This window comes from Thermohalobaculum sediminis (assembly GCF_023487995.1).
Taxonomy (GTDB): Bacteria; Pseudomonadota; Alphaproteobacteria; order Rhodobacterales; family Rhodobacteraceae; genus Thermohalobaculum; species Thermohalobaculum sediminis.
In genome coordinates this window covers 281705-336120 of sequence record NZ_JAMFKN010000004.1, presented here as the reverse complement: position 1 = coordinate 336120, position 54416 = coordinate 281705, and the positions used below count along the sequence as shown (strand labels likewise).

At 70.9% G+C, this 54416-nt stretch carries 58 protein-coding genes and 1 tRNA gene (2 of these 59 running past the window's edge); 31 read left to right on the top strand and 28 right to left on the bottom strand.

Annotated elements, in window-relative coordinates:
* The 7 genes from M1105_RS11325 to M1105_RS11295 form a co-directional block, all read right to left on the bottom strand.
* Positions 1 to 752, bottom strand: the 5' portion of a protein-coding gene (locus tag M1105_RS11325) for an SPOR domain-containing protein (protein WP_249580474.1). It extends 463 nt beyond the left edge of the window; only the first 752 of its 1215 coding nucleotides appear in the window; its start codon is at positions 750 to 752; its stop codon lies beyond the left edge, outside the window.
* Between the two features lie 219 nt (positions 753 to 971).
* Positions 972 to 1127 carry a hypothetical protein gene (locus M1105_RS11320; protein WP_249580473.1) on the bottom strand — a complete coding sequence of 52 codons (156 nt, stop codon included), beginning with the start codon at positions 1125 to 1127 and terminating at the stop codon, positions 972 to 974.
* Positions 1128 to 1151: 24 nt separating this feature from the next.
* Positions 1152 to 1433 (bottom strand): ATP-binding cassette domain-containing protein, encoded by a 282-nt coding sequence (locus tag M1105_RS11315; protein ID WP_406600618.1) that lies wholly within the window; start codon positions 1431 to 1433, stop codon positions 1152 to 1154.
* 154 nt (positions 1434 to 1587) lie between these two features.
* Entirely contained in the window at positions 1588 to 1764 is a 177-nt protein-coding gene (locus tag M1105_RS11310; RefSeq protein WP_249580471.1) for a hypothetical protein, read from the bottom strand.
* 77 nt (positions 1765 to 1841) lie between these two features.
* Complete coding sequence (locus M1105_RS11305; protein WP_249580470.1) at positions 1842 to 2570, bottom strand: cysteate racemase; 729 nt, start codon at positions 2568 to 2570, stop codon at positions 1842 to 1844.
* On the bottom strand, positions 2567 to 2824 hold the full coding sequence (locus M1105_RS11300; RefSeq protein WP_319936790.1) for a hypothetical protein: 258 nt from the start codon (positions 2822 to 2824) through the stop codon (positions 2567 to 2569). The genes M1105_RS11305 and M1105_RS11300 overlap by 4 nt, the downstream gene beginning before the upstream one ends.
* A gap of 3 nt (positions 2825 to 2827) precedes the next feature.
* Positions 2828 to 3850 carry a D-cysteate sulfo-lyase gene (locus M1105_RS11295; RefSeq protein WP_249580469.1) on the bottom strand — a complete coding sequence of 341 codons (1023 nt, stop codon included), beginning with the start codon at positions 3848 to 3850 and terminating at the stop codon, positions 2828 to 2830.
* Positions 3851 to 3960: 110 nt separating this feature from the next.
* Here M1105_RS11295 and M1105_RS11290 point away from each other — a divergent pair, with 110 nt between their 5' ends.
* Positions 3961 to 4881 (top strand): LysR family transcriptional regulator, encoded by a 921-nt coding sequence (locus tag M1105_RS11290; protein WP_249580468.1) that lies wholly within the window; start codon positions 3961 to 3963, stop codon positions 4879 to 4881.
* 92 nt (positions 4882 to 4973) lie between these two features.
* Here the strand turns inward: M1105_RS11290 and hisD are convergent, their stop codons facing one another.
* On the bottom strand, positions 4974 to 6281 hold the full coding sequence (gene hisD, locus M1105_RS11285) for a histidinol dehydrogenase (protein ID WP_249580467.1): 1308 nt from the start codon (positions 6279 to 6281) through the stop codon (positions 4974 to 4976).
* Between the two features lie 32 nt (positions 6282 to 6313).
* Here hisD and M1105_RS11280 point away from each other — a divergent pair, with 32 nt between their 5' ends.
* Together M1105_RS11280 and M1105_RS11275 are read left to right on the top strand one after the other, a co-directional pair.
* On the top strand, positions 6314 to 6514 hold the full coding sequence (locus M1105_RS11280) for a hypothetical protein (protein WP_249580466.1): 201 nt from the start codon (positions 6314 to 6316) through the stop codon (positions 6512 to 6514).
* 55 nt (positions 6515 to 6569) lie between these two features.
* On the top strand, positions 6570 to 7580 hold the full coding sequence (locus M1105_RS11275; RefSeq protein WP_249580465.1) for a LacI family DNA-binding transcriptional regulator: 1011 nt from the start codon (positions 6570 to 6572) through the stop codon (positions 7578 to 7580).
* A 105-nt stretch (positions 7581 to 7685) separates the two neighbouring features.
* Here the strand turns inward: M1105_RS11275 and M1105_RS11270 are convergent, their stop codons facing one another.
* From M1105_RS11270 to M1105_RS11255, 4 genes are all read right to left on the bottom strand, one after another.
* Positions 7686 to 8072 carry a hypothetical protein gene (locus M1105_RS11270; RefSeq protein ID WP_249580464.1) on the bottom strand — a complete coding sequence of 129 codons (387 nt, stop codon included), beginning with the start codon at positions 8070 to 8072 and terminating at the stop codon, positions 7686 to 7688.
* 90 nt (positions 8073 to 8162) lie between these two features.
* A complete protein-coding gene (locus M1105_RS11265; protein ID WP_249580463.1) occupies positions 8163 to 9128 on the bottom strand; it encodes a DUF3426 domain-containing protein in 966 nt (321 codons plus the stop codon).
* Positions 9129 to 9310: 182 nt separating this feature from the next.
* Positions 9311 to 11419, bottom strand: coding sequence for a hypothetical protein (locus M1105_RS11260; protein WP_249580462.1), 2109 nt, complete (start codon positions 11417 to 11419; stop codon positions 9311 to 9313).
* A gap of 444 nt (positions 11420 to 11863) precedes the next feature.
* Entirely contained in the window at positions 11864 to 12598 is a 735-nt protein-coding gene (locus tag M1105_RS11255) for a PRC-barrel domain-containing protein (RefSeq protein ID WP_249580461.1), read from the bottom strand.
* Between the two features lie 322 nt (positions 12599 to 12920).
* Here M1105_RS11255 and M1105_RS11250 point away from each other — a divergent pair, with 322 nt between their 5' ends.
* From M1105_RS11250 to M1105_RS11240, 3 genes are read left to right on the top strand one after another with little or no spacing between them, the layout of a single operon-like run.
* On the top strand, positions 12921 to 13169 hold the full coding sequence (locus tag M1105_RS11250; RefSeq protein ID WP_249580460.1) for a hypothetical protein: 249 nt from the start codon (positions 12921 to 12923) through the stop codon (positions 13167 to 13169).
* A 52-nt stretch (positions 13170 to 13221) separates the two neighbouring features.
* Positions 13222 to 14031: a response regulator gene (locus tag M1105_RS11245; protein ID WP_249580459.1), complete on the top strand. Its 810-nt coding sequence runs from the start codon at positions 13222 to 13224 to the stop codon at positions 14029 to 14031.
* A 41-nt stretch (positions 14032 to 14072) separates the two neighbouring features.
* Positions 14073 to 15983, top strand: a complete 1911-nt coding sequence (locus M1105_RS11240) for a sensor histidine kinase (RefSeq protein WP_249580458.1) — start codon at positions 14073 to 14075, stop codon at positions 15981 to 15983.
* 28 nt (positions 15984 to 16011) lie between these two features.
* Here the strand turns inward: M1105_RS11240 and M1105_RS11235 are convergent, their stop codons facing one another.
* The gene (locus M1105_RS11235) at positions 16012 to 16548 is read right to left on the bottom strand and encodes an RNA polymerase sigma factor (RefSeq protein WP_249580457.1); all 537 of its coding nucleotides are present in this window, start codon (positions 16546 to 16548) and stop codon (positions 16012 to 16014) included.
* Between the two features lie 408 nt (positions 16549 to 16956).
* Between M1105_RS11235 and M1105_RS11230 the strand changes: the two genes are divergently transcribed.
* Entirely contained in the window at positions 16957 to 17202 is a 246-nt protein-coding gene (locus tag M1105_RS11230; protein WP_249580456.1) for an EF-hand domain-containing protein, read from the top strand.
* Between the two features lie 474 nt (positions 17203 to 17676).
* On the opposite strand, the gene M1105_RS11225 is transcribed toward M1105_RS11230, so the two are convergent.
* Positions 17677 to 17753 (bottom strand) — tRNA-Met (locus M1105_RS11225).
* Between the two features lie 333 nt (positions 17754 to 18086).
* Here M1105_RS11225 and M1105_RS11220 point away from each other — a divergent pair.
* Positions 18087 to 19043: a hypothetical protein gene (locus M1105_RS11220; protein ID WP_249580455.1), complete on the top strand. Its 957-nt coding sequence runs from the start codon at positions 18087 to 18089 to the stop codon at positions 19041 to 19043.
* Between the two features lie 266 nt (positions 19044 to 19309).
* Here the strand turns inward: M1105_RS11220 and M1105_RS11215 are convergent, their stop codons facing one another.
* Positions 19310 to 20359 (bottom strand): dipeptidase, encoded by a 1050-nt coding sequence (locus M1105_RS11215; protein WP_249580454.1) that lies wholly within the window; start codon positions 20357 to 20359, stop codon positions 19310 to 19312.
* 92 nt (positions 20360 to 20451) lie between these two features.
* Entirely contained in the window at positions 20452 to 20847 is a 396-nt protein-coding gene (locus M1105_RS11210) for a hypothetical protein (RefSeq protein ID WP_249580453.1), read from the bottom strand.
* 517 nt (positions 20848 to 21364) lie between these two features.
* Between M1105_RS11210 and M1105_RS11205 the strand changes: the two genes are divergently transcribed.
* From M1105_RS11205 to M1105_RS11195, 3 genes are read left to right on the top strand one after another with little or no spacing between them, the layout of a single operon-like run.
* Positions 21365 to 23248, top strand: coding sequence for an ABC-F family ATP-binding cassette domain-containing protein (locus M1105_RS11205; protein WP_249580452.1), 1884 nt, complete (start codon positions 21365 to 21367; stop codon positions 23246 to 23248).
* A 3-nt stretch (positions 23249 to 23251) separates the two neighbouring features.
* The gene (locus M1105_RS11200) at positions 23252 to 23893 is read left to right on the top strand and encodes a MarC family protein (protein ID WP_249580451.1); all 642 of its coding nucleotides are present in this window, start codon (positions 23252 to 23254) and stop codon (positions 23891 to 23893) included.
* Positions 23894 to 23949: 56 nt separating this feature from the next.
* Complete coding sequence (locus tag M1105_RS11195) at positions 23950 to 24405, top strand: YaiI/YqxD family protein (protein ID WP_249580450.1); 456 nt, start codon at positions 23950 to 23952, stop codon at positions 24403 to 24405.
* Between the two features lie 20 nt (positions 24406 to 24425).
* Here the strand turns inward: M1105_RS11195 and M1105_RS11190 are convergent, their stop codons facing one another.
* From M1105_RS11190 to M1105_RS11180, 3 genes are all read right to left on the bottom strand, one after another.
* Positions 24426 to 25076: an NUDIX hydrolase gene (locus tag M1105_RS11190; RefSeq protein ID WP_249580449.1), complete on the bottom strand. Its 651-nt coding sequence runs from the start codon at positions 25074 to 25076 to the stop codon at positions 24426 to 24428.
* A 77-nt stretch (positions 25077 to 25153) separates the two neighbouring features.
* On the bottom strand, positions 25154 to 26188 hold the full coding sequence (locus M1105_RS11185) for a permease (protein ID WP_249580448.1): 1035 nt from the start codon (positions 26186 to 26188) through the stop codon (positions 25154 to 25156).
* Between the two features lie 55 nt (positions 26189 to 26243).
* Positions 26244 to 26555: an ArsR/SmtB family transcription factor gene (locus M1105_RS11180; RefSeq protein WP_249580447.1), complete on the bottom strand. Its 312-nt coding sequence runs from the start codon at positions 26553 to 26555 to the stop codon at positions 26244 to 26246.
* Between the two features lie 219 nt (positions 26556 to 26774).
* Here M1105_RS11180 and M1105_RS11175 point away from each other — a divergent pair, with 219 nt between their 5' ends.
* The 4 genes from M1105_RS11175 to M1105_RS11160 are packed head-to-tail and all read left to right on the top strand — an operon-like array spanning position 26775 to position 30637.
* Entirely contained in the window at positions 26775 to 27638 is an 864-nt protein-coding gene (locus tag M1105_RS11175) for an FAD binding domain-containing protein (RefSeq protein WP_249580446.1), read from the top strand.
* The gene (locus tag M1105_RS11170; RefSeq protein WP_249580445.1) at positions 27635 to 28111 is read left to right on the top strand and encodes a (2Fe-2S)-binding protein; all 477 of its coding nucleotides are present in this window, start codon (positions 27635 to 27637) and stop codon (positions 28109 to 28111) included. The genes M1105_RS11175 and M1105_RS11170 overlap by 4 nt, the downstream gene beginning before the upstream one ends.
* A gap of 2 nt (positions 28112 to 28113) precedes the next feature.
* Positions 28114 to 30381, top strand: a complete 2268-nt coding sequence (locus tag M1105_RS11165; protein ID WP_249580444.1) for a xanthine dehydrogenase family protein molybdopterin-binding subunit — start codon at positions 28114 to 28116, stop codon at positions 30379 to 30381.
* A 10-nt stretch (positions 30382 to 30391) separates the two neighbouring features.
* Entirely contained in the window at positions 30392 to 30637 is a 246-nt protein-coding gene (locus tag M1105_RS11160; protein ID WP_249580443.1) for a MoaD/ThiS family protein, read from the top strand.
* 253 nt (positions 30638 to 30890) lie between these two features.
* Here M1105_RS11160 and M1105_RS11155 read toward each other — a convergent pair whose 3' ends face one another.
* The 3 genes from M1105_RS11155 to M1105_RS11145 all read right to left on the bottom strand — a co-directional run bounded on the left by M1105_RS11155 (position 30891) and on the right by M1105_RS11145 (position 33891).
* Positions 30891 to 31922 (bottom strand): histone deacetylase family protein, encoded by a 1032-nt coding sequence (locus tag M1105_RS11155; RefSeq protein WP_249580442.1) that lies wholly within the window; start codon positions 31920 to 31922, stop codon positions 30891 to 30893.
* 247 nt (positions 31923 to 32169) lie between these two features.
* Positions 32170 to 32607, bottom strand: a complete 438-nt coding sequence (locus M1105_RS11150) for a hypothetical protein (protein WP_249580441.1) — start codon at positions 32605 to 32607, stop codon at positions 32170 to 32172.
* Between the two features lie 93 nt (positions 32608 to 32700).
* Complete coding sequence (locus M1105_RS11145) at positions 32701 to 33891, bottom strand: urate hydroxylase PuuD (protein WP_249580440.1); 1191 nt, start codon at positions 33889 to 33891, stop codon at positions 32701 to 32703.
* A 197-nt stretch (positions 33892 to 34088) separates the two neighbouring features.
* Here M1105_RS11145 and uraD point away from each other — a divergent pair, with 197 nt between their 5' ends.
* The 7 genes from uraD (at position 34089) to M1105_RS11110 (ending at position 40998) form a co-directional block, all read left to right on the top strand.
* Positions 34089 to 34619 (top strand): 2-oxo-4-hydroxy-4-carboxy-5-ureidoimidazoline decarboxylase, encoded by a 531-nt coding sequence (uraD, locus tag M1105_RS11140; protein ID WP_249580439.1) that lies wholly within the window; start codon positions 34089 to 34091, stop codon positions 34617 to 34619.
* A 91-nt stretch (positions 34620 to 34710) separates the two neighbouring features.
* Positions 34711 to 35196 carry an ureidoglycolate lyase gene (locus M1105_RS11135; protein ID WP_249580438.1) on the top strand — a complete coding sequence of 162 codons (486 nt, stop codon included), beginning with the start codon at positions 34711 to 34713 and terminating at the stop codon, positions 35194 to 35196.
* A gap of 110 nt (positions 35197 to 35306) precedes the next feature.
* Complete coding sequence (locus tag M1105_RS11130; protein WP_249580437.1) at positions 35307 to 36827, top strand: class I adenylate-forming enzyme family protein; 1521 nt, start codon at positions 35307 to 35309, stop codon at positions 36825 to 36827.
* A 248-nt stretch (positions 36828 to 37075) separates the two neighbouring features.
* The gene (locus tag M1105_RS11125) at positions 37076 to 38185 is read left to right on the top strand and encodes an ABC transporter substrate-binding protein (protein WP_249580436.1); all 1110 of its coding nucleotides are present in this window, start codon (positions 37076 to 37078) and stop codon (positions 38183 to 38185) included.
* A gap of 75 nt (positions 38186 to 38260) precedes the next feature.
* Entirely contained in the window at positions 38261 to 39154 is an 894-nt protein-coding gene (locus tag M1105_RS11120) for an ABC transporter permease (RefSeq protein WP_249580435.1), read from the top strand.
* Positions 39151 to 39942, top strand: a complete 792-nt coding sequence (locus M1105_RS11115) for an ABC transporter permease (RefSeq protein WP_249580434.1) — start codon at positions 39151 to 39153, stop codon at positions 39940 to 39942. The genes M1105_RS11120 and M1105_RS11115 overlap by 4 nt, the downstream gene beginning before the upstream one ends.
* A gap of 3 nt (positions 39943 to 39945) precedes the next feature.
* Positions 39946 to 40998: an ABC transporter ATP-binding protein gene (locus tag M1105_RS11110; protein WP_249580433.1), complete on the top strand. Its 1053-nt coding sequence runs from the start codon at positions 39946 to 39948 to the stop codon at positions 40996 to 40998.
* A gap of 31 nt (positions 40999 to 41029) precedes the next feature.
* On the opposite strand, the gene M1105_RS11105 is transcribed toward M1105_RS11110, so the two are convergent.
* The gene (locus M1105_RS11105; RefSeq protein ID WP_249580432.1) at positions 41030 to 41971 is read right to left on the bottom strand and encodes a glycine reductase; all 942 of its coding nucleotides are present in this window, start codon (positions 41969 to 41971) and stop codon (positions 41030 to 41032) included.
* A 486-nt stretch (positions 41972 to 42457) separates the two neighbouring features.
* On the bottom strand, positions 42458 to 43411 hold the full coding sequence (locus M1105_RS11100) for a DMT family transporter (protein WP_249580431.1): 954 nt from the start codon (positions 43409 to 43411) through the stop codon (positions 42458 to 42460).
* Between the two features lie 279 nt (positions 43412 to 43690).
* Between M1105_RS11100 and choX the strand changes: the two genes are divergently transcribed.
* The 4 genes from choX to M1105_RS11080 all read left to right on the top strand — a co-directional run bounded on the left by choX (position 43691) and on the right by M1105_RS11080 (position 47106).
* Positions 43691 to 44608 carry a choline ABC transporter substrate-binding protein gene (gene choX, locus M1105_RS11095; RefSeq protein WP_249580430.1) on the top strand — a complete coding sequence of 306 codons (918 nt, stop codon included), beginning with the start codon at positions 43691 to 43693 and terminating at the stop codon, positions 44606 to 44608.
* A 67-nt stretch (positions 44609 to 44675) separates the two neighbouring features.
* Entirely contained in the window at positions 44676 to 45530 is an 855-nt protein-coding gene (choW, locus tag M1105_RS11090) for a choline ABC transporter permease subunit (protein ID WP_249580429.1), read from the top strand.
* Positions 45527 to 46708, top strand: a complete 1182-nt coding sequence (choV, locus tag M1105_RS11085; protein ID WP_249580428.1) for a choline ABC transporter ATP-binding protein — start codon at positions 45527 to 45529, stop codon at positions 46706 to 46708. Before choW ends, choV begins: the two co-directional genes overlap by 4 nt.
* A gap of 20 nt (positions 46709 to 46728) precedes the next feature.
* Positions 46729 to 47106, top strand: coding sequence for a carboxymuconolactone decarboxylase family protein (locus M1105_RS11080; RefSeq protein WP_249580427.1), 378 nt, complete (start codon positions 46729 to 46731; stop codon positions 47104 to 47106).
* An 11-nt stretch (positions 47107 to 47117) separates the two neighbouring features.
* Here the strand turns inward: M1105_RS11080 and M1105_RS11075 are convergent, their stop codons facing one another.
* Complete coding sequence (locus M1105_RS11075; protein ID WP_249580426.1) at positions 47118 to 47930, bottom strand: response regulator; 813 nt, start codon at positions 47928 to 47930, stop codon at positions 47118 to 47120.
* A 125-nt stretch (positions 47931 to 48055) separates the two neighbouring features.
* Between M1105_RS11075 and M1105_RS20845 the strand changes: the two genes are divergently transcribed.
* From M1105_RS20845 to M1105_RS11060, 3 genes are read left to right on the top strand one after another with little or no spacing between them, the layout of a single operon-like run.
* A complete protein-coding gene (locus tag M1105_RS20845; protein WP_249580425.1) occupies positions 48056 to 48241 on the top strand; it encodes a NepR family anti-sigma factor in 186 nt (61 codons plus the stop codon).
* Entirely contained in the window at positions 48238 to 48852 is a 615-nt protein-coding gene (locus M1105_RS11065; RefSeq protein WP_249580424.1) for a sigma-70 family RNA polymerase sigma factor, read from the top strand. Before M1105_RS20845 ends, M1105_RS11065 begins: the two co-directional genes overlap by 4 nt.
* Positions 48794 to 50635: a sensor histidine kinase gene (locus M1105_RS11060; RefSeq protein WP_249580423.1), complete on the top strand. Its 1842-nt coding sequence runs from the start codon at positions 48794 to 48796 to the stop codon at positions 50633 to 50635. Before M1105_RS11065 ends, M1105_RS11060 begins: the two co-directional genes overlap by 59 nt.
* Before the next feature lie 23 nt (positions 50636 to 50658).
* Here the strand turns inward: M1105_RS11060 and M1105_RS11055 are convergent, their stop codons facing one another.
* Together M1105_RS11055 and M1105_RS11050 are read right to left on the bottom strand one after the other, a co-directional pair.
* Complete coding sequence (locus tag M1105_RS11055) at positions 50659 to 50853, bottom strand: PLD nuclease N-terminal domain-containing protein (protein ID WP_249580422.1); 195 nt, start codon at positions 50851 to 50853, stop codon at positions 50659 to 50661.
* Between the two features lie 297 nt (positions 50854 to 51150).
* A complete protein-coding gene (locus M1105_RS11050) occupies positions 51151 to 52326 on the bottom strand; it encodes an acyl-CoA dehydrogenase family protein (protein WP_249580421.1) in 1176 nt (391 codons plus the stop codon).
* Positions 52327 to 52453: 127 nt separating this feature from the next.
* On the opposite strand from M1105_RS11050, the gene M1105_RS11045 reads away from it, so the two are divergent.
* Together M1105_RS11045 and M1105_RS11040 are read left to right on the top strand one after the other, a co-directional pair.
* Positions 52454 to 53110, top strand: a complete 657-nt coding sequence (locus M1105_RS11045; protein WP_249580420.1) for a DUF1007 family protein — start codon at positions 52454 to 52456, stop codon at positions 53108 to 53110.
* Positions 53101 to 54045: a nickel/cobalt transporter gene (locus M1105_RS11040; protein WP_249580419.1), complete on the top strand. Its 945-nt coding sequence runs from the start codon at positions 53101 to 53103 to the stop codon at positions 54043 to 54045. Before M1105_RS11045 ends, M1105_RS11040 begins: the two co-directional genes overlap by 10 nt.
* 10 nt (positions 54046 to 54055) lie before the next feature.
* Here the strand turns inward: M1105_RS11040 and M1105_RS11035 are convergent, their stop codons facing one another.
* Positions 54056 to 54416: the 3' portion of an NUDIX hydrolase gene (locus M1105_RS11035; protein WP_249580418.1), read on the bottom strand. It continues 92 nt past the right edge of the window; 361 of the gene's 453 nt are visible here — the last part of the coding sequence; its start codon lies beyond the right edge, outside the window; its stop codon occupies positions 54056 to 54058.

The window sequence follows — 54416 nt, the reverse complement described above, 5'->3', positions numbered from 1 at the left end:
CCTGTGGGCGCGGGGGTTGCTGGCGAGGGCGCCGCCACTTCCTCGGGCTGGCCCGCGGGCGCCTCGGCGCGCGGCGGCGGGGCGGCGGCATCGCGCGCCGCGCCTTGACCCGCTGGCGCGAGCGCGGCCACGCGCGGCAATTCGGGTGGCCGCGCGATTGGCGCGTCGATCATCGAGGCGGGCGCGGCCTTGCCTATCTCGTCGGGCAGCGAGAGGGGGGCCGCCGCCACGACCGGGCCGTCCGCTGCCGGCGGCAGGGCGGGCTGGGGCGGCGGGACCGAGCCGCGCTCGGACGCGATCGGGACACGGACCCATCGGCCCTCGGCCGGAGCCGGATCGAGATGTCGGTCGATGTTCCACCGGAACCGCGTCGCCTCGTAGCGCCAGCGGTAGTCGCCGCGCGCGGCCTCGAGCGGCATCGCGCCGCCCCCATCGGCCGGGGCTTCGGCCACCGCCGAACCGGGTGGCGTCGCGGGCGGCGCGGTCTGGCCCTGCACGGCTGGCGAGACGAACACGCCCACGGGCACCACGGCGGCGACCAGAAAGGTTCCCGCCGCGATCAAGCCCCGGCGGATCGAATGCCGACGCGAGGGCTCGAGATCCGGCGCCGCGACCACACAGGGTCTGGGCCACGGCGCACCTGCCAGGAGTCCGGCACGATGAGCCGGCTCGGGCGTGTCCGCCATGGTCGGATCGGGGAGGCGCAGCACGGGCTCGACCCGGCGGTCCATGGGATGACTGGAAAGACTCATCGCGGGGACCTCGCATCCTGCACACACGCCACGGTTGAATATTGCCGCAGAGAGATCAACCCGTCTACCGCGAAATCGACGCCGGCTCGGCTACGCTCTCGCAGGGCGGCGCGGCGCGCTGGCGATCCGCGGACGGTGCGTCCCTGCGCCCCGACCGGGCGGCCGCGCGGGGTTTCCGGTTTTGCCGAGCCCCCGCGCGCGTGCCGGTCTTTGCGCGTGTCAGAACGCGAACCGCGCAATGGCGGCAAGGACGAAACTCGCGAGAAAGATCGTTTGCGCGACGATGAGCACGATCGCCTGGCCGCCCGGGCGGGGCGAAATGTCGCTGAGCCTGGTGCCCGTGAACAGCGCCTCCTCGACGCTGTGGGTGACCAAGAACGCCGACTTGCGCCTGCGGTGTCAGATCCCGAGGATCAGGTCCCGCACCTTCTCGCGCGTGAGCGGATCGAGTGCGCCCGGCGGCTCGTCCATCAGCAGAATCCTGGGGGCGCAGGTCAGCGCGCGGGCGATGCCGACGCGCTGCTGCATGCCGCCCGAGAGCGTGTGGGCCGGCGATTTCGCGAAACGGTCTGGGCCGAGCAGCGACGGGAACTTCGAGGCAATCGCGACCTGCTCGCGATCGGCCATGCCCTGCAGCTTGAGGCCGAGGGCCACGCTCTCGATTACGTCGAGCCAGGGCAGCAGCGCGTGCTTTCCGGAACACCTCGGCGCGGTCGGCGCCGGCCGGGGGGGCGGCGCGAAGGTTAAGGTTAAAGCCCCCGAGGATGCCGGGCACCCGATGCGGCGTGGCTCCCCATGGCCTTGGCGATGGCCTGCACCTCGGCCCTGTCCGCGATCAAGGCGGCGGCATCGGCGTCGTCCACCGCGCTGGCGAAGGCGGCGACGGCATCGGTGCTCCCGGCGCCGACGTCCCCTCCTTGACGACCCAGCCGCCGAAGGCAGGCAAGCCCCATTCGGCGGTCTTGTCGGCCGGCGCCACGCCAGCGGTCTGCACCAGCATCGCGGCGCTCATAGGAAGATGTTTCCCGGTCGTGGTTCTGCGCGCCCTCCCTTGCGGTCGGGTCCGGCACTGCGCGCCGTGCTCCCGGGTCAGTGGCTCGCCCGCCGCCGCCCTGCAGCTTCGTCCGCGCCGAGCGAGAAGCCGACGATGCGCTCGACCAGCACATCGAGCGTGTCGAAGACGGTCGCCCCGCGCGCCACGGCCTCGGGGATCAGCGAGAACTCGGTGCAGGCAATCATCTGCACCTGCGCGCCTTCTGCCAGCAGCGCGGCCGAGGCGGCCTTCAGCGCCACGCGGGCGGGGGTCACGGGGCCCTCGGCCTTGATGCGCCGGATGGCGGCGAGCATGGCGTCCTCGTCCGCGGCGTAGCGCGGCGCCAGACCAAGGGCGCCGAAGGCCGCGTCGAACAGCCCGATGCGCCGCACCGCGGGCGAGGCGAGGATGCCGACCACACCGCCCGGACCCGCAAGCTCGCGCGCCCGTCCGGCCGACAGCGCCACCATGTCGATGAAGGGCACCCCCACGGCCGCGCGGATCGCGGGCGCATAGTGGTGCGCGGTGTTGCAGGGCATCGCCAGCGCCTCTGCCCCTGTCGCCTCGAGCCGCCGCGCCATGGCGGCGAGCACAGGCCCGGGGTCCTCGCCCGTCCCCTCGATCAGCCGCTTGATGCGCGAGGGCACCTGCGGGTTCTGGTCGACGATCAGTGGCACATGATCGGCATCGTCGCGCGCGGGCACGGCCGCGATGACCTTCTGCATCAAGAGCACCGTCGCCTCGGGCCCCATGCCGCCCAGGATGCCGACGCGGCGCGGGCTCACGCCTGCCACCGAAGGTCGAGGCCTGCGACGGCATCGAGGATGTGGCCGGCGATCAGGTCGCAATCCTCGAGGCTGAAGGTCAGCGGCAGGCGCATGTCGAAGAGGCCCGACAGGATGCGGTCGGTCCGCGGCAGACGCTGCGTCGCAATGTAGCGCCAGCTTCGGTGCGTCGAGGTGCAGCCCTTGGGACCGGCCGCGCCGATCCCCGCCTCGGGGATCGGCAACTGCCGGGTGAAGCCGCCGGGCCGCGCCATGTCTCAGGCCGCCGAGCGCTGCGCGCGGTCGCCGGCGAAGGCCGCGTCGTAGCCGAACAGTGCCGCGGCGCCGCCGGTGTGCAGGAACACCACGCGCTCGCCCTTCCTGAAGCGGCCTTTGCGGATGTGGTCGATCAGCCCCGCCGCACCCTTGCCGGAATACACCGGGTCGAGAAGGACGCCCTCGAGCTCGGCGAACATGCGGATCGCCTCGAGCGTGTCTGCGCGCGGGATGCCGTAGCCGGCGCCCACATAGTCGCAGTCGGCGACCACATCCGCACGCTGCACGACGCCGGGGCAGCCCAACTTCTCGGCGGTCTTGAGCGCAAGGTTGAAGACATTCTCCTCCTGCTTGGCCTTCGGCGCGCGGACGCCGAAGCCCAGAAGCGGAATCCCCGCGTTGATCGCCTTGAGCCCGACGATCAGTCCCGCCTGCGTGCCCGCGCTGCCGGTCGCGGTGACCAGGTGGTCGATCACGAGGCCGCGGTCGTTCGCTTGGCTCACCAGCTCGAAGGCGCAGTTGACATAGCCCAGCGCGCCGGTCGCGTTCGAACCGCCGCCAGGGATGGTGTAGACCTTCCTGCCGTCGGCGCGCAGCGTGTCGGCCAGCGCCTCCATCTCGGCGTTCATGTCGAGCCCGCCGGGGCGCTTCTCGGTCGTGGCACCATGCAGGTGGTCGAGCAGGACGTTGCCGTTGTTGTTGTAGTTCGGGTCCTTCGAGCCGGTGCGGTCCTCGAGCAGGATGTGGCACTTCATGCCCAGCTTGGCGGCGAAGGCCGCGGTCTGGCGCGCATGATTCGACTGGGTCGCGCCCTGCGTCATCACCATGTCGGCGTTCATCGCCGCCGCCTCGGCCATCAGGAACTCGAGCTTGCGGGTCTTGTTGCCACCGGTCGAGAGGCCGGTGCAGTCGTCCCGCTTGATCCAGATCTCGGGGCCGCCGAGTTCGCGGCTCAGGCGGTCGAGTCGCTCGAGCGGCGTCGGCAGATGGGCGAGGAAGATGCGCGGAAACCGGGCCAGATGCATGAGTCGCGTCCTATCCAAACTTGCATGATGCGAGTCTGGCATAGCGGAAATCCGCATACAATTTCGAAATTCTCGAGTTAAGATGCGCATCCTGCAACATAGAGGGCAGCATGCGACTCGAGTGGCTGGAAGACATCCTCGCCGTCGCCGAGACCGGCTCGTTCAGCGAAGCCGCCGAGCGGCGGCATCTCACCCAGTCGGCCTTCTCGCGCCGCATCCAGAACATCGAGGACTTCGTGGGCGTCGAGCTGTTCGACCGGACGCGAAAGCCCGTGCAGCTTCGCCCGACGACCGAGCTGCAGCACGACCAGATCCTGCGGCTGGTGGGCACGCTGCGCCAACTAGTCGAGGACCTGCGGCGCGGCGAGCGAATCGCCGCCAACCGCATCGTGGTGGCGAGCCAGCACTCGCTGACCGCGGCGATGGCGCCCGGGCTGGTCCGCCGCGTGCAGGAGCGGCAGGGCGACATCTATATCCGCCTGCGTTCGGCCAATCTCGACGAATGCTTCGCGCTCCTTCTGTCGCGGCAGGCCGAGGTCGCGCTTGTCTATGGCCTGCCGGACGAGACGCTCACCATTGCGGCCGGCTACATCCAGACGATCGCCATCGGCACGGACCGGCTGATCCCCGTCTGCCGGCCGGACGTGACGCCCAAGGGTTGGCCCGATGGAAGCGAACTGCCCTACATCGCCTATCCGGGCGACGTCTTTTTCGGCCAGGTCATCGACCGCGAGATCCTGCCCACACTCCGTCGCATGGCGAGCCCGGTGCCGAGGGTCGAGACGGCCCTCGCCTTTGCGATGCTCGAGCTGGCGGCGGCGGGCCTTGGCATCGCCTGGGTGCCGGCCTCGCTCGCGGCCGAGCGGATCGCCGCAGGCAGGCTCGCCGATCTGTCGGACCGGCTGCCCGCCTGCCAGCTGAACGTCATGGGCGTGCGCCTGACGGGCGAGCCGGGCAAGGCCGAGCGTGCCGTCTGGGAGCTGTTCCAGGAGTGGTCCGCGAGCGCCTTCGGGCCGGCGGGCGACGCCTGACCTCGCACGCCGCGGCCGCCGAACGCGCGAGGCAGGCAGGCGACGCGGACGGCCGCGTGACCCGATCTCTGCCGGCACCCGCGCCGTTCGCCTCAGTCCGTCGCCGCGAGGTTGAAGGACTCGTCCGGGAAATACTTCTCCAGGCGGATGTCGGCGGTTCGGGCATGGCCCTCCATGCCCTCGAGCCGCGAGATACGCGCCGTCGCCTCGGCCACGGGCTTCGCGCCCTCGCGCGTCGCGCGCTGCCATGTCACCACCTTCATGTACTTGTGGACCGAGAGCCCGCCCGTGTAGCGCGCGGCGCCCGAGGTCGGCAGGACGTGGTTCGGCCCGGCCGACTTGTCGCCGAAGGCCACCGTGGTCTCCTCGCCAAGGAACAGCGAGCCGTAGCAGCGCAGCCGGCCGAGGAACCAGTCGAGATCGGCCGCCTGCACATGCAGATGCTCAGGCGCATAGGCGTCGGCCACCTGCGCCAGCCCCTCACGGTCGGCCACGACCATCACCTCGGCCATGTCGCGCCACGCCGCGGCCGCGCTCTCGCGGTTCAGCTCGGGCAGCGTCGCGATGTAGCCGGGCACCAGGTCCAGCACCTTCTCGGCCAGCGGCCGGTGCGTGGTGGCGAGCCAGACGGGCGAGTTGTAGCCGTGCTCGGCCTGCCCCACCAGGTCCCAGGCGACGACATGAGGGTCCGCCGTCGCGTCCGCCAGGATCAGGCTGTCGGTCGGGCCCGCGAACATGTCGATGCCGACGCGGCCGAACAGGATGCGCTTGGCTTCCGCCACGAACTGGTTGCCGGGGCCCACCAGGATGTCCGCCTTCGGCAGGCCGAACAGGCCGAACGTCATCGCGGCGATGCCCTGCACCCCGCCGAGCGCAAGGATCGTGTCGGCGCCGCACAGATCGGCCGTGTAGACGATCGCGGGCGCGATGCCGACGCCCGGACGAGGCGGCGAGCAGGCCGCGATGTGGCCGCAGCCCGCCACCTTGGCCGTCGTCACCGTCATGATCGCCGAGGCGATGTGGCTGTAGCGCCCGCCCGGGACATAGCAGCCCGCGGCCTGGCAGGGGATGGCCTTCTGTCCCGCGATCAGGCCGGGCGTGACCTCGATCTCCATGTCTCGGATCGTGTCCTTCTGCGCCTCGGCAAAGCGGCGGATGTTGTCCCAGGCGAAACGGATGTCGTCCTTGAGCCGCCCGGGCACCTGTGCTGCCGCCGCCTCGATCTCTTCGCGCGTCAGGACGACATTGCCCTCGTAGCGGTCGAACTTGGCGGCGTAGCGCCGCGCCGCCTCGTCGCCGCCGGCCTCGATCTCGTTCAGGATCGCCTGCACGGTGGCGCGCACGTCGCCCGCATCGTCGGTGGACTTCTTCGCGGCCTTCTTGAGGTACTGGACGTTCATCGGAGCCTCACTTGCGCATATCGGGGCAAAGGATGGCCGGGATCGCCGGCAGCAGGCGGCGCGCACGGCAATGGATCGATGCGCGGCGCGGCGACGGCGACGGCGACGGCGACGGCGACCATCTCGGCACCCCCGCATCATCGCGCGAGCTTGCAGCCAATGCGCGCCCGATTCGATATAATCGTCACCGTAAACGCTTTCATTCGATATGCAAGCGCTTACATTTTGACTGAAAGCGCTTTCTTTCCTAACTTTAAGATCGCGCCGCACCGGAGCCCTCCCCCGCCTATGAAGCCGCAGCCCACGCTCGAGGATGTCGCCCGCGCCAGCGGGGTCTCGACCGCGACCGTCTCGCGGGTGCTGAACGATTCCGCGCGCGTGCGGCGCGAGACCTGCGAGCGGGTCGAGGCGGCCATCGCCCGACTCGGCTACACGCCGCACTTCGGCGGCCGCATGCTCGCCTCGAACCGGACGGACACGATCGGCGCCGTGATCCCGACCATGGAGAACGCGATCTTCGCCCGGGGCCTTCAAACGCTCGAGGAGGAACTGGCTGCGGCCGGCGTCACGCTCCTGGTCGCGACCTCGAACTACGACCCGGCCCGCGAGGCCCGGCAGATCCGCGCCCTGCTCGGGCGCGGCATCGACGGCCTCGTGCTGATCGGCGAGGCTCGCGACCCCGAGAGCTACGAACTGCTGCGGCGGCGCGGCATGCCCTTCGTGGTCGTCTGGACCTGGCGCGCCGATTGCCCATGGACCTGCATCGGCTTCGACAACCGCGCCGCGGCGCGCGGCCTGGCCGATCGGGTGCTCGACCTCGGCCACCGGCGGATCGCCATGATCTCGGGCATCACCCTCGGCAACGACCGGGCGGCGGCGCGCCTCGCCGGCGTGCGCGAGGCGATGGCGGCGCGCGGCCTTGCCCTCGATGCGGGAAACCTGGTCGAGGCCGCCTACACGCTCGAAGCCGGCCGCGAGGCGGCGGCGCGCCTCCTCGCCCGGGCGCCCCGGCCGACGGCGATCATCTGCGGCAACGATGTCCTCGCGGCAGGCGCCATGCTCGCGATCCGCGTGGCCGGGCTGCGCGTGCCGCGCGACGTGTCGGTCACCGGCTTCGACGACATCGAGCTCGCGCAGCTGCTGGACCCGCCGCTGACCACCGTCCGTGTGCCGCACCGCCTGATGGGACAGACGGCCGCCCGGGTGCTGCTGAGGATGCGGGCCGGCGAGGATGGCGTCGAGAGCGCCATGTTCGGGACGACGCTCGTCGATCGCGGCTCGCTGCAACCGCCTGGTTGAGAGGTCCGCTGGGCCCCGGCATCACGCCTTCGCGCTCGCCGATTGCCGCCCGGCGCGCGGGCGCCTGCGCCCGATCAGCGTCGGGCGCAGGCGATGCGGCTCGTGTCATTCGCCGGGGGCGTCGCCCGTGCTTGCGCGGGCCTCGGCACTGCATCCGCCGTCGCTGGCCTCGGTGCGCCGCGAGCGCTGGGCGCTGATGCGCTTGCCGTCGCGCTCGACGCTCGCCGCGGCATCGGCGGCGCAATCGGTGCCGCCAGACCCCGCGCGCGCGGTCGCAGAGGCCGAGGCCGAGGCTGAGGCGCTGGCCGAGGCACGCGTGGACGGAGCCTTTCGATCATCGGGCGAAGCTTTCGGCATGGCATCCTCCTCCATCCTGGCCCCCGCAGCCGCAGCGCCATCGCGCGACGGCGGCACCGGCGGGTCTGCGGCGAGCCCGAGGCTCGCGACGAGCAGCGTCGCGATGCCCGCGACGATCACGGCACGTTCGAACATGCTGGCATCCTCCATTCAGGATCGGTCGGGTTGTTCCGCAGCCGTCGGGCGCCGTCGGGGCGCACGCACCGACAGCCACGCGGGGTGCGGTCACCGGGCGACGAAATCGACATCGAGCCGAGCCGCGCCCGGCGGCGCGCGCCGCCACGAGGTGAAGCTCACCTCCTGCCCCGGCCCGACCGACGGCTCGAGCGCCGAGAAGAACCACCGGTCGGCGGGCGTCCCGGACGCGTCGAGGATGGTCCCCTGCAGCATCGGGACGCGCCGCGCCTGGGCCGAGGTGTTGACCACCGTGCCGCGGATGCGCAGCCCGTCATCCTCGCGCACCGGGTCGGCCAGCGTGATCCGCAGCGGCGGCGCCGCCGCGACGGGTTGCGGCGAAGGTGGCGCACCGATCGGCTGCGGCGCCATCGCGCGTGCCGCCTGGACCACGCCGGCGCCGCTCGCCGCGCCGCAGGGCTGGAAGCGCACGGGCTCGCCGACGATGCGGTCGACGCAGTTCGCGGCGGCATATTCGCGCCTGTCGACCGAGCTCCACGCGACACCGATACGCGCGCGCTCGCCGCTTCCGCCCTCGAGCCTCAGCTCGTAGAGCCCGGGCGCCAGCGGCGAGGTTGGCGCGAGGTGGAACAGGCCCCTGATCTCCGGGTGCCACGTCGCGGCGACGGGCTGCGACTGGGTGTCTAGCCCCGCCTGGACCCATTCGCTGCCCTGCGCGGGCGCCGCTGCCCCGGTGGGCAGGATGTCGCTGCGCACCCAGGCAACGCGCCACAACCCGGCGGGCGCGGCGCCATTGCCGGCGGCCCCGCCGATGCCGGGCTCGTGGACGATGAACTCGACATCGGGAGAGAGGTCCGAGCGCCTCGCCCAAGTCTCGCGCTCCCACGAGGGGGAGCCGTCGAGCCGCCGCAACTCGCCGCTGCGCGTGAGCGCATATAGGCCCGGATCGTCAGGCACCGGCAAGTCGCGCCCGCCCGCGGTGAACTTGGCCCCGCCGCAGGCGGCAAGCGTGCCGGCGATGAGAAGTGCAAGGGGAGTGATCGAAAATCGCGTCATCTTTCGTCATTCCTCTGTCGTGGGAACGACGGCCGCGCGACGGCCATCCAGCGCTGCGATCGGTCGCATCGGGTTGCCCCCCGGGCGTCGGTTCCGCGTTTCGGTCGGAAACCCGGCCCCCCGTGCGGGGGCCGGGCGATGGGGGCGAGCAAGGCCGCCCCGGTGCGGCTGATGCCGCGGGCTTAGTCGAGGCCGACGCTCGCGCCCGTGCTCACCGACGTCTCGGCCGAGCGGGTGCCGTCCTCGGCCACCTCGGCATCGGCCGCGGCCTCGGCATCCGCCGCGGCGTCGCCCCGCGACCGCGCGCTGGTGTTGGTCCGCGTGTCGGTCCGGGTCGTGCCGGGCGTGTCGAGCGCCATCGCCTGCGCCACCGCGTGCGAGACGGCCTGGGCCATGTCCTCGTCGCCGACGGTCTGCGCCTTCGAGATCGAATGGCTGATGCTCTTCGACATATGCGGCGTCGAGATCGCCTTGCTGCGCGACTTCGAGAAGGCGCGGCTACCGACGGTTTCCTCGTCGTCGCCGACCATCGCCTGGTCGTCATCGGCGGGCGCGGGCTCGCTCTCGTCGGCCGCGGCATCGTCGTCGTCGGCCGGGTCGACCGGGGCGCCGGTGGCGTTGGCGTCGGAATGCGTGCCTACGTCGACGCTCACGCCCGTCTCGCTGCGGGTGCCCTGCGCGGTCGCGCCGGCCGAGATGTCGGCCGAGGACGCGCCGTCGGCCGCCGCATCGGCGGTCGCATCGGCGTTGCCCGGCGTCCCGGTGTCGAGGCCGAGGCCGACCGAGGCGCCCGCCGTGCCCGAGACCGCGCCGGCTCCGTCGACCGCGCCCTCGGCATTTGCCGCGGCGGAGCCGGACTGCGTGCCGTCGAGGTCCGAGAGCGAGGCCGCCGCATCGGAGCCGAGGCCGAGTTCACCCGGGCCCGACAGGCCGCCCGCGGTGGCCGAGTTCGCCTCGGCCGCGTTCGCCTCGCCGATGCCGACGCTTGCGCCGGTGCTCGTGGCGCCCTCGGCCGTGCCTTCGCCATTGACCGAGGCGCCGGCCGCTGCATCCGAGGCCGCAGAGATGCCGCCATCGTCGCCGATCCCCGCGCTAGCACCGGCACCAGCCGTGCCGCCGATCGAACCCGGGCCATCGAGACCGGCCGAGACATCCGCAGCGCCGGCCGCCGAGCCGAAGCCGGCGTCATTGCCGAATTCGGCCCCCGCGGTCGCGCCGGCCGTCCCGGTCGCGGCGCCGTCACCCTCGACCGAGGCGCCGAACTCGGCGCCGGCTTCGGCGGAGGCACCGTCGTCGCCAAGACCCACGCTCGCGCCCGCGCCACTCGACGCGGCGGCCGAGCCCGGCCCCTCGACTCCGGCATCCGTGCTCGCGCCGGCATCCGCGGCCGCACCGCCAAGCGCGGCACCAGCCTCGGCGCCCGCGCTCACGCCAGCGCTGCCGTCACCATCGACACCGGCCGCGCCTGTGGCCGAGGCCTGACCGGTCGCGCCGTCGCCATCCGAGGCGACGCCCGCCGAGGCCGCCGAGCCGGCTGCCGCCGAGCCCGGACCATCGACCGAGGCGCCCGCCTCGGCGCCGCCCGAGGCCGAGACCCCGTCGCCCGAGACGCCCGCGCTCGACGACGTGTCCGCAGACGCGTCCGTTCCGCTGGCCGCGGCCGAGGAATCTGACGTCGCGCCGGCACTGCTGCCCGTGTCGCTGCTCGAAGCCTCGGCGCCGGCCGAGGACGAGGCACTGGCGGAACCGTCACCCGAGGCGCTGGCGGAAGCACCGGACGAGGCCGAGGCCGAGGCGCCGCCATCGCCCACACCGGCCGAGGCGTCGGAGCCGCCGCTGGCCGAGGCGCCATCGCTGTCACCGCCGGAATCGGCGCCAGCATCGGCGCCAGCATCGGCACCGGCGTCGCCGCCCGCGCTGGCACCCGAGTCGCCGCCGGCATCGGCGCCCGCGTCGGCACCGGCGTCGGCACCGGCACCACCACCGGAGTCCGCGCCGGCGTCAGCACCAGCGTCCGCGCCCGCGTCCGCGCCACCATCCGCACCGCCGTCGGAACCGCCGTCTGCGCCGCCATCGGCGCCACCATCGGCACCGCCATCGGCACCCCCGTCGCCGCCACCGTCGCCTCCATCGGCCTGGGCGAGGATGATCGGGGGTGCGCCGCCAGCCATCACCGCAGGCTGCGCGGTGAAGCCGCCTGCAAAGCCGCGATCGTTGACAAGCGGGAACGCATCGGCCCCGGCCGTGCCGATCAGGAGCCCGATCGCACTCGTGGCCGCCAGAAGCTGCATGCGTGATTTGCTCGAGCGCATTTTGGTGTCTCCATTCTGTGTCGTTGCATCAATTGCTGTCGCGCCGCGGTCCGCAGACCGGCGACGCATGGCCTCGCCGCGCCAAACACGGCGGCGTCAGGCATCGAGACAGACCGCGCGAACCCTGGGAAATTCCCATTCCTGCGAAAAAAAATCATTGTAATATTTTGAATTTCTTTGGATAATAAAAAATTTATCTCTATAATATGTAACATAAATTCATCATCTTAAATATTATCAACGCCATGTCGCGAAATATATTGAACGACTACATCGCTGGCGCAGGAAAACCTCGCGCCACCCGGCTTCCCGGAGCGACGGAACGACGATTGGCAGGACGTGCCGAGCGCGAAGCCCTGCACCCTCCCGGATCCCGCCAGGGGCGCTACGGGCGTGCCGTCGCGCCCCCGCAAGGTCGCGCCGTCACTCGGTCGCCGGCTGCTGCTGCGTCGTCGGACCGGCCCGTTGCTGAGCCTCCCGCTCGACGGCCTGGCGCGCCGCGTCTTCCTCGTCCGCGCGCCGCTGGTCATCGAGCGACACAAACTCCGGCGCGCGCTCGAGCTCGGCGAGGTTGATGTCGAGCATCACCGTCTTCTCCCCGGTGGGCGCCTCGACCATGCGGACGCGCGAGATGTCGATACCGACACGCTTCGCGCCGAACCCGAGGAAGCCACCGGCCGAAACGACGAGGCCGTCGAGCTGGTTCTCATCGTTCATCAGCACATCGTCGACCTTGCCAATCTGCCCGCCATCCATTCCGGTCACGCCGGCGCCCACCAGTTCCGAGACCGCGAAGGTCCCCTCCTCCTGGGCGATGATCTGGCCATCGAACGGCACGGGCTGCTCGTCCGGCTCTGCCGGCTCGGCCGGCGCGGCGATCCCCGCGGTGCCGGTATCGGGCGCGTCCCCGGTCGTCGGCATCCCGGCCGCGTCGTCACCTCCCGCCATGCCGGACGCGCCGTCCGTGCCCTCGTTGGCGGGCGGCTGAAGGGTGTCGGGCTCGACGCTCGGCGCCTGCTGCTGCGCCGCCGCCGGCAGCGCCAGCGCCAGCGCGATCGCGGTTACGCCCGCAAGGCACACAGCCCGCAGGGAGGAAATCTGCCTGTCCCCGTCCGGCGCTTGCAGACAGGGGTCATGCGCACCAATCAGACTGGTCATCTTCGCCTCCTTCCACGTGGCGGCCCTGGCGGCGAGCGCCGCTCGCGGACACCGCACGATTGGACGCCGCCCGTCGGGCGCGCTCGGGGCGCCTGCCCTCGGGGCGATGCTTCGACAAGTGAGACCGGGAAAGCCCGCCGGTTATTCCATCCAGCGCCGCAACGCCCGCTCGACGGCATGACGAAAAAAATTCTCGCCGGACGGGAATAGATCGCCCCTTACCCCGGTCTTCCGTGTCGAGAGGTCGGGAGGGAACGCGCCGCGCCCACGTTCCGGGTGCGGCCACAGCGGTGTGGGCGCTGGCCCGACACCGGACCCGGCCATGAAGGGTGGAAAGCACGTGAGGGCCAAGGACAGCAGGCACCCGGACCGTCCGCAGCGGCACGACCGCGCGGGGCCCGATCGCGCGGGCGGCCATGCGTTCGACCGCTGGCTCACACGCGAGCTTGCCGCGCTGCATGCGCAGGAGGCTTCCCGGCCCCTGCCCGACGAGATGACGGACCTTGCCGCCCGGCTGGAGGCGCGGCTCAAGGCCGCCCGGCCCGGCCAGGACGGCCCGCGCTCGAAATGACGCCGCGGGCGCACAGCCCGCGCTCCTGCCGCGCAACGAGGAGATCACACCCATGCCGAGCCCCGACGAACGCATCACCGCCCACATGCCGATGCTCAGGCGCTATGCGCGCTGCCTGACCGGCTCGCAGGAACGGGGCGATCGCTATGTGCGGGCCTGCCTCGAGGCGATCCTTGCCGAGCCGTCACTGATCGAAGCGGACGACGGCAACCTGCGGCTGGGGCTGTTCCGCGCCTTCCACGACCTGCTCGTCGGCCTGCTGGTGCCGCTCGACGCCGACACGACCGCGCCGCGCGCCGAGCTCGACAAGCTCGAGTCCCGCATCCTCGCTCTGCCCGAGGTCGAGCGCGAGGTCCTGCTGCTGCGCACGCTGTGCGACTTCTCGCTCGACGAGATCGGCACGATCCTGCGGCGGCCGGCCGGCGAGACGCGGGCCCTGCTCGCGCGGGCGCGCGACGACCTGCGGGCGCAGACCACGACCCGTGTGCTGATCATCGAGGACGAGCCGGTGATCGCCTTCGACCTCGCGGGCATCGTCAACGAGATGGGCCATTACGTGATCGGCATTGCCGACACGCGCGAACGCGCCGTCTCGCTTGCCGCCAACGCCCGTCCCGGCATCGTGCTCGCGGACATCCAGCTCAGGGACGGCAGCTCGGGCATCGACGCCGCCGCCGAGATCCGGCGATTCGCGGACGTGCCGGTGATCTTCGTGACCGCCTATCCCGAGCGCCTGCTGACCGGCGCGCGGGGCGAGCCGACCTACCTGATCACCAAGCCCTTCGACGCCGAGGTGCTGCAGGTGACCATCAGCCAGGCGCTCCTGCTCCACCCGGCGATGCCCGCGGCGGCGGCGGGCTAGCAGCACGGCAGCGGGCGGGCCAGGTACGGGGCAGAGCCGTCATGGCGCCAGGCTCGAGATTTCGCAGCGCGACCGAGACGCTTTCCGGGCGGCTCGCGCTGCTCTTTGCGGTGCTGGTCCTGCCACCGACCATCATGAGCCTGTGGCTCGCCTGGGATTCCTTTGTCGAGCAGAGCGCGCGGGCGCGGCTGCAGGTGCGCCAGTTCGCGACGCTCACCGCCACATACGAGAGCAAATTCTTCGACGACACCCGCAAGATCCTTCAGGCGGTCGGCGACGAACCCGACCTGCGCCAGTCTCGACCGACCTGCGCGGCGCTTCTGTCGGAGACGGTCGAGAACACGCCAGAGTTCGAATCATTGGGCTATTTCGCGCCGGACGGGCGGCTCCTGTGCGGCTCGGACGACGCGATCGGCAACGCCGCCAACCGCGCCTGGCTGCAACAGATCCGGCGCTATCGCAGCTTCGCCATCAGCGACTACACGGTGACGCCGACCTCGCCCTACCCGATCATCGTCGCGGCGCAGGCCGTCTACGGGGCCGCGGGCGAGTTGCAGGGCGTTCTCGCCGCGTCGATCCGGCTCTACTGGCTGTCGGCCTTCATCCGCGAGGTGAGCCTGCCCGCCGAGAGCGTCTTCTTCCTCGTCGACAGCAACGGCAACGTCCTCGCCGACCGCGCCGTCGTGCTGGCCCAGACCGCGCTGGGCCTGTCGGCCGACCCCGAGGCCGAGATCGCCGCGCTCGGCACGCTCGCCGCAGCCGTTGGCCCCAAGGCCGCGGCCGAGGTGCTCGGCAAGGGGCAGACCGATTTCGAGGCCGTGGGGCATGACGGCGTCCTTCGGGTGTTCTCGAGCGTGGTGCTGCCGCATGGCGACGTGACCATGCTCTACGGGATGCCCGCGACCAGTGCCGTGGGACTGCTCGAGCGGGATCTCATGCAGACGGTGCTCGGCCTCGCGGCGATCTGGTGCGCGGGCATCGGCGCGGCATGGTTCGGCACCCGCCATTTCGTGACGCGCTGGACCGGCCGCCTGCGCGACATCGCCCAGTCCTATGGCCGCGGCCACTACACCGAGACGCCCGACTTCTCGAAGGCCCCGCGCGAGCTGCGCGAGCTTGCCGCGACGCTGGCGCTGATGGCGCGCCGCATCGAGCTGCGCGAGGAGGAGCTGCGCTGCTCGCTCGAGCAGAAGAGCGTCCTGCTCAAGGAGGTCCACCACCGCGTCAAGAACAACCTGCAGATCGTCAGCAGCCTGCTCAACATCCGCCGCGGCGGCCTGACCGACAGCGCCGGCCGCGCCGCGCTCGACGAGGTCAAGGCGCAGGTGCGGGCGCTGGCGCTCGCCCACCGCCATCTCTACGAGAACGACGATGTCGGCCGCGTGAACCTTGCATCCTTCATGTCCGAACTCGGCCGGCGGACGCTCGCCGGCCTCTCGCAGCCGGGCCAGGACATCGCGCTCGAAATCGACATCCCCGAGGTGATGATGCCCACGGACAGGGTGATCCCGCTCGCGCTGCTGGTCAGTGAGGCAGTGACCAACGCACTCAAGCATGCCTTTCCGAGCGGACGTCCCGGACGCATCCGCATCGCCTTCGAGCGCAGCGCCTCTGGGACGGGGACCTTCGTCGTCGCCGACGACGGGGTGGGATTTGCGGCCCCTGCCGGGTCGACGCCGGAGGGGGCCGAACTCCGGGCGGGCGGCGGCCCCGGCCCCTCGGGGCTCGGCCTGCGGCTGATCGAGGCGCTCGCCCGCCAGGTCGACGGCGAGCTGAGCGTGTCGGGCGAGGGGGGCACGACAATCTCGGTGAGGATGTCGGCGGATGCCGAGCCGGGCGCTCATGCTTCCGCACGGGCATCCCCCGAGCCACTGCCGGGCACCACGCCCTCCCCGGCCCCCGGCGGGACCGCCCGGGCCGAGGTGCCGGCCGCGGCGCGTCGCGCCTCGTGACGGGCGCCGGGGCCGGCGCGGCCAGCGCTCAGGACCCAGCGCCCAGTTCCAGCGCCCCCTCCATGCCAAGCGTTGCGCGCAGCGCCGCCCGCGCCCGGTTGAGGCGCGACATGACCGTGCCGACCGGCAGATCCAGTGCCTCGGCCGCCTCGCGGTAGCTCATCCCCTCGACCGCCACCAGCAGGATCACCCGGCGATGTTCCTCGCTGAGGCACTGGATCGCATCGACCACCTGACGGCAGGCGATGCGGTCGACCTGCGGCAGTTCAACGGCAAGCAGCCGCGCCTCCTCGACCGGCACCGGGGTGCCGGCCGCCAGCCGCTGCTTCAGCGCGTCGTTTCGCGCATTGTGCAGGATGCGGAACAGGTATGCGCGCAGGTTGTCGATCCGGCTGGCGCCGTCGATGTAGAGAAGCGCGCGCTTCAGCGTCTCCTGCACCAGGTCGTCGGCATCGGCGGGCGAGCCGATCAGCACCCGGGCATAGCGGCGAAGCGCCCGGATATGATCGACAAGCTCGCGGCCATCGACCTCGCGCAGACCGGCCGGGCATTTCCCGTGCTCCACGGACCAAGCTCCCCTCGCTGTTGCGGATCATGCTCTCAAGCTGAACTCATGCGACGCCTGGCGATCGCCACCGGTCGGCGGATCCGACATGCCGTCGCGCGCCGCCGCCCGATCCGCGCCATTGAGCCGTCCACGCAAACGTCGCGAAGCCCGATGGCGCCGGGAGCGGCCGGCTCATGCGCTGCGCCATCGCGCCCGCATCCACGCCGATCCCGGGTAGTAAACGGTCGAGGGCGCGATTTCGTTGCCCAGCCCCGCGAGGATCCCGAGAGCCGCGCGGATTCCCGAGACGAGGGAATAATCCTCGGCTCGGGCGGTCCTTTCCTGCGGGACGGAAGCGATGCTGCGGGCTTTCGGATCGGACGACGATCTCCCCCCGGACCCAGCCGCAGCAAGGAGAAGACCGACATGATGGTGAAAAGGATCGCCGCCCTCGCGGCCGGCATCGGGGCGATCGCGGGCGTGGCCCTCGCCGCCTCGTTCGGCGACATCGACACGGACGCCGATGGCATGATCACGCAGGAGGAGTTCGCGGCCGCCTTCCCGGATGCGGGCGCCGAGATCTGGACGGCGACCGACGTCAACGCGGACGGCGTGGTGACCGAGGACGAACTCGCGGCCGCCGTCGAGTCCGGCGTGTTGCCCGAGGGCTGAGGCCTCGCCGCGCGCGCCCCCGCCACGGCCCCGTGGCGGGGGAAGCGGCGCGGGACGGCCGGGATCGGGCCGCGCCCCCCAACCGATCCCGCCACCGCGCAGGCGGTCGCCGTTGCCAGCCGCGGCAGTCCGCCGGGGCCGCCCGGCGCGCGGCGCGGGATGGGCACCCGTTGCCATTGCGCCCGTCGACGCCTTCGGGGCACCGCTGCGGCGACCGACGGCCCTTCGGCGACCGCCGACCAGATCCCCGTGCGATCCCGTTCGGCCTTCCCCCGTGCACCGGGGCGGCGCGAGCCATGCGACCGCCGCGCGCCGACGTCGAACACCCTCCCGAGCTCTCGCAGGTCCGCGAGGATCTCGCATCAATCTCCGGGGGTCGCCATGACCCCATGCGGACCGCCGTGCCAACGGCGGGCGCAGGGCTCGCGCCGACCGACGAAGCCCGGGGACCATGGGATTTTCATGGAAGACGCCTGGTAGCGAGGGAGGGACTCGAACCCTCGACCTCAGGATTATGAGTCCTGCGCTCTAACCAGCTGAGCTACCTCGCCAAGGCGAGCGCCTGATTACGGCGCACCGCCTGCCCCGTCAAGACGCGAGTTTGGACGCCCGGCGGCATCCTCGCGCGCGGTCGAGCTATGATCCGCATCGGGCCTGCGCGCGGGTGCCGCAGCACGCAAGATGATGACAGTGCGGCGCTTTCAAGGTATTCAACTTATAGTTGTGACCTTCCGCGTAGTCCAACTTTGCCGCGAGCGGGCCGTCGGGCGTTTGATGCGCGCAGGGTCATCGTGAAGGTGTGGGCGCATTTTGTGCCTCAATTTCAGGGGAGAGCGTAGGACACGGCTGTAACACTTGGAGTGCTGGATTCTGGCTCGGCCATCATGACCGATGGCGACTGGAACGGATCGCCGAACAATTATTTCACCAACCCGGTGACGCCCGAAATCGAAAACGACACGATCGACGTCTTGGACTCGATCGAGCTGGACATCGATCTGTCGGCCTACGATCTTTCAGCGTCGGCGAGCAGTCAGATCCAGTTGGATCTCGAGGTGATCGGCGACCACAACGATCCCGACGGCGAGACGCTGACGATCGAGACGGTCATCAACGAGGGAGAGCTCGACGAGGCAACCCTGGATACTTCGGTCCTGTTTAACACCTCGGCGACCGAAAGCTTCTGGTCGGGCGAGGTGGGGCCCACGACCACCGGCGCGCAGCCGGCACAGGGCAATCTCTACATCATCGACAGCGACGGGGTCGAGATCCGCTCGACGCTTCCGCCGGGTCAGAGCGGGGGTCTCGACAGCTTCAGCGACGACACCGTGAACGACATCATCGACGAGACAGCCGAACTCTTCAGCGAGGATGGGGAATCAGCCAGCCTGTCGACCACGATCTCGGCTGCCGGGGTAGACACGATCACGCTGAATCTGCAGATCCCGACCGAAAACTCGCCCGACGACGGCGTCGACATCTCGCAGACCTCAGCCACCGCCAGCCTTGTCGTCGACTTCGACAGCACCAAGGACATCTCGAACATGGTGTTCTACTTCAGCGACGGGGACGGCGGCTGCCTCAAGCTGAAGATCGACGATTTCGACGAATTCTGGGAGAACCTCAACCCGGGCTACGACTCGACCTCGACCTTCGACATGATGATTGACGACGCCACGCTGAAGGCGCTGTTCAACGAGTTCTTCGGCGACGCGCTCGACGCCAAGTACGATCTCGGCGGCGACGCCGGATGGGAGGACGACTGGGAGTTCGCCGGATTCTCGACCAAGGCGGGCGCCAACTTCGATCTCGAATACACCAACGACCAGCTGAAGAAGTAGGCGAACGGCGAGGGCCAGTATATCGGTCTCGAAAGCCTTGCCGAGGACTGCTACGGCAAGAAGCACAAGGTTGCCTTCTCGATCGACGCGGCCGAGTACAACGACGGCACGGGGATGTGGGAAAGCAACATCGACGACCTGTTCGCCTGAGCTCTTTGCTCACGGCCCCGGCATCAGCGCCGCGCCCCCCCGGGGCGCGGCGTTTTTCATGGTTTCGGACAGGACGCAAGCGGCGCGGGGCGCTCCGCCCCAAGCTGCCGCAAGCCTCAGCCGATCGTGCGCGCCAGCACGTCGAGCCAGTTGTCGCGGCAGATACGGTTGATCAGCGGCTCGCCGTAGCCCGACTGGCGCATGGCCGCCACCAGCCGCGGCAGCCCCGTGACATCGCCGATCTCGCGCGGCAGCTCGCAGCCGTCGAAGTCCGAGCCCAGCGCCACGCCCCCCTCGCCCAGCCGCTCGACCAGGTGGTCGAGATGGCGCAGCATCGTGGTGATCGGCGTGTCGTGGTCCAGCCGGCAGTCCTCGCGCAAGAAGGCCACGTGGAAATTGAGCCCCACCAGCCCCCCCGACTCCCGGATCGCGTCGAGCTGGCGGTCGGTGAGGTTCCGCGCGCTGGGCGAGATCGCATGCGCGTTGGAATGCGAGGCCACCAGGGGCTTGGTGGCGATCCGGGCGACGTCCCAGAACCCGGCCTCGGTCAGGTGCGAGAGGTCCACCAGGATCCCCAGCTTCTCGCAGGCGCGCACCAGGATCTCGCCCATTTCGGTCAGGCCTTCGCCGGGTTCGAGGACCGGCTGGCACTCCATCGGCGCGCCATGGCCGAAGGCATTGGGCCGAGACCAGACCAGTCCCAGCGACCGCAGCCCGGCGGCATAAAGCACCTCGAGCGCGTTGAGGCCGGGGTCGATGCACTCGGCCCCCTCGATATGCGGCACCATCGCAAGGCGTCCCTCGGCCATCGCCGCACGCACCGCCGCCACGTCGGTGCAGATGGCAAGATCCCCCGGCCGCTCGCGCGCCAGGCGCCGCAGCCGGGCGAACATCGCCAGCGTGAAGTCGAGCGCGTCGCGCTGGTCCACCGGCGCGAAGTTCAGCGGGTCGTCGCGGTCATAAGGCTGGTCCAGCGCATTGACGCGCGAGGGCGTGTAGATCGCGAACAGGCCGCCGGCAAAGCCCGCCTCGCGCGCCCGCGGCAGGTCGATGTCGAGGCTCGGCTCGCCCGCGCCGAAATCGCGCACGCGGCCAAGCCGCTCGGCGATCTCGAGCTTCAGGAGCGTGTCGTTGTGCCCGTCGAAAACCGCCACCTGCCCGCCCATTCCCCGCCTCCCCTGCCGCGTCGCGGGCACACCCTCGGGCCTTCGCGGGTTCGATGCAAGGGGCTCGACAGCCCCGCCCGCCGCGCGCCCCGCTAAGATTGCCTTAACCATATCCCGCCTAGCCTCCGGCCGTTCGCGTGCCAGAGGTCGGGATGTCGCGTAGCCTGCGCCTGATCGCCACCCTGTGCGGGGGGCTCGTCCTTGCCATCCCGCCGGGCGCGGCCGGGGGCGCATGGACGCGCGAGCCAGGCCGCGGCCAGATCGTCATGTCGTCGGGCCGCAAGGTCGCCCCGATCGGCGCCTTCGCCGGCGGCGCGCCGCGCAGTGACGACAGCTTCACGCAGATCCATGTCGAGATCGGGCTCGTCGAGACGCTGACCCTCGGGACCGATCTCTATGCCGAGTTCTCGGCCGTCGACCTGACCGACGCCACGCTCAGCGGCGGCCTCGTGCTGCGCCAGCGCCTCTACCGCGACGACCGGGGCCATGTCGTGTCGGTCGAGCTGGGCGGCTCGCTGCCGGCCGAGCGGCTGGTGTCGCGCGACCTCGCCGCCTCGAACCCCGGCTCGACGCCGGAGATCGGCTTCCGCGCGCTCCACGGCAAGGGCTGGTGGGGCGACTGGGGCAGCGCATGGCTGGCGAGCGCCGCCGGCTGGACCTGGCGCAGCGAGGGCACGGCCGACGAGATCCGGGCCGAGCTGTCGGGCGGCTATCGCCCCGCGTCCTGCTGCCTTGCCATGCTTGGCCTCTACGCCACCGCGCCCCTGTCGGGCGACGATGATGCGAGCCTGCGGATCGCCCCTTCGGTCGGCTACACCTTCTGGCCCGAGATCCCGCGCAACGGCAAGAAGCCCGAGGGGCCGGTGAACGTCAAGACGCTCCAGGTCGGCCTCAGCTACGACCTCATCGCCCCCCTCGGACGGGCTTGGCTTCCAGATCTCGTGGTGGCGCCCGTTCTGAGGCGCGCTGGACGCGCCGCGCCGGCTCTGCTAGGCGCCTCTGACCATGCTCACGATCGACGATCTCGGCTTCTCGATGGCGGGAGTGCCCCTGTTCGACGGGGCCTCGGCGCGCGTGCCCGCGGGCGCGCGGGTGGGCCTCGTCGGCCGCAACGGCACCGGCAAGACGACGCTGTTCCGCCTGATCCGGGGCGAGCTTGCGCCCGATGCCGGCACCATCACCCTGCCCCCGCGCGCGCGCATTGGCGGCGTGGCGCAGGAGGCGCCGGGCGACGCGCGCAGCCTGATCGACACCGTTCTCGCCGCCGACACCGAGCGCGCGGCGCTGACGGCCGAGGCCGAGACCGCCACCGACCCCGCCCGAATCGCCGAGATCCAGACGCGGCTCGCCGACATCGGCGCCCATTCGGCCGAGGCCCGCGCAGCCTCGATCCTCGCGGGGCTCGGCTTCGACCATGCCGCGCAGGCCCGCCCCTCGGCCGAGTTCTCGGGCGGCTGGCGGATGCGCGTGGCACTCGCGGCGGTGCTGTTCTCGGCGCCCGACCTTCTGCTCCTTGACGAGCCCACCAACTATCTCGATCTCGAAGGCGCGATCTGGCTGGAGAGCTACCTCGCCCGCTACCCCTACACGATGCTGCTGATCAGCCACGACCGGGGCCTGCTCAACCGCGCGGTGGACCAGATCCTGCACCTGCACAACCGCAGCCTCACGCTCTATGGCGGGGGCTACGACAGCTTCGACCGCGTGCGGCGCGAGAAGCTGGCATTGCAGTCCGCGATGGCCAAGAAGCAGGAGGCCCGGCGCGCCCACCTGCAAAGCTTCGTCGACCGCTTCCGCTACAAGGCGTCGAAGGCGCGCCAGGCCCAGGCGCGCATCAAGATGATCGAGAAGATGGAGCCCATCGCCGCCGAGATCGACGGCGGCGTCGCCCCCATCCGCCTGCCCGACCCCGAGGACCTGCCGCCGCCATTGATGCTGATCGAGAACGCCGCCGCCGGCTATGACGGCCGAACGGTGCTGTCGCGCATCGACCTTCGTATCGACCAGGACGACCGCATTGCGCTCCTCGGTGCGAACGGGCAGGGAAAATCGACGCTGGCGAAGCTTATCGCCGGGCGGCTCGCGCCGCTCGCGGGCCGGCGGCAGGTCTCGGGCAAGCTCAGGATCGGCTATTTCGCCCAGCACCAGCAGGACGAGTTGGTGCCGCATGAAAGCCCGCTCGACCACATCCGCCGCCTGCGGCCGGACGAGCCGCCCGCCAAGCTGCGCGCCCGCCTCGCCTCGGGCGGCATCGGGGGGGACATCGCGACCAACCCGGTCGCCTCGCTCTCGGGCGGGCAGAAGGCGCGGCTCCTGCTCGCGCTCGCGGCCATCGACGCGCCGCACCTGATGATCCTCGACGAGCCCACCAACCATCTCGACATCGAAAGCCGGCACGCGCTGGTCGAGGCGCTGAACGACTACACCGGCGCGGTGATCCTGATCACCCATGACGCGCATCTGGTGGAACTCGCCGCCGACCGGCTGTGGCTGGTGCGCGACGGGCGCGTCGCGGCCTATGACGGCGACATGGAGGATTATCGCCGGCTGCTGCTCGGGCGCGGCGACGGGGCCGGCAACGGGGCCGGCCCGGCACCCGCCCAGCCCCGGGCTGCGCGCCAGTCCAAGGCCGATGCGCGCAAGGCCCTTGCCCCACTGCGGTCGGAACTCCGCGCCTGCGAGGAGCGCATCGAGAAGATCGAGGCGATGCTGGCGAAGATCGACGAGCGGCTCGCCGACCCCGCGCTCTATGAGGGGCCCGCCGACAGGATCGAGGCGCTCCAGATCAAGCGCGCCGAGATCGTGGAGGCCCAGGCCCGGGCCGAGGCGCTGTGGCTGGCAGCGGGCGAGCGGCTCGAGGCCGCCGAGGCCGAAGCGGTGGAGGGCTGAGCCATGGACGCCGCGATGCTCGACGCCGCGATCAACGCCCTCGTCACGCTCCTGGTGGTGATCGACCCGATCGGGCTTGCGCCGATCTTCCTCGCGCTGACGGCGGGCACGGCGGCGGCGGCGCGGCGGCGCCTTGCGGTGCGTGGCATCGTGATCGCCGCGGCGGTGCTGCTGGTCTTCGCGCTGGCGGGCGACGCGGTGCTTTCGTTCATCGGCATCTCGATGCCCGCCTTCCGCATCGCCGGGGGCCTTCTGCTGTTCCTCACCGCACTCGACATGCTGTTCGAGCGGCGCACCGAGCGCCGCGAGAAGCAGGGCCACGAGGCCGAGGCGACGGCGACCGATCCCTCGGTGTTCCCGCTCGCCACCCCCCTTATCGCGGGCCCCGGCGCCATCGCGACCGTCATCCTGCTGATGGGCCAGCACGAGGGGAACATCGCCGGCCAGGCCATGGTGCTGGGCGTGCTGGCGCTGGTGCTGGGGCTCACGCTGGTCTCGCTCCTGATGTGCGGGGTGCTGGAGCGCGCGCTCAGACGCACCGGCGTGCTGGTGGTGACGCGGCTTCTGGGGATGCTGCTGGCCGCGCTCTCGGTGCAGTTCGTGCTCGACGGGCTCGCGGCCTACGGGATGATCGCCGGGCGCTGAGGCCGGGCGCCGCTCGGCGCTTCCCCGCGACGCCGGGCCGCGCTATGCCTCGTGCCATGACAACGCTCTACATCGACGCCGACGCCTGCCCGGTAAAGGACGAGGCGCTGAGGGTGGCCGAGCGCCACGCCGTCCCGGTCGTCGTCGTCTCGAATGGCGGCATCCGGCCCAGCCCGCACCCGCTGGTCTCGACCGTCATCGTCCCCGAGGGCCCCGACGAGGCCGACCGCTGGATCGCCGAACGCGCGGGGCCGGGCGACGTGGTGGTGACCGGCGACATCCCGCTCGCGGCCCGGGTGCTCGAGGGCGGCGCCGCCGCGATCCGCCACAATGGCGAGGTGTTCACCCGTGCCAATATCGGCGCCCAGCTCGCCATGCGGGACCTGATGGCCGACCTCCGCGCCGCCAATCCGCTGGGCGCGGGCGGCGGCGGCAAGGGCTTCGGCAAGGCCGACCGATCGCGCTTTCTCGACGCGCTGGAGCGCGTGCTGCGCGCCGCCTTGCGCGGCTGACCGGCACGCGCAGGGCGCGCTCAGCGCCGGGCAAAGGCCGGCTCGCCGAACCGAACCACCCGGCTCGGCCGGCCCAACAGCGCCACCTCGCGGAACTGGTCGAGGATCGCCGCCGTGGGCGCGAACAGATCGTGCCCCAGCGCCGGAATGAACAGCGAGAACACCCCCGGCGCGTCTTCGTCACCGGCCGCGATTCCGCGATTGCCGCCCCGCCCGCGCCCGGCGAACAGGTCCCCCAGCGGGATCCGGTGCACCGCCGCGATCTCGTCCGGCGCCGGGCGCAGCGTCGGGGCCGCCCTGAGCCAGACCACGAAGGGACGGATCACATAGCCCGCCCGCGTTGGCAGATCGTCGAGCGCGCCGAGGATGTCGCCCGGCCGCGCCTCGACGCCCAGTTCCTCGGCCAGTTCCCGCAGCGCCGCGTCCACGGCGCTCTCGCCCGGATCGAGCTTTCCCCCCGGCAGAGCGTATTGGCCGGAATGGGCCCTCAGCCGCGGCGCCCGCAGCGTCAGCAGAAGCTCCGAGCCGCCGCCCGCGCCCGGCACCAGCACCACCGAGACGGCGGCGGGCTTCAGCCCCTCGGCCTCGCAGTCCTCGCGCGGATGGTGCTTCAGGTGCAGCGTCAGCAGCGCCCGCAGGGCCGAGTCGTGGGCGAGGGTCGGCGTGGACATCGGGGTGCGGGCTCCTTCCGCGTGCGGGGCCGAGGGCTCGCGGCACCCTGCGCCATCCGCCCATCCACCCGCAATCCTCACTGCACCGCCTGGAAGATCAGCCCCGCCATGAGCGAGCCCGATAGTGCGAAGCCCAGATAGAGGGCGAAGACCGGCCGCTTGACCAGCGCGAACACCGCGATCGCCGCCGGCAGCGACGACACGCCCCCGGCCACCAGGAATGCAAGCCCCGCCCCTGGAGCCATGCCCTGCGTCATCAGCCCCGACACCAGCGGCAGCGCGGCATAGCCGTTGAGATAGGCCGGCACGCCCACCAGCGTCGCGATGACGATGGGCAGCACGCCCTCGCCGCCCACCGCCGCCGCGACCGTCTCGGCCGGCAGCCAGACCAGCATCAGGCTCTCGAGCAGAAAGGCGAGCATGAGCCATTTTGTCAGGAACAGCGTGGCCTTCAGCGCCTCGGCACGGAACTTCGCGACCCGGGCGGGCTCGTGCCAGAACGCCCAGACGGGCGGCTTAGGGTTGCGCATCTTCGCGCCGCCGCAGCCGCCATTGCCCACGCCCGGCCGCAGCGGGTCGGCCAGGAACCCCGCGCGCGACAGCCACAGCGTGCCGAAGCCCCCGAACAGCCCCAGCCCCACCGCTGCCAGCGTCTTGGCCACTGCGAACTCGGTCCCGATCGTGCCCGCGGTCAGCACGAACTGCGCGGGGTCGATCACCGGCGAGGCCAGCCAGAACGCCATCACCGGCGCCAGCGGCACGCCCATCGCCATGAGCGCCGCGATCAGCGGAATGACCCCACAGGAGCAGAAGGGCGACAGCCCCCCGAACAGAGCCGCCAGCACAACCATGCCCGCGATGCGCCCCGAGAACGCCTTGGCCACCAGCGCATCCGCGCCCGTCGCCCCCGCATAGGCCGCGATCGCGATCGAGGCCACAAGATACGGCGCGGTCGAGGCGAGCGCCTCGAGCGCGAACACCGCGCTCGCCTGCGCCTGCACCGGGTCGACCAGCGCCAGCGCCGCGAGGATGGCGAGGATCGCGGCCCAGACCCGGTCCAGCCGCAGGCCGGAGGGCAGGAGGCGGCGAAGCTGTGCGGCGAGGGCAGTCATGACCAAACTCCTAGAATTGTAGTTTCGTTTATCCGCGAAAAAACCCCAGTGCGCATCACGCGGCATCCTCCCGCGCGAGGCGGACGCCCATGCAGCATTCCGCGGTCACGAACCCCAGAACCCGGCGCATCGCGTCGAAATCGGCGCGGTTGATCACCTCGCGGCCCTGCCGCTCCTGCGTGACCAGCCCCGCTGCCACCAGCGCGCCGAGGTGATGCGCCAGCGTCGAGGGCGCAAGGCCCAGATGCCGCCCCACCTCGCCGATGTTGAGCCCGTCGGGCCCGGCACGCACCAGCAGACGGAAGATGCCCAGCCGGGCCTCGTGCCCAAGCGCGGCCAACGCCGCTGCAACCTGTGATTCGTTCATGGCCCTCAACGTAACTATATTTCTAGTTTTGTAAAGAGGTCGCCAGGCTACCCCACCGGGGTGGTTGAAATGCGTCCTGCGGCGCGGCACAACTGTCGGCGGGCGGCTTGGCGCGATGCATGGCGCGCGTCTAGAGTCCACGCATGCACACTGCCTGCGGACGGCCCCGCCCGGCGCGCGCCGGGGGCCGGGACGCGGCGAAATACCGGAGGAGCCCGAATGCGTTTCGAGGTTGCGACAAGCGTCGCGGATGCCGTCCGCCTGCTGGCGGCCGAGCCCGGCACGGCCCGCGTGCTGGCGGGGGGCACGGACGTGCTGGTGCAGCTCAGGTCCGGCATGGTCGAGCCCGCGCTGGTCGTGGACATCAAGCGCATCGCGGGGATGCGCGACATCGTGGCCGAGGCCGGGGGCTTCCGCATCGGCGCCGCCGTCTCGGGGGCCGAACTGGGCGAGCATGCGGGCGTGCGCGCGATGTGGCCCGGCGTGGTCGAGGCGATGGAGCTGATCGGCTCGACGCAGGTCCAGGGCCGCGCGACGCTCGCGGGGAACCTCTGCAACGCCTCTCCCGCCGCCGACTCGGTCCCGGCCATGGTCGCGGCCGAAGCGGTCGCAAGGGTGGCGGGACCGGACGGCGAGCGCGACGTGCCGGTGGCCGCCATTCCCTCGGGCCCCGGCAGGACGACGCTGGCGCGGGGCGAGTTCATCACCTCGATCTTCCTGCCCGCCCGCCCGGCACGATCCTCGGACGCCTATCTGCGCTTCATCCCGCGCACCGAGATGGACATCGCGGTCTGCTCGGCCGGCGTCAGCCTGACCCTCGGCGCCGACGGCACCTGCACCGCGGCACGCGTGGCGCTGGGGGCGGTCGCGCCCACGGTGGTCCTGGTGCCCGAGGCGGGCGCGGCGCTGGTCGGCACGACGCTGGGGACCGAGGCGCTCGACGCGCTGGCCGCCGCCTGCGCGGCCGCCGCGAAGCCGATCGACGACAAGCGCGGAACGGTCGCGTTCCGCAAGAAGGTGGCGGGCGTGCTGGCCCGCCGCGCCACAATCATCGCAGCAGAACGCGCGAGGGCCGAAGCATGAGCCGCATCCACGTCAACACCACCGTCAACGGCGATGCGGTGGACTTCCTGTGCGAGCCGGATGAGACGCTGCTCGACGCGCTCAGAAACCGCCTCGGGCTCACCGGCTCGAAGGAGGGGTGCGGGACTGGCGACTGTGGCGCCTGCTCGGTCACGCTGGACGGGCGGCTGGTCTGTTCCTGCCTCGTGCTCGCCGCCGAGGCCGAGGGCCGCGCGGTCGGCACCATCGAGGGCATGGCCGAGGGCGAGGCGCTGCACCCGCTGCAGCAGAAGTTCATCGAGCACGCGGCTCTGCAATGCGGCGTCTGCACCCCGGGCATCCTGGTGGCCGCCAAGGCGTTGCTCGAGAAGAACCCCGACCCCACCGAGACCGAGGTGCGCTACTGGCTGGCAGGGAACCTGTGCCGCTGCACAGGCTATGACAAGATCATCCGCGCGGTGATGGACACCGCCGCCGACCTCAGGAGGGCGTGAGCATGGCACTCGACAAGCAGACCGCCGCGAAGCGCGAGTTCAAGGTCGTCGGCACCCGCCCGCTGCGGCCCGACGGGGTGGACAAGGTCACGGGCAAGGCGCTCTACGGCGCCGACCTCACCGCGCCGGGCATGCTGGTGGCGAGGATCCTCCGCAGCCCGCACGCCCATGCCCGCATCCGCGCCATCGACACCTCGGCGGCCGAGGCAGCGCCGGGCGTCAAGGCGGTCGTGACCGCCGCCGACTTCGGCGCACCGGCCGACGAGGCGGTGCGCGACGTTCTGGTGAACTGCATGGCGCACGACAAGGCGCTCTATGACGGTCACGCGGTCGCCGCGGTCGCCGCGATCAGCGAGGCGGCGGCCAAGGCCGCGCTGAAGCTCATCAAGGTCGATTACGAGGTCCTGCCCCACGTCACCGACGTGGACGCGGCGATGAAGCCAGGCGCCCCGGTCATCCAGCCCGGCCGGCAAGCCGAGACGGTGGGTACCGAAGTCTCGGAGAACGTCACCCATTACTGCGAGTTCGGCCATGGCGATCTCGAGGCCGGTTTCGCGAAGGCCGACCACGTGATCGAGCGCAGCTTCAAGACCGAGGCCACGCATCAGGGCTATATCGAGCCGCATGCCTGCCTCGCCTCCTTCGCCTCGGACGGCAAGGCGGACCTGTGGTGCTGCACGCAGGGGCAGTACATGGTACGCAACCTCTGCTCGCAGATCATGGGGATGGAGGCGAGCCAGCTTCGCGTGACGCCCTCGGAAATCGGCGGCGGATTTGGCGGCAAGACCACGGTCTTCATCGAACCCGTCGCGCTGATGCTGGCAAAGAAGTCGGGCCGACCCGTCAAGATCGTGATGAGCCGCTCCGAGGTGCTGCGCGCGACCGGGCCCACCTGCTCGTCCTCGATGGGCGTCAAGATCGGCATGACGAAGGACGGGCGCATCACCGCGGGCCACGCGAAGCTGCGCTATCAGGGCGGCGCATTCCCGTGCGGGACGGTCGAGTTCGGGGCGATGGCTGCCTTCGCGGCCTATGACCTCGACGCGGTCAGGACCGAGGGCTGGAACGCCATGACGAACCGGCCGAAGCAGGCCGCCTACCGCGCGCCCGGCGCGCCGATGTCGATCTATGGCGTCGAGAGCGTGGTGGACGAGTTGTGCCAGCATTTCGGGCTCGACCCGCTCGACGTGCGGCTGAAGAACGCCGCCAAGGCCGGCACCAAGGCGTCCTACGGCGTCACCTTCACCGATATCGGCCTCTCGGCCTGCCTCGCGAAGGCCAAGGCGCATCCCCACTACACGGCGCCGCTAAAACCCGGACAGGGGCGGGGCGTGAGCTGCGGCTTCTGGTTCAACTTCGGCGGCGACACCTGCGTCACGCTGAACGTGAACTCGGACGGCACCGTCAGCGTAACCGAGGGCAACCCGGACATCGGCGGCTCGCGCGCCTCGATCGGCATGATGGCGGCCGAGGAACTCGGCGTGACCTTCGACAAGGTGCGCACCCAGGTCGTGGACACCGCCTCGCTGGGCTACAACGAGGTGACCGACGGCAGCCGCGTGACCTTCGCGGTGGGGCTTGCCACCATCAAGGCCGCGCAGGCAGCCAAGAAGGTCATGTGCCAGCGCGCCGCGAAGATCTGGGGCATCGACGAGGAAGCAGTGGTCTGGGAGGACGGCGCGGCCCGTCCCTCGGGCCCCAATGCCGGGCAGTTCCCGCCGATGACGCTGGCCGAGATCGCGGCCGTGTCGTCGCAGACCGGCGGGCCGATCGCGGGGCATCACGAGGTCAATGCCGACGGCGCGGGCGTGAGCTTCGGCGTGCATCTCGTGGATGTCGAGGTCGACCCCGAGACCGGCGCCACCAAGGTGCTGCGCTACACCGTGTTCCAGGATGCGGGGAAGGCCGTGCACCCCTCGTATGTCGAAGGCCAGATGCAGGGTGGTGCTGCGCAGGGCATCGGCTGGGCGCTGAACGAGGAATACATTTATGGTGACGACGGGAAGCTGCAGAACCCGGGCTTCCTCGACTATCGCGTGCCGGTGGCCTCGGACCTGCCGATGATCGACACGGTGATCCTCGAGATCCCGAACCCCGGCCACCCCTACGGCGTGCGGGGCGTGGGCGAGACCTCGATCGTGCCGCCGCTCGCGGCCATCGCGAATGCGGTGAGCCGGGCCGCGGGGGTGCGCCTCACGTCGCTGCCGATGTCACCGCCGCGCATCCTCGCCGCGCTCGATGCCGCGCACCCGGCGGCGGCGGCCGAGTAACGGGGCGCGGGTGGTCAAGGTCGCGATCTGGGGCTCGCTGCGCGGCTTCACGGAAGGCCGCGCCGAGGTCGAGGTCGAGGCCGCGACCACCAAGGAGATGCTCGACAAGCTGGCGGAGGCCTATCCGGGCCTGCGCCCCCAGATCGAGCGGGGCGTCTCGGTCGCGGTGGACGGGCTGGTCTACAAGGAGGCATGGTTCACCCCGCTCAGGCCCGACAGCGAGGTGGTGCTGATGCCGCTGATGGTGGGGGGCTGAGGGCGGGGCTTCGGGCTCGACCCCGGGGCGCCGAGAAACCTCGCTCGCCGAACGGCCTTGCGCTTGCCGCAAGGCACCCGTTCGCCGAGCCATATCCTCTGCCGGCGCCTGACCCGGGGCCTCTTGCCGCCGCCTCCACCCTGCCCCGGCCCTGAGCCGGGACCTTGCGGGGTTCGGGAAGGAGGCCCCGGGTGAAGCCCGGGGCCCCGGCATCCTGTCAAGCGCAAGTCGAATCGAGGTTGGTGCGGCGCCGTCACGCCCCCTCGAAGCCGCTCAGCACGTTGACGGTGTTGATGCCGACCTCGGCCACCGCATAGCCGCCTTCCATCACGAACAGCGTGGGCAGGCCCAGCCGGGCGATCCGCGCGCCATAGCGGGTGAAGTCGCCCGATCCCAGCTTGAAGAAGCTGATCGGGTCTTTCTCGAAGGTGTCCACCCCCAGAGAAACGACCAGAGCATCCGGCCCGAATGCCGCGATCCGCCCGCAGGCGTCTTCGAGCGCTTCCGACCAGCGGGCGAAGTCGCAGCCCGGCGGCAGCGCGTAGTTGACGTTGAACCCCTCGCCCGCCCCCTCGCCCGTCTCGTCGGCGCCGCCGAGGTAATAGGGAAAGGCGAATTTCGGGTCGCCATGGAGCGACAGGAACAGCACGTCGGCCCGGTCGTAGAAGATCGCCTGCGTCCCATTGCCATGGTGGAAATCGACGTCGAGGATGGCGACCCGCGCCGCGCCCTGATCGCGGAACGCCTGCGCCGCGATGGCGGCGTTGTTGAGGAAGCAGTAGCCGCCATACATGTCCTGCGCCGCGTGGTGGCCGGGCGGGCGGCACAGCGCGAAGGCCGCGCGCTCGCCGCCCGCCACGATCGCCTGCGCGGTCAGCGCCACGTCGGCGGCTGCCTGCGCCGCCTCCCACGTTCCACCCGAGATCGAGGTCTCGCCCGCGAGAGCGTAATACCCAAGCCGGCCGTCGATCTCGTCCGGCACCACCATGCGCGGCATGCGTCGCGAGGGCCACGAGGTCGGCATTGACTCGCCCTTGTAGCCCGCGGCCCGCCAGTCGTCCCAGGCGGTGGCGAGAAACCGCACCAGCCCCGCGTCATGGATCCGCAGGACCGGGTCGAGCCCGAAGGCGCGCGGCTCATCGACCGGGCCAAGCCCGGTCTCGCGGATGCGCGCGAGAATGTGCTCGACGCGCTCGGGGCATTCGAAGGGGCGGACGAGCTGGCCACCATAGAGTTCGGTCTGCGAGGCCCTCAGGCGGTGCTTCTCGGTATGGATGGTGCGCATCGGTCCTCCCTCGGTCATCTCCCGGTGACACGCGTCAGGGCGCGGCCCTCGACGCGGGCACGCGGATCACATCGGCATCAGCTTGCGGGGCACGCGGCGCGCGCGGCGGGCTTCGTCCGGCCGGCGGGGGCCGGGGAACGACATTCCTCGCCGGTGCGGATCATGGCGGGGGTCCTCCTGCGGATGCCGCTCAGCCTTGCGTCGCATGGCGGGGCCCGTAAAGGGGAATCTGCGTGCCGCGCGGGCGTCAGGGCCGCGCCGGACAGGGCGGCGCGCCGGGTGCCGTCAGCGGTGCCGTGGCGCGCGCGCCGGCCGTGGCGGTGCTGCCGAACAGGGGCACATCCGGCATCGGCGTGTCGTGCGGCACGTACTCGACGCGGTCGTCGAAGATGCGGATCTGCACCTCGTCGCGCTCGACCCGTCGCAGGGTCGGCGGATCGGCGCGCTCGACCGAGCCGTCGGGCAGCATTACCGCGAGCTCGAGCAGCTGCTGCGTCGGTGCGCCCAGCTTGATCTGGTCGGGCCGCTCGCAGCGGTCGAAGGTAATCCTGCGATAGGCCGAGCCGTCCGCGCGGTAGCCAAGCTCGACGCGCCGACCGGTAAAGAGGCGGATGTCGGTGCCGTTTGGCGACGCGCATCCGGCGAGCGTCCCCAGCACCAGCCAACCCATCACGATGCAACGCATCCAACACCCCATGCGACCACCAGGCCCGCGCCCCGTCACGCCATCTAATGCGACGGCGGCGGGCGACGCGAGTCCCGTGCTGTCGCGCCCCGCTCAATCGGGCGTGCCGGCCTCGATCCAGGCGCCCAGGCGGCCGCGCTCGGCCGCGGTCATGCCGGTCGGGTTGCCCAGCGGCATGGCCTCGCTGAGGACGGCCTGGGCACGGACCTTGGCCGCATGGCGGCGCAGGTCGCCGAGGGTTTCGAGCGTGATGCCGGCCGGGGCCTCGTCGAAGCCCTCGGCGATGGGACGCGAGGCGTGGCAGGCGGTGCAGTGGGACTGCGCGATCGCCATTGCCTCGGCGCCGGTCACCGCGCCCTCGACGGCCACGCGGTCGGGCCGCCACGCCGAGAACGCCGCGAGCCCCACGACGAGCAGCCCCGCGACCGGCCATTGCCAGCGGATCGCCGCCCCCGTCGCGCCCGCCTCGTAGCGGTTGAACCAGTCGCGCACCACGGCCCCCAGCACCAGCACGCCCGCGACGATGGCGGGCGCATGGGGATGCCCGAAGGTGAAGGGGTAGTGGTTCGAGATCATCAGGAACACGACCGGCAGCGTGAGATAGTTGTTGTGCGTCGAGCGCAGCTTCGCGATCGCGCCATAGGCTGGGTCGGGCACGCGCCGGCCCTTGAGATCGGCGACCACGATCTGCTGGTTCGGGATGATGACGAGAAAGACATTGGCCGACATGATCGTCGCGATGACGGCGCCGACATGAAGGAACGCCGCGCGGGCCGAGAACACCTGCCCATAGGCCCAGGCCAGCGCGACGAGCGCGGCGAACAGCAGTCCGAAGACCAGGACCGGGCGGGCGCTGAGCCGGCTGCGGCAAAGCCGGTCGTAGACCACCCACCCGGCGGCAAGCGAGGCGACCGAGAGGATGACCGCCTGCCATGGCGCGAGGTCGGCCACCGTCGGGTCGATCAGCAGGCTCGACGCCCCCCAGTAATAGGTGACGGCCATGAGCCCGAAGCCGGTCATCCAGGTCGAATAGCTCTCCCACTTGAACCAGTGGAGGTCGTCGGGCATCGCCTCGGGCGCCACCATGTACTTGCGGGTGTGGTAGAAGCCGCCGCCATGGACGGTCCAGTTCTCGCCCTTGATCCCCGGCTCCATACCCTCGCGGCGCCGCAGTGTCGCGTCGAGCCACATGAAGTAGAAGGACGAGCCGATCCAGCTGATCGCCGCAACGATATGCGCCCAGCGCAGGATCAGGCCCAGCCAGTCGATCAGCACGCCGCCCATGCCATCCGCTCCCCCTTGGCGCGGTGTCGCCCGCAGGATCTTCTTGCGCGCGCGGCGCGGGGTCTGTCCATATCGATGCACGATCAAAGGGACGTGTGCACGATGAGGCAGCCTTCAGACCATGCACCGTGCGACCGCCGGCGCGCCGCACCGGCGCGGGTGGCCGCGCGCACGGTCGAGGCGCGCGGGAGCAAGGCATGAGCGCCGCGTCCAGCCACTTCCGGACCGCGCCGCCCTCGTCGATGGACCGGCAGGGTTTCCTCGCGCGCTATGGCGGGGTCTACGAGCATTCGCCCTGGATCGCCGCCGCCGTGTGGGACGCCGGCCGGGCGAGCGACGAGGTCGCCTCCCTTGCCGCCGCGATGGCCGAAGTGGCCGATGCCGCGCCCGTCACGGCGCGGCTGGCGCTTTTGCGGGCCCATCCCGACCTTGCCGGGCGGCTGGCGGTCGCGGGCTCGCTGACGGCCGCGTCGGCGGCCGAGCAGGCGGGGGCGGGCCTCGACCGGTGCAGCCCCGCCGAGTTCGCCGAGTTCCAGCGCCTCAATGCGGCCTACACGGCGCGGTTCGGCTTTCCCTTCATCGTCGCGGTCCGCGGGCTCGATCGCGCGGCGATCCTCGCGCGGTTCCGGGCGCGGCTGGACAACCCGCCCGAGGCCGAGTTCCACGAGGCGATGGCGCAGGTGCATCGAATCGCCCGGCTGAGGCTGGAGGCGCTCGCGGCAGGCTGATCGCGCCACCGGCCCCCGGATTGGCAGCGAGATCGGCGCGTCGGGATGTGATAATCTGGCTTGGTGTGTATGCGTGCCGGGAACGTCCCGTATGATTCTGAAACCCGAACCCTTGCTCCCCGAGAGCTTCGCGCCCTTCGGCACGGTCATCGAGACGGAGGACGCGGAGCGCCACAGCCTCGGCGACGGGCATGCGACGCTCTATCACCGGCTTGCCCGGCTCGATCCGGGGCCGCGAGGGACGGCCATCCTGTCGGTGCTGCGTGCGCGCCGTTGGCCGGGCCGCACCCTCGACCGGCTGGAGCGCCATCCGATCTCGAGCCGGACGCTCATCCCGATGACCACCGAGGACTGGATCGTGGTGGTCGCGCGTGGCGACAGGCCAACGGCCGGCGACTGCCGGCTGTTCCACGCCTTCGGGGACCAGGGCGTGCAATATGCCCCCGGCGTCTGGCACCACCCCCTGCTGATCCTGACGCAGAGCCAGGAATTCCTGCTGATCGAGCGCGACGGCGCCTCCGGCGAGGGGCTCGAGCAGATCGCGCTCGACCCGCCGGCAAGCCTTCCCTGGCCGTGACCGCCGCCTGATCCGGCGGCCCGCTCCGGCGCGCACGCAACGCGGCTGGTGACGCGCGGGGCCTCGAGCGGCTATGCCTCGGGTGTTGATGCCGTCCAGGAGCCTTGCCGATGAATATCGCCCGATGGTTGGAGGCCAGCGCCCGCCTCGCGCCCGACGCCCCCGCCCTGCTCGCGGGCGCGGCCGTGACGGCGGACTATGCGGCCTTCGCGCGCCGCGCCTCGGGCGTCGCCGGGACGCTGGAGGCAGGTCTGGGCCTGCGGCCCGGCGACCGCGTGGGCATCTTCATGGCCAACCGGACCGAGTATCTCGAGGCGCTCTACGGCATTCTCTGGGCCGGCGCCGCGGCGGTGCCGATCAATGCAAAGCTTCATCCCGCCGAGGCCGCCTGGATCCTTTCGGACGCGGACGCCGCCGCCTGCATCGTGGCGGGTGACACGTCCGAAGGGCTCGCGCAAGCGCTGCCCGGCCTGCCGCGGATCGCCGCCGACGACGCCGGATGGCGCCGCCTGAGCGCGAACGACGGCCCCGGTGCACCGGTCGCGCGGAACGGGGCCGATCTTGCGTGGCTGTTCTACACCTCGGGCACCACCGGCAGGCCCAAGGGGGTGATGATCACCCATGCGAACCTGATGGCGATGTCGCTGTGCTACCCGGTCGACATCGACCCGGTGACGGCGGGGGACTGCGCGCTCTATGCCGCGCCCATGTCGCATGGGGCGGGGCTCTACACCTTCATCCACACCCGCGCGGGCGCGCGCCACGCGGTGCCGGATTCGGGCGGGGTCGATGCGGACGAGATCCTCGACCTCGCGCCGCGCCTCGGCGGCGTCTCGATGTTCGCGGCCCCCACCATCGTGCGCCGCGTGGTGCAGCGGGCAAGGGCGCGGGGCCTGACGGGCGAGGGGATCAAAACCATCGTCTATGGAGGCGCGCCGATGTATCTCGCGGACATCGAGGAGGCGGTGGCGGCGATGGGGCCGCGCTTCGTGCAGATCTATGGGCAGGGCGAGGCGCCGATGACCATCTCGGCGCTTTCGCGCTCGCTGGTCGCGGACCGCAGCCACCCGCGCTGGCGCGAGCGGCTGGCCTCGGTGGGCGTCGCGCAAAGCTGCGCCGAAATCGCCATCGCCGACGAGACGGGGCGCCACCTGGCCCCGGGCGAGACGGGCGAGATCCTGGTGCGCGGCCCGCAGGTGATGCCGGGCTACTGGCGCAACGCCGAGGCCACGGCGCGCACGCTGCGGGATGGCTGGCTCTGGACCGGCGATGTCGGCCGGCTCGACGCCGAGGGGTTCCTCACGCTCACCGACCGGTCGAAGGACGTCATCATCTCGGGCGGCTCGAACATCTACCCGCGCGAGGTCGAGGAGGTGCTGCTGGAACACCCCAACGTGGCCGAGGCTGCGGTGGTCGGCCGCCCCCATCCCGAATGGGGCGAGGAGGTGGTGGCCTTCGTGGTGCCCGAGCCGGGCCGCCGGCTGGACCCGGCCGAGCTCGACCGCCACTGCCTGGGGCGGATCGCGCGGTTCAAGCGGCCGAAGCTCTACCGCGTGGCCGAGTCGCTGCCCAAGAACAACTACGGAAAGGTGCTCAAGACCGCGCTGCGCGAGGCTGCCGCCGAGGGGTGAGTCGGCCCGCCCGGTGCGTCGCCGGGGCGCGGGATGCGCGACTTGATCGAAAAGAAGACAAAACGCCATCACGGCACCGTGACAACATGCAGGCGACAGCGTTTTTTAGACATTTTGGCCTATTGTCATAAAATTTTCTTGGGCTTTTACTGTCGCCGCCAAATAACAATCGGCGCGCCGGGGGCGTCCGAGGCCGTTGGGGGGAACGGCCCGGCCTCCGGCACCATGACAGTCAGGGAGACCTTCAGATGACATTCTTGCGTGCGTCCCTCGTGGCCGCCTCAACGGCGGCGGCGCTCCTCGGTTCGACCTCTCTCGCCTCGGCGCAGAGCATGGACGAGCTCATCGCGGGCGCGAAGGCGGAGGGGATGCTGACCACCATCGCCCTGCCGCACGACTGGTGCGGCTATGGCGACGTGATCGCCGGCTTCAAGGCGAAGTATCCGTTCCTCACGGTCAACGAGCTGAACCCCGACGCGGGTTCGGCCGACGAGCTCGAGGCGGTGCGCGCCAACAAGGACAACAAGGGACCGCAGGCGCCCGACGTGCTGGACGTGGGCTTCGCCTTCGGCCCGGCGGCGAAGGACGAGGGCCTGACGATGCCCTACAAGGTCTCCACTTGGGATTCGATCCCCGACAGCGCCAAGGACGCCGACCGCCACTGGTATGGCGACTACTACGGCGTGCTCGCCTTCGCGGTGAACAAGGACCTGGTCGACAACGTGCCCCAGGACTGGTCGGACCTCATGAAACCGGAATACGCGAACGCGGTAGCGCTGGCGGGTGATCCGCGCGCCTCGAACCAGGCGATCCTGGGCGTGCTGGCGGCGGGCGTCGCGGCCGGCGGCGCGCCCGGCAAGGCGTCGGGCGAGGCCGGGCTGAACTTCTTCGCCGAGCTCAACAAGGCCGGCAACTTCGTCCCCGTGATCGGCAAGGCCGGCACGATCGCGCAGGGCGCCACCCCGATCGTCGTGATGTGGGACTACAACGCGCTGGCGGCGCGCGACACGCTGAACGGCAACCCGCCGATCGAGGTCGTGGTGCCGAAATCGGGCGTCGTCGCGGGCGTCTATGTGCAGGCGATCTCGGCTTATGCGCCGCATCCGAACGCCGCCAAGCTGTGGATGGAGTATCTCTACTCGGACGAGGGCCAGCTTGGCTGGCTCAAGGGCTACTGCCACCCGATCCGCTTCAACGACATGGCCAAGCGCGGCGTGATCCCGCAGGAGGTGATGGACCGCCTGCCGCCGGCCGAAGCCTATGAGAAGGCGGTGTTCCCGAGCCTCGACGAGCAGGCCGCGAACAAGGAAGAGGTGACCTCGGGCTGGGACAGCGTCGTCGGCGCGAACGTCCAGTGACGCAACTCTGACCGCTCGCCTGCCCCGGCCCGGCGCCGGGGCAGGCGACGCGCGCCTCCGACCGGACGCCCCCAGATGCAAACCTCCGCTTCACGGCCCCATCCCGTGGTTGCGCCCACGCGGCGGCGCCTGCCGCTCGCCTGGCTGGGCGTCGCGCCCTTTGCCGCCTTCGCGGGGCTGTTCCTGATCCTGCCAACGATGTTCATCGTGCTTGGCGCCTTTCGCAACGCCGCGGGCGAGGCGACGCTGGAGAACATCGCGAACCTGTTCCAGCCGTCGATCCTCGCGGCCTACTGGATCTCGATCCGCATCAGCCTCGCCTCGGCGCTGCTGGGCTGCCTGATCGGCTTCGCGGTCGCGGCGGCGGTGACGCTGGGCGGCCTGCCGGGATGGATCAGGGGACCGCTGCTGACCTTCTCCGGGGTCGCGTCGAACTTCGCGGGGGTGCCGCTGGCCTTCGCCTTCCTTGCCACGCTGGGGCGGCTGGGGCTGGTGACTGTGCTGCTGAAGGACTGGTTCGGCATCAACATCTACGCGATGGGCTTCAACCTGCTCAGCTTCACGGGGCTGACGCTGACATACCTGTTCTTCCAGATCCCCCTGATGATCCTGATCGTCACTCCCGCGCTGGACGGCCTCAAGCGCGAGTGGCGCGAGGCGGCCGAGATCCTGGGTGCCTCGGGCTTCCAGTACTGGCGGATCGTGGCGCTGCCGATCCTGTGGCCGACGCTGCTGGGCACGCTGGCGCTGTTGTTCGCGAACTCGTTCGGCGCGGTCGCGACGGCCTATGCGCTCACGGGCTCGTCGCTGTCGATCGTGCCGATCCTGCTGTTCGCGCAGATCCGCGGCGACGTGCTGCAGGACCCGCATCTGGGCTATGCGCTGGCCTTCGGCATGATCGTGGTCACCGGCATCGCGAACTTCCTCTACGTCTGGCTGAGGACCCGCAGCGAGAGGTGGATGAAATGAAGCCCGCCCGGATCTGGTCCTGGCTCGCGCTGGGCATCGGCGTGACCTACTTCTTCCTGCCGCTGATCGGCACGCTGGAATTCTCGCTGCGTATGCGGCGCGGCGAATACAGCCTCGACGCCTACCGCGTGGTGCTGGCCGATCCGCGGTTTCAGGAAACCTTCGCCTACTCGGTCGTCATGGCGCTGGCGACGATCGTCGTGGGCGTGCTGATCGTGGTGCCCACGGCCTACTGGGTGCGCCTCAAGCTGCCGCGCCTGCGTCCCGTGGTCGAGTTCATCACGCTGCTGCCGCTGGTCATACCGCCCATCGTGATCGTGTTCGGCTACATCCGGCTCTACAACACGTCGTCGATCCTGCCGCTCACGGGCACGGCGATGGGCACCAACGTGCTCTTGATGATGGGCTATGCGACGTTGTCGCTGCCCTACATGTATCGCGCGGTCGACACGGGGCTGAGGACCATCGACATCGCCACGCTGACCGAAGCCGCCCAGAGCCTTGGCGCCGGCTGGGTCACCATCATGACCCGGGTGATCCTGCCGAACGTGCTGGTCGCCGTGCTGTCGGGCGCGTTCCTGACCTTCGCCATCGTCATCGGCGAATTCGTGATGGCGGCCCTTCTGAACCGGCCCGCCTTCGGGCCCTACCTGCAACTGATCGGCGCGAACCGCGCCTACGAGCCGGCGGCGCTGGCGGTGATCGCCTTCGCCATCACCTGGATCTGCATGGGGCTGATCCAGCTGGTGACCCGGTTCTCGAAGCACACCAACGCGGCAAAGCGATAAACAATGGCCTTTCTCGATATCTCGGACCTTCAGAAGTCCTTCGGCCCCACCCGCGTGGTGCGCGACTTCAACCTCGCCGTCGAGCAGGGCGAGTTCATCTCGTTCCTCGGCCCCTCGGGCTGCGGCAAGACGACGACGCTGCGCATGGTCGCGGGTTTCGAGACGCCCAGCGCGGGCTCGATCCGCATCGACGGGCGCGACGTGGTGAACCTGCGCCCCAACCAGCGCGACATCGGCATGGTGTTCCAGTCCTATGCGCTGTTTCCCAACCTGACGGTCGCGCAGAACGTGGCCTTCGGGCTGAGGGTCAAGGGCATGCCCAAGGCGCAGATCGCGGCGCGCGTGGCCGAGATGCTGCGCATGATCCACCTGCCCGATCTGGGCGGGCGCTATCCCTTCCAGCTTTCGGGCGGGCAGCAGCAGCGCGTCGCCCTGGCCCGCGCGCTGGCGGGGCGGCCGCAGGTGCTGCTGCTGGACGAGCCGCTCTCGGCGCTCGACGCCAAGATCCGGGTCTCGCTGCGTGACGAGATCCGCGCGATCCAGAAGAGCCTGGGGATCACCACGATCTACGTCACCCACGACCAGGAAGAGGCGCTGTCGATGTCCGACCGCATCGTGGTCATGAACAACGGCGTGGCCGAGCAGGTCGGCACGCCCTACGAAATCTACAACCGCCCCGCGACGCGGTTCGTGGCCTCGTTCGTCGGCACCCTGAACCTGATCGAGGCGAGCGTGACCGATGCGGGCGCTGGCACCGTTCTGATCGGCGACACGGCCGTGGCGCTTGGCCGGTCGCTGGCGGGACGCACGCGCGTGACGCTGGCGCTGCGGCCCGAGGTGGTCTCGCTCCACCCGGTCGAGGGGCGTGAGACCCGGCTCGCGGGGCGGATCTCGGATGTCCATTTCCTCGGCTCGGTCATCCGCATCCGGGTGCGGGTGGTGGAAGCGCAGATCTCGCTCGACACCTTCAACACCTCGGACGCGCCGCCGCCGCGGCCGGGCGACTCGGTGAGCCTCAGCATCGCCGCGCGCGACCTGATGGTGCTGGCCGACTGAAGGCGTGCCGCCGGTCCGCCGGCGCGCGGTCTCAGCCCCGACCGGCAACCGCGTCGCGCAGGGCGCGCGCGGCGTCCTTGCCGCGGTCGAACTCGGCGCGCCGACGAGCGATCTCGTCGGGCGAGAGACGGGCGATGTTGCAGTAGTCCTGCTTCCAGCCAGGGCTGCCGTTCCAGCGCAGCGGAGAGCGGCGGATGGTGCGCGGGCCTGTCGCCGTCTCGATGAGGTCGAGCGCGAGGCCGAGCGTGAAGTCCTGCGAGGTCCGGTCGCCCGGCAACCCCGCCGCGTTGCCGAGCGGAAAGTCCGAGAACAGGAACCGCGGCGCGCCGACATGGGCGACGATGTCCTCGGCGCAGCCCATCACCACCGTGGCAATGCCCGCGGCCTCGAGCGCCGAGGCGGCGAGCGCCGTGCTCTGGTGGCACACCGGGCAGTTCGGCACGAGGATCGCCGCATCCGCACCGTCCTCCCGGCAGCGGGCCACCAGGTCGGGACAGTCGGTGTCGAGCGTCGCGCGCTGGCTGCGGTTCGTCGGCAAGCCATGGATGCGGGGCCCGACCGCGCCGATCCGTCCGGCCGCCGCCGCGCGCCTCAGGGCAGGAAGGGGGAAATAGCTGTTCGGATCCTCGGCCGTGGTGTGGTCGCGGTCGATGGCGACGTGGCTGATCCGCAGGTCGTGGTCCCGGGCCGCGTCGAGCGAATAGACCCGGTAGAACTTGGCCGCCGCGTTGTAGGGCGCGCCGGGTCCCTGGTCGCCCTTGTCGGGCTGGAAGGGCGCGGCGGTGGTGATCAGCGCGACGCGGCACGCCGACAACGGCCTTTCAAGGCGCCGGAAGGGAACCTCGGGCTGCCGCGCCCAGACATAGGGCGCGCCATAGCCCAGCGCGGCGTAATAGCTGCGCGTGCGCTCGATGTAGCGCACCGGCTCATCCTCGGACCCGGTTGCATGGCTGTTTCCCGTCGCGTCGGTCACGTCGCCTCCCTTCAGTGCTCGGCCGGTGCGTAGTTTCGCGCCCGTCGGCAGGCGGTGCAAGGCCGCAGCGGCGGACGCGCAGCGCAGGACCTGGCGGGAGAGACCTCTTTGCAGCCTGAGGTCGAAACGCTGGCCGGAAGCCCCGATCCGTTCCGAGAGTTCGCGCGCCATGTTCGGACAGGACCCGAACACCCCTCGGCGCCATCCGCGAGGGCCCCACGGTCGAGACCTGCCACGTGCTGGCCTAAATGCCGCTCGTCATGTTCAATGTGGTGGGCAGCAACGGCGCGACAGGGCTCGGGTTACCCGACGACGCGCTGGCACGGCGGGGACGCTCGCGGGCCTGTTCGTGCCGATCGTGCTGCATCTGGTGCTGTCGCGCAACCCGATGACCGGCATGCTGTTCCTGGGCGTCCTCGCTCGAACCGCCGGACGGATGCGCCCGGCAGCGCCGCGTCCGGGCCTCTGGCGACCCGGCGCCGCCCGTCAGGCCCGATCGGGCCGGCGGACGCGGGGGGCGGGCAGGACCTCGACCAGCGCGCCGAGGGTGACGAGGATTGCGCCCAGCGCCTCGGGCGGGCCGAAGGGCTCATCAAGGAAGATCGCGCTCGACACGACCCCTGAGACGATCTCGGCGGTCAGCAGGAAGCTGAGCGTGGCCGGCGGCAGGCGCTCGGCGCTCCACATCGTGGTGAAGATGATCGGCGCGAGATAGATCACCCCCGTCGCGAGCGCGAGCGGCAGCGCCGCAGACAGCACCTCCGGGCTGGGCACGACCGTCGCGCCGCCGCCCGAAAAGGCGACGAGACCTCCCGCCGCGAGCGCCCCGAGCCCGGTCGCCAGCGACAGCCGCGCGACGCCCGGCGACGCGGCGGTGAAGATCAGCGCCGTGCCCACCGACCAGGCGAGGCCCGCGCCCAGCGCCATCGTGTCGCCGATGCCCCAGCCCGTGCCGCCGAGCCCGCCGCCCAGCCCGACCCGGAAGATCGCGGCAACCCCGGCGAGCCCGAGGCCAAGCGCGAGCGTGCTGCGCCACCCCCAACGGCGCCCCATGAACAGGCATTCTATGGCAGTGCTCCAGGCCGGTGCGAGGTAGAACAGCAGGACCGCGCGCACGACCCCGGTATATCCCAGCGCGGCGGCGTAGAGCATCACGGCGGCGCCGCAGGCCAGCGCGCCCGCGAAGGCGCGGCGGACGGCCCGGGACGGCGCGAGGGCCGACGCGCCCGCCATGGCGCCGCGGCCCCGGCGCGCGCCCAGGGCGACGGCAAGCACGAATGCCGGAAGCGCGCCCGCCGCCATCGCGAGCCCCGACCAGACGCCCGAGAGCCCCGCGCCTTCGAGCATCCGGATCGGGACCCACCAGAGGCCCCACATCACGGCCGCCAGAAGCGCGAGGGCCAGGGCCAGGATCCGCCCCTCGCGCGCGCCGGGCGTCATGCCCGAGCACCCCGCCGGGACCGTCCGCGGCGGGCGTAACGACGTGCGACCATGGGATGCTTCCGTCGAGCCATGACCTCGGCTGTAGGCGAACCGCGCGATTCCCGGAAGCCTCGCCATCCGTAGGCAGGTCTGCACGCCCGGCATGACGCCCGCGCGCTCCTGGCGGGCCGCCCGTCGCGCTGGCATCGGTGGGGAAATCATGATTGTAATGATCTTTCAACATCCGCGCGGCCGTTCGGCCGGGCGCCAGCAAAAACGTCAACCGGAGGTTCCGCCATGAAACGCCTGCTCCTTGCCATGCTGCTCTCCAGTACCGTCGCCCCCGCGGCACTGGCAGCCGATCCCGACGCCTGCCGGACCGTGACCTTCTCGGATGTCGGCTGGACCGACATCCAGGCGACCACGGGCGTCGCGACCGTGCTGCTGGAAGCGCTGGGATACGAGCCCGAGGTGCAGGTGCTGGCGGTTCCGGTCACCTATGCCTCGCTGAAGAACAAGGACATCGACGTGTTCCTCGGCAACTGGATGCCCTCGATGGCGGCGGACGTGCAGCCCTATCTCGACGACGGCTCGGTCGAGACGATCGGCCAGAACCTGACGGGCGCGGGCTATGGCATCGTGGTGCCGAAATACGTGGCGGACGCGGGCGTCACCAGCCTGTCGGACGTGGCCGCGAATGCGGAGAAGTTCGACGCGAAGATCTACGGCATCGAGCCGGGCAATGACGGCAACCGCATCATCCTCGACATGATCAGCGGCGGCCAGCTTCCCGGCTTCGATCTGGTCGAGAGTTCGGAGGCCGGCATGCTGAGCCAGGCCGAGCGCGCGATCCGCGGCCAGGAATGGATTGCCTTCCTCGGCTGGACCCCGCATCCGGTGATGGGCGAGATGGACATCGCCTATCTCGACGGCATGGGAGACTCCGGCTTTGGCGCCGCGACCGTCCACACCAACGTGCGCGCGGGCTATGTCGACGAGTGCCCGAATGTGGGCCGGTTCCTCGGCAACCTCGTCTTCTCGCTGTCGATGGAGAACAGCATCATGGGCGAGATCCTGAACGGTGCCGACGCCAACGAGGCGGCCGAGGCCTGGCTCAAGGCCAACCCCGATGCCGCGACGCCGTGGCTGGAGGGCGTGACCACCTTCGACGGCGGCGACGCAATGGCGGCGGTGAGGGCGAGGCTCGGCGGCTGAGACCCTGCCGGCCTTAGGTGCGTGGCCGGGCCGCGGGGCCCGGCCGAACCCGAGGGGAGCGTGATCCATGGATCCCTTGAGCGCGGCGATCGCGGACACCAAGATCCCGATCGGCCAGTGGGGAAAGGCGTTCTTCACCTTCCTCACGGACAATTTCTATTTCCTTTTCAACAGCTTCTCGAAATCCGCGGCCTGGCTGCTGGATGGGCTGGTCGACCTGATCCTGGCGGTCCCGCCGGTGCTGACGGCGCTGGCCTTCGCGGCGCTCGCCTGGCGTCTGCAGCGATCGTGGAAGCTGGCGCTGGGCGTGCTCGCGGGGCTCCTGTTCATCATCAATCAGGGGCTTTGGGAGGAGACGGTCGAGACGCTGGTCCTGGTCGTCGCGGCGGCGGCGGCCTCGATGGCGATCGGCGTGCCACTCGGCATCCTCTGCGCCCATCGCGAGCGGCTGTGGCGGATGATGCAACCGGTGCTCGACCTGATGCAGACGCTGCCGACCTTCGTCTACCTGATCCCGGTGCTGATCATGTTCGGGCTCGGCCCCGCGCCGGGGCTGATCGTGACGGTGATCTTCGCCGCGCCCACTCCGATCCGGCTGACGTATCTGGGCGTGAAGTCGGTGCCCACGCCGATGATCGAGGCGGGTCTGGCCTTCGGCGCAACGCCGCGGCAGCTGCTGTGGAAGGTCGAGCTGCCGGCGGCGCTCCCCACCATCATGGCAGGGCTGACGCAGTGCATCATGCTCTCGCTCTCGATGGTGGTGATCGCCGCGCTGATCGGGGCGAACGGCCTGGGCAAGCCGGTGGTCCGGGCGCTCAACTCGGTCAACATCCCGCTGGGGCTCGAGGCGGGGCTGTCGATCGTGATCCTTGCGATCATTCTCGACCGCATGAGCCGGATCGGCGGAGGACAAGCGAAATGACGCCCGCGATCGAGTTCGAAAAGGTCGACATCGTTTTCGGCGACCGGCAGGCCGAGGCTTTGGCGATGATGGACAAGGGCGCGGAGCGGGGCGAGATCCTCGAGCGCACCGGCGCGGTTCTGGGCTGCGCGGACTGCTCGCTCGCGGTCGGGCAGGGCGAGATCTCGGTGCTGATGGGCCTCTCCGGCTCGGGCAAGTCGACGCTCCTGCGCTCGGTCAACGGGCTGAACCGCGTCGCGCGGGGGCGCGTGATCGTGCATGACAACGGCTGGTCGGCCGATGTCGCGCATTGCAGCGCGGCCGACCTGCAGCGCGTGCGCCGCGAATGCGTCGCCATGGTGTTCCAGCAGTTCGGCCTGCTGCCCTGGCGCACGGTGGCGGACAATGTGGGCTTCGGCCTCGAGCTCGCCGGCGTGCCCGCGGCGCAGCGGCGCGAGCGGGTCGAGGCCCAGCTCAAGCTGGTCGGTCTCGACCAGTGGGCCGGCAAGCAGGTGCACGAGCTCTCCGGCGGCATGCAGCAGCGCGTGGGCCTCGCGCGCGCCTTCGCGACCGACGCGCCCATCCTGCTGATGGACGAGCCCTTCTCGGCGCTCGACCCGCTGATCCGCGCCAAGCTTCAGGACGCCCTGCTGGAGTGGCAGGAGGTGCTGCGAAAGACCATCCTTTTCGTCAGCCACGACCTCGAGGAGGCGCTGAAGATCGGCAACACGATCACGATCATGGAGGGTGGCCGCATCGTGCAGAGCGGGCCGCCCGAGGACATCGTGCTGAACCCCGCGAACGACTATGTCCGCGACTTCATCGCCAACGTGAACCCGCTGAGCGTGCTGACCGCATGGAACGTCATGCGCGACCGGCGCGACCTCGAGCCGGCGGGCGAGGGCTGGCTCTGGCTCGACCGGCGGCAGACGACGCGCTTCCGGCTGGGGGCGGATGGCAAGGTGACCGAGGCCGAGTGCCGCGGCCGGCCGGCCGAGTGGATCTCCTGCGCCGAGGTGAACGAGGTCGATCCGGACCGGCCCGCGGTCTTCTGGGCCGAGCCGGGGACCTCGCTCAAGACCATCATGCTGGCGATGCACCGCTCGCACACCGCCCCGGTCGCGGTGTTCGGCGAGGACGAGGTGGTCAAGGGCGCGATCGGCGTGCGCGACGTTCTGCAGGCGGTGCTCCGCCGCTGAGGCGCGCGAGGGAGGGAGAGATGGACGACCTGTTCGAGAAGGGCCTCGCCCAACGCAAGGCGACGCTGGGGGCCGAGTATGTCGAGAAGAATCTCGCCGCCGACGACGACTTCACCCGCCCGTTCCAGGAGGCGATGACCGCCTGGTGCTGGGGCTTCGGCTGGGGCGACGACGCGATCCCGCCGAAGACCCGCTCGATGATGAACCTCGCGATGATCGGGGCGCTGGGCAAGATGCACGAATGGGAGATCCACTGCCGCGGCGCGCTGAGGAACGGCGTCACGAAGGAGGAAATCCGCGCCATCATCCATGTGGTCGGCATCTACTGCGGCGTGCCGCAGGCGCTGGAATGCTTCCGCGTGGCGCGCAAGGTACTGGAGGAGGCGGGCGAGCTTTGAACCGCCCGCGCTCAGCGCGCCGCGCTGAGGAACAGGACCTGGCTCACCGCGGCCTCGACCGTCCCGGTGCGGAACGGCTTGGTCACGAGGAAGGTGGGCTCGGGCCGCTCGCCGGTCAGCAGGCGCTCGGGGAAGGCGGTGACGAAGATCACCGGGACCTTCATGCGCGCGAGGATGTCCTCTACCGCGTCGATGCCCGACGAGCCGTCGGCGAGCTGGATGTCCGCGAGCACGAGATCGGGCCGAGTATCCTCGGCCATCGCGACCGCGCTCGCGCGCGTGTCGGCGATGCCCACGACCTCGTGGCCCATGCCGGCGACGATGCTCTCGATGTCGAGCGCGATGATCGGCTCGTCCTCGATGATCAGGACGCGCGAGCGCATCTGGCGATCGAGCTCGGCGCGGGCGTCGCGCGCGAGCCGCTCGGCCTCGTCCCGCCCGACGCCCATGATCTCGGCCGCATCGTCGAGCGAGAAGCCCTCGAGCGTCGTCAAGAGCAGCATCTGGCGCGAGCGCGGCGTGAGGCGGGCGATCCTGAGCTGGGCCGCGCCCACCCCCGCATCGCCCGCGGCCGGGCCGCCGGGGCCCGCGCTGCTCCAGAGCCGGTGAAAGAGCGCATAGAGCCCGACGCGCGGCGGCAGGCTCAGGTCGAGCGCGTCGCGGTCGGCGATCAGCGCCTCGATCACCGCCGCGACGAAGGCGTCACCCGCGCGCTGTTCGCCACAGAGCGCACGGGCGAAGCGCCGCAGGTAGGGAAGCTGCGGGGCGATCAGGTCCGACAGGTTCGGCCGGGCGGCACCTGCCCCCCCGACGGTGGTGGTCATCCGACTCTCCATCATGGCTCGTCCCGTGCTATGCTCGGAACCAACGCGGCCGGCAAGGCGTTCGTTCCGCGAGACAGGCAGGCCCAACCGCCGGTTGAGCCGAGGCAGCCCGAGGACCCGAGGCCGTGACCACCACGAAAACGTCCGCAGCCGAACCCCGTAAAGCGCGGATCACGGAATTCGACGGCACCGCCGAAGACCCGATCACGGTGCAGCTTCGGCGGCTCTACGACGATGCCGTCGCCGAGCCCCTGCCCGAGCATCTGCTGCACCTGCTGGAGCGCCTGGCCGAGGCGGAGGCCAAGCGATGAGCGACCCGTTCCGCGACGAGTTGGTCGCCGCGCTCAAGCCGTTGCGCGGCTTCGCCCGCACCTTCCACCGCGACGCCGACCGGGCCGACGACCTGGTGCAGGAGACGATGGTGAAGGCCTGGGCGAACCGCGACAAGTTCCGGCCCGGCACCAACATGCGCGCCTGGCTCTTCACCATCCTGCGCAACAGCTACTATTCCGAGCTGCGCAAGACCCGCAACGAGGTCGAGGACGCCGACGGCGCGCTGACCGAGCGGCTGACCGACCTGCCCGCGCATGACGGACGGCTGGCGATGCGCGACTTTCGCACGGCGCTGGCGACGCTGGGCGACGACCAGCGCGAGGCGCTGATCCTGGTCGGGGCGTCGGGCTTCTCCTACGAGGAGGCGGCCGAGATCTGCGGCGTCGCGCCCGGCACGATCAAGAGCCGGGTGAGCCGCGCCCGCGCCCGCCTGGCCGAGCTGCTCGAGGGCGGCGATGCCGAGCCCGGTGAGGACGCCCCGCAGGACGACGGCGCGCCTAGCGAGGCAAACGGGCGAGGAGCGAGCGCCGATGGCCCGGACGGCGGCGAGGCTGCGTTGCGTGCCCGTCACGCCACGCAGCCGGCGTGACGCGGGCACCCGGATGGCCGATGCCCCGCACCGCGACGGCCTGAGGCGCCTTCGCTTCCAGTTCGCGCTGATCCTTGCCGTCGCCATGGCTCCCGCCGGCGTGCTGGCGGTGATCCAGGCGCTGTCGAATGTCGACGACGCGGTGGGACAGCGGCTGGAACTCCTCGCCGCCGACGTGCGCAAGGCGGCGGAGGAGGAGCAGTCGGTGTTCCTGTCGATCCGCGAGACCCTTCGGATCGCAGCCCGCGAGCTGAAGCGCGAGCTCGACGAGACCGGCGCCTGCGCCCGCTCGCTCGACCTCACGCTGGGCAGCGACCCGAGGCTGACGGGCGGGGCTCTGCTCGACGCCCGGGGCGGGGCGGTCTGCGGGGACGCAACGGTGCTGGGCATCGCCGGGAACCCGGCATGGGGTGATTTCCTCGACCGGCCGCGCTTCGTGATCGGCCCGCCGCAGGAAGCCCAGGGCGACCGGCACCCCTTCGTCACCGCCTTCTACCCGATGCCCGATGCTGCCGCCGAGGCCTTCGCGATCGCCGTGGGGATCGATCTCACCTTCCTGCGGGGGCTCGTCGCCTCGGACCTGACGCCGCGCTCCTTCGCCGTGCTTGGCCAGGGCGGCGCCCTGCTTGCAATCGGCGGCGCCGGCGGGGGCGGCTGGCTGCCCAAGGATCGCGAGCCCCTGATGAGCTTTACGGAAGGCGACATGCTGCTCGGCTCGGCCGACGGGATCGAGCGGCGCTTCTTCGTCGTGCCGCTGATCGCCGGGCAGGTCTGGGCGGTCACGGCATCGCGCGAGCTGAGGTTCGCCGACCTCGTGGGCAGCGCACAGGGGCTTCTCGTGATCGCGCCGATCCTGCTGTGGCTCATCGCCGTGATGGTGGCGGCGGCCGCGATCGACCGGCTGGTGACGCGGCATGTGCGCTATCTTGAGCGCGTCACCGCGCGGCTCGGGCGGGGCGAGCTCGACACCGAGATCGATACGCTCGACGGTGCGCCCACCGAGATCCGCAACCTCGGCGACGCGGTCCGGGGCATGGCGCGCAACCTCGCCGAGCGCGAGGCGGCGCTGCAGGACATGGTGGCGTCGCAGAAATCGCTGCTGCTCGAGGTGCACCACAGGGTCAAGAACAACCTCCAGATGGTGTCGAGCCTGATGAACATGCAGCTTCGCCGGTCCGAGAGCGAGGCCGAGCGGCGCTCGCTCAGGCTGGTGCAGGACCGCATCCACGGCCTCGCGCTGGTGCACCAGAATCTCTACGCGACCGAGCGGCTCGACTCGATCCCGCTCGACCACCTGCTGCGCGACCTGTGCGAGCACCTCACCACTTCGCTCAAGCCCGCCCGCGCCACGGTGCGTTTCGAGACGGCGCTCGAGCCCATCACCGTGGGCACCGAGGTGGCGACCCCGATCGCGCTGTTCATGACCGAGGCGGTGTCGAACGTGTTCAAGCACGCGGTCGGAGCCAGCGGCCCGACCGAGATCCGCCTAGGCCTCGCGCGCGACGGCGAGAATTTCAGGATCACGCTGGAGAACGATCTCGGCGGCGCCGGACGGGAGGGCGAAAGCGACGAGCCCGGCGCGCCACTCGACCGCAACTCGGGCCTCGGCGCACGGCTGATGGAGGGGTTCGCCCGCCAGATCGGCGGCACGCTGACGCGCGAGACGGTCGAGGGCACGGTCTATCGGGTGACTCTCACCGGGCCTCTGGGCAGCCATGCCGCGGCCCTGCCGGGAGCCTTCGAACTGCGCCACCGCGAGGAGCGCCGCGACGCCGCCGAGTGAGCGGGGCGCGCGGCGGCGGCCGGTCAGAGCCGGTATTCGCGCTCCCGCGGGCCAGCCATCAGCCAGGCAAGGAATCCCGCCACCGGCAGCATCAGCACCAGCGCCGTCCACATCGCCTTGGCGCCGGCGGGCCGGCCAGATCCCAGCACCGAGACGATCGCCCAGGTGTTGATGGCAAGGAGCGCGAGCGCGCCGAAGCCGACAAGTTCAAGAGACATGGGTCGCCACCTCGTCCGAGCGCGGGGTGCCTGCGCGCGGCGTCGGCGCCGGATGCGCGGGGAGCGATTGCGGGACCTGGGCTCGATAGGCGCTGTTCACGTTTCTGCCTCCTCTCACGGGGTTTGCGCGATCAACCCGCAGAGGTGCCCGGCGGTTCCGTGCCATGGCATCTTCCGCGCACGTGCCGCGCAGGCGTGGCAGCGCGGACACAATCGGGGGTGGTGCATGCACAAGCCCCCGGCATGGCCGTGCGGCGACCGCATCTAAGGCGCGGACGCGGTAACGGGACAGCGCCCTCAGTACGAGCGCGGCATCCCCAGCACGTTCTGCGCGAGATAGGCGAGGATCATGTTCGACGAGATCGGCGCCACCTGGTAGAGCCGGGTCTCGCGCCACTTCCGCTCGACGTCGTACTCCTCGGCGAAGCCGAAGCCGCCATGCGCCTGAAGGCAGGCCTCGCCCGCGGCCCAGGACGCCTCGGCGGCGAGATACTTCGCCATGTTGGCCTCGGGTCCGATCGAGCGGCCGGCGTCAAACTCGGCGGCCGCGCGCTTCACCATCAGGTCGGCGGCCTCGGTCTGGGCGTAGGCCTTGGCGATGGGGAACTGCACGCCCTGATTGGCGCCGATCGGCCGGCCGAACACCTCGCGCGACGAGGCATAGGCGGTGGCCTTCTCGATGAACCAGCGCGCGTCGCCGATGCATTCGGCCGCGATCAGCGTGCGCTCGGCGTTCATGCCGTCGAGCACGTAGCGGAACCCCATCCCCTCCTCGCCCACGAGGTTCTCGGCCGGGATGCGCAGATTGTCGAAGAACACTTCGCAGGAGGAATGGTTGACCATTGCCCGGATGGGGCGGATCTCGAGCCCCTGCCCCCGCGCGGCGCGCATGTCGACGATGAAGGTGGACAGCCCCGTGCCCTTCTTCGTCACCTGGTCCTTCGGCGTCGTGCGGGCGAGCAGAAGCATGAGGTCGGAATGCTCGGCCCGGCTGGTCCAGATCTTCTGGCCGTTGATGACGTATGTGTCGCCCTCGCGCACCGCGGTGGTGCGCAGGCTGAGCGTGTCGGTGCCCGAGGTGGGCTCGGTCACGCCGAAGGCCTGGAGGCGGATCTCCCCGCTCGCGATCTTCGGCAGCCATTCGGCCTTCTGCACCGCCGAGCCGTGCCGCAGGATCGTGCCCATGATGTACATCTGCGCGTGGCAGGCGCCCGAATTCCCGCCCGAGCGATGGATCTCCTCGAGGATCGCGCAGGCCTGGCGCAGTCCGAGGCCCGAGCCGCCGAATTCCTCGGGGATCAGGGCGGCAAGGTAGCCGGCTTCGGTCAGCGCCGCGACGAATTCGCCGGGATAGGCGCGCGCGCGGTCCTTCTCGCGCCAGTAGTCGCCGCCGAAGCGGGCGCAAAGCTCGGCCACGCCCTCGCGGATCGCGCGGATCTCGTCGTCGATGTCGGTGCTGCACTGCGCGGTCATCGCGTCTCCCCCATGTGGCTTCGGTCGCCCCGGCTTATCCGCCACGCAAACGAAGCGGAAGGGGCTGCAAGCCCGCGGCGATCGCCTATATTCTCGGCGACACCACGTGACAGGCGCGAGGGGCGGAATGCGACGGATCGGTCGGTGCGCGGCGGCGGCGGCGCTGGCGGGGCTCGCGGCGGGACAGGCGGGGGCGCATCCGCATGTCTTCCTCGACGGCGGGGCGCATTTCATCTTCGACGATCAGGGGCGGCTCGCGGCGATCCGGGTGATCTGGCAGTATGACGCCTTCGCCTCGCTGTTCATCCTCGAGTCGCTCGAGGTGGACAAGGACGGCGACGGGGTGCTCACGGACGACGAGACGGCCAAGGTCGTCACCGACCAGCTCACTTGGGAGGGGGGCTTCGAGGGCGACAGCTATCTGTGGCACGGCGGCGCAAAGATGCCGCTGACCGGCCCGTCGAACGGGACGGCCGCGATGGGCGATGGCAGGCTCACCGTCACCTTCGAGCGGGCGCTCGAGACCCCCATCGCGCCGGGCGAGGCCGAGGTGCTGGTCAAGCTCTACGACCCGACCTACTACTTCGCTTACTTCGCGACGCACGAGCCGCGCCTCGAGGGCGCTGTGCCCACGGCGTGCCGCGCCCGTATCGAGCCGTTCGAGCCCGACAGCGCGCTCGCCGCGCTGCAGGGCTCGCTCGCGCTGCTCTCGACCGAGGAGACGCCCGAGCAGGAGGACGTGGGCGCGCTGTTCGCCGACCGGATCGTGATGCTGTGCGGCTGACGGCGGCGATCGTCGTCGCGGCCCTCGCGGCCCTGGGTCTCGCGCTGTGGCTGAGTGGCGCGGGGGCCGAGATCGGCTATTGGGCCGCGCGCCAGCAGCGCGCCTTCCAGGACCTGATCGCCGCCGCCGTGAGCCGCCTGCGGGCGGGCGATACGGCGGCGCTGTGGTCGCTGATCGGCGCCTGCGCGGCCTATGGCGTGGTGCATGCAATCGGGCCCGGGCACGGCAAGGTGCTGATCGGCGGCGCGGGGATGGCCTCGGCCAGCACGGCGCGGCGGCTGATGGGGCTTGCGCTGATCTCGTCGCTCGGGCAGGCGGCAACGGCGGTCGCGCTGGTCTATGGCGGCTTCCTGATCTTCGAGATGACGGCCTCGCATGCGGTCGAGACGGTGGAGGGTATGCTCGCGCCCGCCAGCGCCGCGGCGGTCGCGCTGATCGGACTTTGGATGGCCTGGCGCGGCCTGCGCGGCCTCATCGCGGCGGGCGCCCCCCGCGACGGCGCAGGCGATCACCGCCACCACCACGGCGAGCATGCGCCGCACGGCCACCACGCCCACGGCGCAGCCTGCGGCTGCGGCCACGCCCACGCCCCGAGCGCCGAGGCGGTCGAGGCGATGCGGAGCTGGCGCGATGCCGCCGCCATCGTCGGCGGCATCGCGCTGAGGCCCTGCACCGGAGCGGTGATCGTGCTGGTGCTGGCGTGGCGTTTCGGGGTGCCGGCGGCCGGCGTCGCCGCGGTGACGGCGATGGCGCTCGGCACGGCAGCGGTCGTCATGGTGGTGGCGGCGGCTTCGGTCGGCGCCCGGCGCACGGCACTGACCGCAACCGGCCGCGGAAGCCGGGCCGCGCGCGTCGCGGGTCCCGCCCTCCAGATCGCGGGAGGGCTGTTCATCGCGGCGATGAGCGGCGCGATGCTCGCGGCCAGCCTCGCCTGACCGCGCGGCCTCAGCCCCGCCCGTCCTCGCCGTGCAGCCGCTCGAAGGCGGCGAGAAGCTCGGCCATCTCGGGGGTGGCGATCAGCCCGGCCGCCTCCTCGGCCGGAACGATGCGCCGGCGGCGCTGCGGCTTCTCCTCCCACCGGTCCAGGATCTTTCGCACCCGGACGGGATAGAGCGCGACCTGCAGCTCGACGAACCCGCGGTGGGTGGCCTTGAGCGCTGTGTAGACGCCGATCGGCTCGGGCGCGGCATCGCCCAGTACGCCCGCCTCCTCGGCGAGCTCGCGTGCGGCGGCGGCGGCCGGGCTCTCGCCCGCGCTGACCGCGCCCTTGGGAAATATCCAGCGGCGTGTGCGGCGCGAGGTCACC

Excerpts from the sequence above, each read along its gene's own strand:
- M1105_RS11045 (WP_249580420.1), top strand. The coding sequence starts at position 52,454 with ATGCGACGGATCGGTCGGTGCGCGGCGGCGGCGGCGCTGGCGGGGCTC.
- M1105_RS11055 (WP_249580422.1), bottom strand. The coding sequence starts at position 50,853 with ATGTCTCTTGAACTTGTCGGCTTCGGCGCGCTCGCGCTCCTTGCCATC.
- M1105_RS11295 (WP_249580469.1), bottom strand. The coding sequence starts at position 3,850 with ATGCATCTGGCCCGGTTTCCGCGCATCTTCCTCGCCCATCTGCCGACG.
- M1105_RS11145 (WP_249580440.1), bottom strand. The coding sequence starts at position 33,891 with ATGGGCGGCGTGCTGATCGACTGGCTGGGCCTGATCCTGCGCTGGGCG.
- M1105_RS11135 (WP_249580438.1), top strand. The coding sequence starts at position 34,711 with ATGATTCTGAAACCCGAACCCTTGCTCCCCGAGAGCTTCGCGCCCTTC.
- M1105_RS11130 (WP_249580437.1), top strand. The coding sequence starts at position 35,307 with ATGAATATCGCCCGATGGTTGGAGGCCAGCGCCCGCCTCGCGCCCGAC.
- M1105_RS11205 (WP_249580452.1), top strand. The coding sequence starts at position 21,365 with ATGCTCACGATCGACGATCTCGGCTTCTCGATGGCGGGAGTGCCCCTG.
- M1105_RS11300 (WP_319936790.1), bottom strand. The coding sequence starts at position 2,824 with ATGGCGCGGCCCGGCGGCTTCACCCGGCAGTTGCCGATCCCCGAGGCG.
- M1105_RS11180 (WP_249580447.1), bottom strand. The coding sequence starts at position 26,555 with ATGAACGAATCACAGGTTGCAGCGGCGTTGGCCGCGCTTGGGCACGAG.
- M1105_RS11080 (WP_249580427.1), top strand. The coding sequence starts at position 46,729 with ATGGACGACCTGTTCGAGAAGGGCCTCGCCCAACGCAAGGCGACGCTG.
- hisD (WP_249580467.1), bottom strand. The coding sequence starts at position 6,281 with ATGAACGTCCAGTACCTCAAGAAGGCCGCGAAGAAGTCCACCGACGAT.
- M1105_RS11175 (WP_249580446.1), top strand. The coding sequence starts at position 26,775 with ATGCGTTTCGAGGTTGCGACAAGCGTCGCGGATGCCGTCCGCCTGCTG.
- M1105_RS11265 (WP_249580463.1), bottom strand. The coding sequence starts at position 9,128 with ATGACGCGATTTTCGATCACTCCCCTTGCACTTCTCATCGCCGGCACG.
- M1105_RS11200 (WP_249580451.1), top strand. The coding sequence starts at position 23,252 with ATGGACGCCGCGATGCTCGACGCCGCGATCAACGCCCTCGTCACGCTC.
- M1105_RS11210 (WP_249580453.1), bottom strand. The coding sequence starts at position 20,847 with ATGGCCCCGGTCGTCGCGGTAGAGGCGCTGGCGCAGCACGAGGCCGCC.
- M1105_RS11275 (WP_249580465.1), top strand. The coding sequence starts at position 6,570 with ATGAAGCCGCAGCCCACGCTCGAGGATGTCGCCCGCGCCAGCGGGGTC.
- M1105_RS11170 (WP_249580445.1), top strand. The coding sequence starts at position 27,635 with ATGAGCCGCATCCACGTCAACACCACCGTCAACGGCGATGCGGTGGAC.
- M1105_RS11240 (WP_249580458.1), top strand. The coding sequence starts at position 14,073 with ATGGCGCCAGGCTCGAGATTTCGCAGCGCGACCGAGACGCTTTCCGGG.
- choV (WP_249580428.1), top strand. The coding sequence starts at position 45,527 with ATGACGCCCGCGATCGAGTTCGAAAAGGTCGACATCGTTTTCGGCGAC.
- M1105_RS11100 (WP_249580431.1), bottom strand. The coding sequence starts at position 43,411 with ATGACGCCCGGCGCGCGCGAGGGGCGGATCCTGGCCCTGGCCCTCGCG.
- M1105_RS11075 (WP_249580426.1), bottom strand. The coding sequence starts at position 47,930 with ATGACCACCACCGTCGGGGGGGCAGGTGCCGCCCGGCCGAACCTGTCG.
- M1105_RS11125 (WP_249580436.1), top strand. The coding sequence starts at position 37,076 with ATGACATTCTTGCGTGCGTCCCTCGTGGCCGCCTCAACGGCGGCGGCG.
- M1105_RS11195 (WP_249580450.1), top strand. The coding sequence starts at position 23,950 with ATGACAACGCTCTACATCGACGCCGACGCCTGCCCGGTAAAGGACGAG.
- M1105_RS11245 (WP_249580459.1), top strand. The coding sequence starts at position 13,222 with ATGCCGAGCCCCGACGAACGCATCACCGCCCACATGCCGATGCTCAGG.
- M1105_RS11120 (WP_249580435.1), top strand. The coding sequence starts at position 38,261 with ATGCAAACCTCCGCTTCACGGCCCCATCCCGTGGTTGCGCCCACGCGG.
- choW (WP_249580429.1), top strand. The coding sequence starts at position 44,676 with ATGGATCCCTTGAGCGCGGCGATCGCGGACACCAAGATCCCGATCGGC.
- M1105_RS11280 (WP_249580466.1), top strand. The coding sequence starts at position 6,314 with ATGGCCGGGATCGCCGGCAGCAGGCGGCGCGCACGGCAATGGATCGAT.
- M1105_RS11260 (WP_249580462.1), bottom strand. The coding sequence starts at position 11,419 with ATGCAGCTTCTGGCGGCCACGAGTGCGATCGGGCTCCTGATCGGCACG.
- M1105_RS11155 (WP_249580442.1), bottom strand. The coding sequence starts at position 31,922 with ATGCGCACCATCCATACCGAGAAGCACCGCCTGAGGGCCTCGCAGACC.
- M1105_RS11220 (WP_249580455.1), top strand. The coding sequence starts at position 18,087 with ATGACCGATGGCGACTGGAACGGATCGCCGAACAATTATTTCACCAAC.
- uraD (WP_249580439.1), top strand. The coding sequence starts at position 34,089 with ATGAGCGCCGCGTCCAGCCACTTCCGGACCGCGCCGCCCTCGTCGATG.
- M1105_RS11270 (WP_249580464.1), bottom strand. The coding sequence starts at position 8,072 with ATGTTCGAACGTGCCGTGATCGTCGCGGGCATCGCGACGCTGCTCGTC.
- choX (WP_249580430.1), top strand. The coding sequence starts at position 43,691 with ATGAAACGCCTGCTCCTTGCCATGCTGCTCTCCAGTACCGTCGCCCCC.
- M1105_RS11165 (WP_249580444.1), top strand. The coding sequence starts at position 28,114 with ATGGCACTCGACAAGCAGACCGCCGCGAAGCGCGAGTTCAAGGTCGTC.
- M1105_RS11060 (WP_249580423.1), top strand. The coding sequence starts at position 48,794 with ATGGCCCGGACGGCGGCGAGGCTGCGTTGCGTGCCCGTCACGCCACGC.
- M1105_RS11110 (WP_249580433.1), top strand. The coding sequence starts at position 39,946 with ATGGCCTTTCTCGATATCTCGGACCTTCAGAAGTCCTTCGGCCCCACC.
- M1105_RS11215 (WP_249580454.1), bottom strand. The coding sequence starts at position 20,359 with ATGGGCGGGCAGGTGGCGGTTTTCGACGGGCACAACGACACGCTCCTG.
- M1105_RS11115 (WP_249580434.1), top strand. The coding sequence starts at position 39,151 with ATGAAGCCCGCCCGGATCTGGTCCTGGCTCGCGCTGGGCATCGGCGTG.
- M1105_RS11290 (WP_249580468.1), top strand. The coding sequence starts at position 3,961 with ATGCGACTCGAGTGGCTGGAAGACATCCTCGCCGTCGCCGAGACCGGC.
- M1105_RS11310 (WP_249580471.1), bottom strand. The coding sequence starts at position 1,764 with ATGAGCGCCGCGATGCTGGTGCAGACCGCTGGCGTGGCGCCGGCCGAC.
- M1105_RS11255 (WP_249580461.1), bottom strand. The coding sequence starts at position 12,598 with ATGACCAGTCTGATTGGTGCGCATGACCCCTGTCTGCAAGCGCCGGAC.
- M1105_RS11230 (WP_249580456.1), top strand. The coding sequence starts at position 16,957 with ATGATGGTGAAAAGGATCGCCGCCCTCGCGGCCGGCATCGGGGCGATC.
- M1105_RS11150 (WP_249580441.1), bottom strand. The coding sequence starts at position 32,607 with ATGCGTTGCATCGTGATGGGTTGGCTGGTGCTGGGGACGCTCGCCGGA.
- M1105_RS11250 (WP_249580460.1), top strand. The coding sequence starts at position 12,921 with ATGAAGGGTGGAAAGCACGTGAGGGCCAAGGACAGCAGGCACCCGGAC.
- M1105_RS11185 (WP_249580448.1), bottom strand. The coding sequence starts at position 26,188 with ATGACTGCCCTCGCCGCACAGCTTCGCCGCCTCCTGCCCTCCGGCCTG.
- M1105_RS11065 (WP_249580424.1), top strand. The coding sequence starts at position 48,238 with ATGAGCGACCCGTTCCGCGACGAGTTGGTCGCCGCGCTCAAGCCGTTG.
- M1105_RS11050 (WP_249580421.1), bottom strand. The coding sequence starts at position 52,326 with ATGACCGCGCAGTGCAGCACCGACATCGACGACGAGATCCGCGCGATC.
- M1105_RS11190 (WP_249580449.1), bottom strand. The coding sequence starts at position 25,076 with ATGTCCACGCCGACCCTCGCCCACGACTCGGCCCTGCGGGCGCTGCTG.